Below are 56,901 nucleotides of genomic sequence, written 5' to 3'. Positions count from 1 at the left end.
TGCCGCGCTCTCCTTCTATCGGAGCGTCGGCTACCGGGAGGTTCCCCTATTCGGTCAGTACGTGGGCGAAGCCTTCAGCGTCTGCTTTGCCAAGACGATCCCGGGAACCCTGCCATGACCCGGGATCGGGCAGCCGCCGGCACTTTGGCGCAGGTGAGTGTGCATCGCGCACGGAGGACGGTGTCCTGGCTGGGAGTGGCCGCGACCAGCCCGAGAATCGTGCAGGCGGTCAAGGCCGCCATCGCCGTCGCCATCGCCTGGTCGATCGCGCCGTTGCTGCCTGGTGTGGCGGATGACTACCCCTACTACGCCCCGCTGGGCGCGCTAGTGAGCATGTACCCGACGCTGATGAGTTCGGTGCGGAACGCCCTGCAGACCCTGGGCGGCCTCACCGTCGGAATCCTGCTCGCGGGGGCGGTCATCGTTCTGAGCGAGCCGAACGTTCTCACCATCTCGCTCGCGGTCGGCGTCGGCGCCGCGATCTCGGCCACCGGCTGGTTCGGCGCCAGCCGGGAGTACATTCCGGTGACGGCGCTGTTCGTGCTGATCGTCGGCGGGCCGAATGCCGACGGTTATTCCATCGGGTATCTGGTGCAGATGACGCTGGGAATCGCGATCGGCCTCGCCGTGAACCTCCTCTTCTTTCCGCCGTTGGCCTTCGAAGCCGTCGGCCAGCAGCTGATCCGCTTTCGCCGCACCCTGGCCGACCAGCTCTCGGAGGTGGCCGACGCCCTGGCCGACAGCTGGCCGCCTGAACGGGACGGTTGGGCCTTCCGCAGTCAGGAGCTCGTGGCGGTCGGCCGCGCGGTGCGCGTGGCGGTCAGTCACGCCGATGACAGCCGCAAGGGCAACCCGCGCGCCCGCGTGCATCAGCGGGATCTTCGCTCGGACTACGACGAGCTGTCGGCCCTTGAGGACGTGACCTTCCACGTGCGCGACTTGACGGAGGTGCTGGCCGCGGCGGTCTGGGGTCAGCCGGTCCAGCTCGAGTTGCACCCCGAGTTGCGGCCGGCGCTCGGCCGGACCTTACACGCCGCGGCCGCCGTGCTGCGGGACTGGGACACGGATGATGACGAGCAGGCGGCATTCGCCGAGGCGGGTGCCGCTCTGACGGACCTGATGACCGAGCTGGACGAGCGGCGAAACTCTGCCCCGGTGATGTCGCTGGGGGTCGCGGCGACGGTCGCGATGGACGTCACCCGCATTCTCACCGCCCTTCGGCCGCATATCCTGCCGGAGGCCGACGAGGGCGACCAGGCCGACGAGGCCAACGCCGCCCCGGGCCCGACGCCGACGCGCTAATCCAGGCGAGGACGCCCCGCCCCGTTCCCGGACGGGATTCGGTGCGGCGCGAGAAACGAATTAGTCTCGATGCACTACCCGCAGCTCGGAGCACACGTGAACACCGGCCCACGCCATCCCCGATTCGGCTCGCATCGCATGCGTTTTCTGACGATTGCCGGAGCGGTGAGCATCGCCGTGGCTGCGACGGCCCTCCTCGGCGGCTTCCGCCCCCAGCTGTATTCCGTGACGCCCGACGAACCCGGCGACCAGCGCAGCGAGCTCGTCACGACCCAGGTCGTCGGCATCCGAACGTTCGAGCGGCCAGGTGGCATCACGGTCGACGAAAATGTTGAGTACGGCACCCAGGCCGACGGTGCCGTGCTCACTCTCGACGTGTGCTCGCCGGCGATCACCCCCGCTGCGGAAACGACCCTCGAGGCGGCGCCGCCGGTCGTGCTGTCCTCGGAGGACGCGGCGGCCGCGCTGCGTCCGGCCGTCATCTCCATCCACGGCGGCAGTTGGGCTCGAGGCGACAAGGGCAACAGCGACTGGCGCGCAGTCTGCGCCTGGCTCGCCTCCGAGGGATTCGTCGCCTACTCGGTGAACTACCGGATGGTACCGGATGCCGTGTTCCCCGCCGCGCTCGACGACGTCGCCCTGGCCGTGGAGTGGGTCCGCGACCCCGTCAATGCGCAGACCCACGGCATCGACCCGGACCGGATCGGCGTGTTCGGCGGCTCGGCCGGCGGCAACCTCGCCGCACTGCTCGGCACCCGCGGTTCCGGGTCGCTGACCACGGGGGCCCGGGTCGCCGCGGTCGCCGAACTCTCCGCGCCGCTCGACCTCAGCCACAAGGCGCTCGTCACGGGCCGGGCCCCCGCGGGGCTGCAGAACATTGTGCGCGACTACGTCGGCTGCGAAACCCTGCGCGACTGCGCCAATGCCACAGCCGCGTCGCCGGCGAGCACCCTTGACCGCAGCGATCCGCCCGTATTCCTCGGCTCGTCGACCGACGAGTACATTCCGCTGTCGCAGGCCACCGGGTATGCGGCGGCACTCGAACGCTCGGGCGTCGCCCACGAGCTCGTGACGGTGCCGGGAACGCTGCACTCGATCGGCATCCTCGACGCAACCATGCGCGAGAAGGTAGCTGCCTTCCTGCACACGACGCTCGGTGAGTAGCCGCGAGGCCGTCTGGCGGCGGCGGGCCGGCGATGCGGCGCGTCCTCGCGGCGCAGGGTAGGGAAGCGGGCACATGTTCTAACGTGCGCCCGCCTCCACAGGGTGCGCCGCGAGCGTTGTGGAGGCCGCGAGCCACGGCAGGCAGCGCGGAGGCGGGGAGCCGAGGGCAGGCAACACATGCGCCGCAGGGCTACGTGCCGCGGATGCGCCGGGAGAGCTGCGCGGCGGTGCCGCCGAGCTGCGCGGCGAGCGCCGGCCAGTCCACCTCGGCGATGCGCTCGCGTGGGAAGGTGACGGCGATGCCCGCGGCGGGCCAGCCCGCGTGGTCGCGCACGGCCACGGCGACGGATGCCATCCCCTCCGTGATCTCCCCGTCCTCCAGGGCATACCCGTCTCGGCGCACCTGTTCAAGCAGGGTGCGCAGCTCCGCCGTGGTGCGTGGTCCCCGGCCGTGGCGCGTGGCGAAGGCGGCGGCGTTGGGGTACAGCGCCCGCAGCTGGGCTGCCGGCAGCGCGGCGAGGAGCGCACGCCCGCTCGCGGTGAGGTGGCTCGGGAGGCGCACGCCGACATCCGTCACCAGCGACGGGCGACGGGGGGCGCGCTCCTCGACGAGGTAGATCACGTCGCGCCCGTGCAGCACGACGAGGTGGGCGCTCTCACCGAGCCGGTCGACCAGCGCAGCGACGAGCGGACGGCCAAGGTGTGAGAGGGGCTGCTGCCGGGAGAAGCCCGAGCTCAGCTCGAAGGCGGCCAGGCCGAGGCCGTATCGCTGTTCCTCGGGCAGGTGCACCACGAAGCCCTGATCGGCGAGCACCGCGAGCAGGTCGTAAACGCTCGAGCGGGGCAGGCCGAGGGCCGTGGCGATCTGGGACGCCGGCACCGGGCCACGCTGCGTGGCCAGATGGGAGAGGATGCGCAGCGTGCTTTGCGCCGCCGGAACCTTCGACGGGGTCATGCGCCTGCCTCCCGTGAACGGTGTGCGTGAACGGCACCGCTGAATGTCCGGTATCCCGGACAGCATCCACTCTAATCCCGTCGTGCAGGCGGTCCGGCTGGTGTCGAATCGGAGTATGAACCTCGCTAGCGCATCCGTCACCGTGGGTACCGGCCCGATCTCGTTCGCCGACGTCACCGCGGTGGCCCGCCACGATGCGCCCGTCCTGCTGCCCGCGGCGGCGCGTGAGGGCGTCGCCTCGACCCGCCGCATCATCGAGGGACTCGCGCAGGACGTGCACCCGCACTACGGGATTTCTACCGGCTTCGGGGCTCTTGCGACGACGTTCATCGAGAGCGACCGCCGCGCCCAGCTGCAGGCGAGCCTGGTGCGCTCGCACGCCGCGGGCAGCGGTCCCGAAGTCGAGCGCGAGGTCGTGCGCGCGCTGATGCTGCTACGCCTGTCGACTCTGATGACCGGGCGCACCGGCGTGCGGCCCGTGGTCGCCGAGACCTACGCGGCCCTGCTCAACGCCGGGATCACCCCCGTCGTACACGAATACGGCTCGCTCGGCTGCTCGGGCGACCTCGCACCGCTCGCGCACTGCGCGCTCGCGGTGATGGGCGAGGGGCTGGTGCGGGATGCGTCCGGCACCCTGATGGACGGCGGTCTGGCCCTGGCCGCGGCCGGCATCACCCCGGTCGTGCTGGCCGAGAAGGAGGGGCTCGCCCTGATCAACGGCACCGACGGCATGCTCGGGATGCTCGTGCTCGCCCTCGCCGACCTGTCCCGCCTGCTCACGACCGCCGACATCGCTGCGGCCATGAGTGTCGAGGCCCTCCTCGGCACGGATGCCGCCTTCGCCGCCGACCTGCAGGCCCTCCGCCCCCAGCTCGGCCAGGCCACGAGCGCGGCCAATCTGCGCGCGCTGCTGGCCGGTTCCCCGCTGCTCGCCAGCCACTCCGGTCCCGACGACCCCACCGTGCAGGACGCCTACTCCATCCGCTGCGCCCCGCAGGTGCACGGCGCCGCCCGGGACACGATGGACCACGCCGCCCTGATCGCCGGCCGCGAGTTGGCCAGCGCGGTTGACAATCCCGTGGTCACCCTTGACGGCCGGGTGCAGTCCAACGGCAACTTCCACGGCGCCCCGGTGGGCTACGTGCTCGACTTCCTCGCGATCGCCGCCGCGGACGTCGCGAGCATGAGTGAGCGGCGCACCGACCGCCACCTCGACGCGAACCGCAACAAGGGACTGCCGCCGTTCCTGGCGCACGAGGTCGGCGTCGACTCGGGGCTGATGATCGCCCAGTACACCGCCGCCGGGATCGTGTCGGTTTTGAAGCGGCTGGCGGTGCCGGCATCCGTCGACTCGATCCCGTCGTCGGCCATGCAGGAGGACCATGTGTCGATGGGCTGGGCGGCCGCCCGCAAGCTGCGGCACTCGATCGACGGCCTCGGCCGGGTGCTCGCGATCGAGGTGATGACGGCGTCGCGGTCGCTCGACCTGCGCGCGCCGCTCACTCCCGGCGCGGCCACCGGCGCGGTGCGGGCCCTCGTACGCACGGTGGCCGACGGCCCCGGCCACGACCGGTTTCTCTCCCCCGAGATCGAGGCGATCGTGGGCCTCGTGGCGTCGGGCGCGGTGCGGGATGCCGCGGCGGGCGTGGTCGGGCCGCTGGCCTGAGGCCCCGCAGGCGTCGCAGGGCAGCACGGCATCCGGGCTGCGTCAATCGCTTGTCGGCCCCTCGGGCCCATGTCATGATGTGACCCGCTAACCCGTTGCAACCGCCCCGGGATTGCCCGTCGATACCCTGAATCGATGCCCTGAAACAGTGAACTGCGGAGACTCATGAACCTCTCCCCCCGATCTCGTCTCCGCCTTTCCCTGCCCCCGGTCCCGCCGCGGTACCTGGCGACGCCGCTCGCCGCCGCCGTCATCGTCGCCCTCGCGATTTTCGGGACACCCACACGGTCCCTCGCCGACGACGCCCCTATTGCTGCAACGGAGGATCCGGCTGCCGCGGTGCCCGCTGTCCCTGAGACATGTCCCACGCTCCTCTCGACGAATGCCCCGCCGGCCGCGGATCCGGTCGACTCGGTCGCCGCGCCCTGCCCCATCAATGCGCCGACTTCTTCCTCGGTGCCGACGCTCACCCCGACACCCGTCCCCGAGCCCGAGCCCGAGCCCGAGCCCAAACCAACAATCACCCCTACCCCCACGCTCGAACCGGCACCGGCTCCAGCCCCCACCACGGAGCCGACGGGTGAGCCGACCCCGACACCAACACCAACACCCACCACTCCCCCAGCGTCCGGCGAAGAGCCGTCCGCACCCACGAAGCCTGAACCGTCCGCCGAGCCGACTGCACAGGTACCGGCACCGGCACCGGCAGAGCTGACCGCGGATGCCGGATCCGCCTCAGCCGATCGAGCTGCAGCAGCAGTAGAAGTAGCGCAGGCCGCCGCCTTCTCAGCCCAGCAAGCGGCCGCGGCCGCCCGCACGGCCGAGGCCCAGGCATCCGCCGCCCGGGCAGCAGCAGCAGACGCCCGAACGGCCGCCGCCGCCACTCAGGCCGCCTACGACGCAGCGAAACTGGCCTACGCCGGGGCAAAGGCCGACTATGACGCCACTGTCGTTCAGGCCGATCTGGTGCGCGACCACGGCGCCGACGCCGCCGCCAGGGCCGAGGCATCCCGGCGGGCGCTGGCGACGCTCGTTCGCGCCACCCTGCAGCGATCGGGGCCCGAGGCCGTGGACGTGCTGCTCGCGGGCAGCAGCGACGGTAATGATTTGCTCACCCGGCTCGCCACGCTCGAAAGCCTGGACCGGCTCACGAACAGCCTCGAAGAGGTGCAGGCCCAGGTCGACGCCGACACGAAACGTGAGAATGCGCTGCAGGACCAGGACGCCGCACTTCGGGCAGCGATCGAGGCCATCCCGCTCGCCGACACCCGCCTCGCTATGGAGGGCGCCCAGCAGGAGCTCGATGCGGCCTCCGCTAAGGTGGCCGATCTCGCGGCGAGCACGCCGGTCGCCCTGGTTCTGACACCGCTGCCCAACCTGGTTCCCGCGGCCGGCACCGACGACTTCGGCGGCCGGCTCCGAGGCCAGCCGAGCAGTGCGGGCTGGGCCGCGCCGGCGGTCGGCTCCCTGACGGATGCCTTCGGTCCCCGGCACGATAAACCGCTGCCTGAGGTGAACGACTTCCACGGCGGCACCGACATCGGCACGGCGTGCGGGGCGGCCGTCTATGCGGCGAGCGCGGGGGTCGTGGCCACGGCAGCACCTCTGGGTACCTACGGCAACTGGATCCTGATCAACCACAGCAACGGTATCGCCACCGGCTACGCGCATCTTGCCGAAGGCCAGACCCTCGTGAGCGTCGGCGAGACGGTCATCGCCGGGCAGGTCATCGCGAGCGTCGGCAGCACCGGGGCCTCCACCGGCTGCCACCTGCACTTCGAGGTGCGAACGGACGGCACCGCCGTCGACCCGCAGCCGTTCCTGGTGCAGCGCGGCGTGCAGTTCGGCTGAGTGCCTCGTGAGCGCGCCAAACTGGGGTCGTTTACGCCCGACGCGGCCGCGCGTGCCGTGCAGATAAACGCCGACCCAAACCACTACATGATCAACTTGGCAGCACATGGCGGAGCACGACGACTGCGACTCGACCGAGCATTGACGAGGCCATGGTCGACGTCCGCCAAATGTTCCTCGACTGGCTCACCAGCCACCTCGCCACTGTCGAGGTCGTCGGAACTAAACCCATACCGTGGTGCGCCCATTGGTGGCTCCACCCGGGAGAAGTCGCCCGGTTCAAGGCCCTCTGGCACGCCATCATTCAAGCCGACGCCAGCGTCATGGACGGCGACCCTGAGCAAGGACACCTCTACCGCCGCAAGGGCACAACCGCCAGGATCGTGCCCGCGTTGATGCCGCCTAAGGCGTGGAATTCTAGCGGGACGCACCGCAGCGACAGTCTCGATACTTAGGTTGTTGCACCCCTGAGATTCCGGGCCAGGTGCCCGATCATTTGTCGACGAGGGTGTTTTCGAAGCTATAGAAGTCGGGCGCGTAGCAGTGCTGCCCGAACTCGCCTGCACGGCCGGAGTTCTCAAACGCTGTCCGCGTCATGGTCAACACCACTGCGCCCTTGGGCAGGAAAAGGAGCAGCGCGCTCTCGGATGCGTTCGCTGCGATGCGCTGCTTCGCGACTGACATAGTCACGCCGCGCGAGCCGGGCGAATGCCTGGCCGACCCGTCCAGGTCCCGCAGGGAACCGCGGTCGTGGCTCGTGCGCCAGCGACCGAAAGGCCTGGGAGCTAATGGCCCCATCGATCCTTCGCGCATGCACCCCGGGCCGTGAAATCAAATTCAGGGGCATCAGTTCCCCAGCACTGGCATCTGCCGTGTAAGTCGCAGCCCTTAGGATTCTTGACACAGAGGTGCACAGCACCCGCACCACCGATCAGAGACGAAATATGAAACTCCTTGCTCCTTCACTTCGCCTGACCATCGTGCTCCTCGGCATAGCGGCGATCGTGTCGACATTCTTCGACACAGCCACCCACGCCACGATCAACCCCTTCAACTTTTTTGGGTTTTTCACGATGCAGAGCAACATCATTGTGGTCATTGTGCTGGCAGTCTCCGCCTTCGTTTCCTTCTCCGGGAGACACCAATCCCTACGTTTGGTATTAGCGCGCGGGTGTGCCACAACCTACATAGTTATCACCGGATTCGTTTACAACTTGCTGCTCGCCGGGCTCGAAGGAGGCGTCTCTCTGGCCTGGGCCAACACCGTGCTGCACGTCGTCCTGCCCCTCTACGCAGCCCTCGATTGGCTGATCTTCAACGACCGCAGCCCACTCCGATGGAACGAACTATGGATTGCCCTCATCTACCCCATCGTGTGGATCATGGTCGTGCTCCTCCGCGGGGCAACCGACGGATGGGTGCCTTACCCCTTCTTGAACCCGGCACAGGGATACGGCATCGTCGCGCTCTATGCCCTTGCTATCGCTGTTGCCACCGTCATTTTCGCCGCCGTCATCTGGACCGTAAGTCGGTTGAACCCCCTTCGCAGCCCCGCGCTGGCAGAGATACGGTAGCCGAACCCCTTACGGTGTTCGGAACCGAGGCGTCCGGTGGCATGACCAATAGCCGTGCATCGTAGGCTCCCCAACCGCTGATTTCGCCGAGGAGGAGGACCACTTCCTCTTGGGTGAGGCTGGGTGAGGCCACTGATCGGCCAGTCGTCGTCGGCCGAGAGGAGTTGGCCAATATGGCCTGCGACTTCTGCGGTAGTCAGCAGAAATGTGGAAAGTCCGTGTTCGCTTCCACCGGCGTTGTAAATTCCGGTGAGGCGTCGGTGTCCGGCACTGATATCTTCTCGAATCACGACTCAACCGTTCAGGAGACAGCCCCAGACCGGCAGCGAGTGCTAGTGTCGCGATGACCTCAACCTGTATCGCACGTAGATCACTTGGTCATAATCAAGTTTCACCACATGTCACGAGCCTCGGCATTTCAGCAGTGGAGATCCTATGTGCAGAACAATGTCAACGGACGCGAGCTATCGAAGCGGACCAGTGCAGTGACGCCGAAGTCTGAGGCATCTGATCAGCAGACGCTGATGCTCAGCATGGCTTCCGGTAATCAGGCCGCGTTCGGCCTGATCTACGACCACTTGAGCGTCACGACGTTTGCGATCTGCAACCACCATCTAAAGACCCCGGCCGCGGTCGACGAGGCCATGCTCGGCCTGTGGCTGTACGTCTGGCAAAATGCGACGAAGTTGTCGGGACTGGACGGGTCGCCTTGGTCCATCATTATTAGGACAGCGGAACACCACGCCGAGTTTCACGCTCAGACCGAGTGCCTGGCCCGAGAAACGGATACCACTCTGCTCGGATGAGTCCCGGTCCCCGGATGGCTCATCAGCACATCAGTGATGAGGACAACGTCGCATGTAAGTTCGATAATTTCGTCCCCGTCACTGCCATTGACCGAGTCGTAGGCGCCGGGTACACACCGGTCAGATCAGACGGACGTCACCCCGGAAAGATCGTATTCGGGATCTTCGCGGCCTGGCCGAATCGGAGCGACCACTCATTTCGGAGCACACCGTTACCGGGCTCGCAGTGGCGCGAGCGAGAGGCAGGTCCGGTGGGTACCATTTCAAGTTCAAGATGACGCCGGGCCAAGATTCTCCAGGCCATAGCTGCGACGGGGCAGAGAAACGAAGGTGGGCTCACCCGGGGAATACGGGCAGCGTCGAAGCGCACTTCGGAGTGTCGCTCAAGTCAAATACTGGCCGCGTCCTGAGTTAACGAGACATTTGCATCGCCGCCTGGTTTCGCTGGCTCCTATTGGCATCCAAAAAAATTTGCCGCCGCGTGCCGCTACTTAGTCACGGTCACTTGCTTGAGAAATCATTCGGGTGCAGTCCGGCAATACGACGTGCATGGTCCTGGAGAGCTGCCTCGCTCAGGGTGTAACCAGTATTTGCGAATCGTTCACGCAACGCGTCGAGAACTTGGGGCTTGCTGTGGCCAGCGAGGTCTGCCTCCTCCTGTGCGAGAATCCCCGCGACCTTGTAGTCATCCGATTGAGAGTGCTGGGCCTCAATCGGTTCATTCTGGGTGCTGCCATTGCCATTCATGCTGATCCTCTAATCTCCGAGTTTTGTCGGTAGCGGCGAACGATAAGCGTGACGGCGCGCCGCGCGATCCTCCGAGGAGTCTCTCGGTCCTGGCGCTGCCGTTCGGACGCGATGATGATCAACCTCGAAAGGCGTCTTTGATGTCTTCGCCGGCCTGCTTCAGGTCGGCTTTTGTTTGATCGGCCCTGCCTTCGGCTTGGAGTTTGTCGTTGTCCGTGGCATCACCCGCCGCTTCTTTAGCCATACCGATGACTTTTTCTCCGTCATTCTTGAATTTGTCAGTGCCGCTCAAGTTTTCATTCCTTTCGTTTCCGCAATGATCATATGCATCAACTCGTATGTACACACCTGCGGGGAGTGCACCCGGGGGGCTAGCATGCGAAGCGCATTTTCAGGAAAGCCATCTAGACCGCCAACGCCTGCGTTACCAAGGGCGGAACACGAATGGATACCGCCGATGTGTTGTGGATCGTCGCCGTGATCGTTGTTGTTTTGATGGTCGTCAGCTTGGTTTTCTACGTCGTGCGCCGTTGTGATCAGGAGCTCCGCAAGCGTGACAAGTTGGATCTGCGCCGCGCAAATGCGATAGAAGGCAGACGTGGTCGAACTTGAAGCCCGTGAACACGCAGCACCTGCACCCCGCGCCCGCGCCCGGACAGCCCTCGGCGTGAACGCGGCTCTGAGGTCTATCGGGCGTGGGGGCCGCTGACTCCTAGCCTCAATCCACCGGTGTGCCCCTGAGCGAGTCCTGATTTCGGTTTGGCGGGCTTGGGGAGATTCAAGTGCGGGTGAGGTCTGGGTCTCGCGGCCCGGGGTGATACCTGGCACTCCAGTTGATGCCGATGCTGGCTGGTTGGTTGGTTGGTCCGATTAGGCGGGTTGTCGTGGGCGAAAGTTCTGGTCGAACAGGGCCGTCCAGGGTTTCTCACAGTGCCAGTGCTCGGGCAGGTGCAGCGTAGTGCGCCGCGGGGAGGAGGAGATCCAGGCGGGGACGCTGACCAGCTTCCGGGGGATCGGTGCGGTGGTCGCTCGTGCGAGACCCTTTTCAGCGATCGTTGCGTCGGCGGGGCAGTCCCAAACGCCACGACGCACAGGACGAACCACGCTGCGTCGGCGCTGAACACGCCTATATACAGGTGCGCCAAAACGCTGCTTGTGAGATTTGTCGGAACCCCGTTTTCATGTTCCACCGAGCCGGATTCACCGAAATCGTCGCACCTCCCGAACCTGCCCCATGATGAAACAGGCGCTCCTGCAGCGGCGCGCTTGGTGAACTCCGCACCTTTCTATTACGTCATACCTTCTTCAGTGGATCATTTCCCCAGTTCATCAGCGAGTATCGCCATCGTGAGTGCTCGATATCAGAATCCGGTCCCTGTGCCCTGTGCCGCTTCACGTAGCTGACCACCTTATGCATGTGTTCGACATCGGACGCAGTCAGATCGGCTTTCTTCGTTCCAAGAATTGTCACGATCCTGCGACCGGACTTGTGCCCGATGGACTCTCCGCTGCCATCGATTTTTTGTCCGACCTCCTTGGATTCGTCCGTGTCGAGCCACGATTTGATCTCACTGGCGGTCATCGTGACCGCGTCTTTCCAGTCATCCCAGATCTCATCGACATCGTTCTGCTTATCTGCCATAAATCCATCATTGCGGTGATGATGCGCGGCAACAAGGGTCGTTCAGGCTTTGCGTGTGATCTCAACTTTCACGAAGTAGGGTCGAGCCACACATGGCCTTGACCCCGGAGAGTGGACACGGGTTAAGCGGCGAGTTGAATCTCTGCGGCCTGTGACGAGTATTGCATTTCGAAGTCCACTGGCGTGACGTGCCCGATCGAGGAGTGCCGGCGGCGGCGGTTGTAGCGGTCCTCGATCCAGTCCGCGTCGCCGCGGATCGCGCGGGCTCGGGTGGGCCAAACCCGGCGGTAGTAGAACTCGGTTTTCAGGGTCGCGAAGAAGCTCTCGGCCATGGCGTTGCCGCAGCAGATCCCGGTGTATCCCATCGACCGGGTGATGCCGTTCTTGGCCGCGAAGAGAGTGATCTGTTCCGACGCCCTGGGTGCCACGGTCCGAGTGGACGATCACCGTCGCCGGGCGGTCCCCGCGCAGAACCATGGCCATCGTGAGGCATCCTGGATGAGGTCGGTGCGCATGTGGTCCGCGATGGCCCACCCGATGACGCGGCGGCTGTGAGCGTCGATGATGGTGGTCGTCTTCCACTTCTTCGGACAGATGCCCGCCAATCCCAGGCGGCGCATGGTCGCGGCGACGGTTTTGCGGGAGATGATCTCCCCGTCAGCACGTAGATCGGCCAGGATCCCGGGGGCGCCGTAGACCTCGTCGGAATCGCCGTGGAAGAAGGAGACTTTCTGCTCGATGTGCACCCGGCGAATCGACGCCGGCGATGGCGGCCGGCCGATCCAGGCGTAGTAGCCCGAGCGGGATACCTCGAGGAGGCGGACCATGCGGATGATGGTGAAGTTGGTCTTCTGCGCCAGCGTCAGTTCGAACGCAAGACGCTCGTATCCGATGCTTCCTGGGCGAAGAAGATGGACGCTTTTTTCAAGAACGCCCTGTCCATCTTCAGGTCCGCGTTTTCCTTGCGTAGCCGCAGCAACTCGGCTCGTTCAAACCCCGTCACCTCGGTCTGCCCAGTCTCGTTCCGAGCCTTGAACGCGCTCACCCAGCGGCCCAGAGTGGCCTCGTTGACTCCGAGCTCGCGGGCGACAGTTGCGACAGCCCTGCCGGTGGTTAAAACCAGCTTCACGGCCTCGTCTTTGTACTCAGGGGTGAAGTCCCGACGTGATCTTGCCAAAGTGAACATTCTCTCTTGTGAGGTGTCCACTCGACGGGGTCAGGGCCAGAGCGACTTCCTCGACCATGAAGATGCGCTCTCCCTGGTCAACGCGATGCTGCTGCCAGCCCTGAGCGCCGAAATCGAGGACGGGGCCTGGGACCCATCACAACAACAGTGGGTCCGCCGGAGCTGACCGGTGCGAAACCCGCGACCAAGCCACGAACTTACCGTCACTAGGCGCGGCGGAATGATCAACGGGCGACACGCGGGTGCCGTTATGGCTCGGAGTCCCCCCACTCCAACGATTAGCCCCGGTACTCATGCTCGTCTGTCCTTGGCGATACATGCCGGGGCTTTTTCGTTCGTACTCCCCGGCTCGCGTATTTGCAGCTCGCGAGGTCGGGTTCGGCCTCTATGGATACCCGGCCGTCGACCCCATGCGTCGAATCATAAATGGTGGGGAAGACGTCGCAGGCGTTGGCAACGGCTTCCGTGCTGAGCTCGAAGACGGTGTCCTCGACGCTGGTGCCAGTTGCTGCCTTCTGCGAGATAGCCGCGTCATATTCCGTACCCGATGTGATGGCGGCGTGGAAGATGCTGGGGTTGGTGGTGACACCGGTAACGGTTTTCTGCTCAATCAGCTTCCGGAGGCTGCCAGTCCGGAGGCGGCCGCGGGAGAGATCGTCCAGTCAGATGGAAACGCCGGCATAGCACAGTCGCTGTGAGGGGGTAGTTGTCATGTCATAACTCCTTGGAATCGGGGATTGTCGTCAAGATTGTGCTCCGGACGTGAAACCGGTTAAGACGGCGCGCAGTGCCGCAGCAGTGTTCAGCGTCGGTCCTTGGGTATCCTCCCTGCCAACCGCCGCTACGCCAGGGCGGCGATGACCCAGCTCGCCCGGTGGGACGCGCCCGGCGACAGCCAGATGAGGTCGGTCCCGGAATTGAAGGCGTCCGGCGCGCAGGTCATCGGCTCGACGGCCAGGCCGAGCCGGTTCATCCCCGGCGTCGGCAAGTCCGCGGTGTGGATCTGTAGCCAGGGGCAGTCCGTTCCCCAACTCATGGCCACGCCGCTGCCGTCGGTATCGCGCAGCTCGACGGTGGCAACGCCGTCGGAGTCGCGCACGAGCCCGGTGAAGGCGTGGTCGATCTGCACAGAGCCGATCGGGCACGGCTGGCGGAAGTCGAACGGGCCGTCGACGACGTCGGCGAGGCCGTCGGGCAACAACCGGTCGGGTGTGACCCGCAAGTATCGCTCGGCTGGCAGGCTGAGCTGCCAGGTGTGCAGCGGCGAGTCGCCTGCGCGCAGGTAGGGGTGCGGGCAGACCCCGTATGGAGCCGTGCCGGTGCCGGCGTTCGTGGCCTCGATTGACGTCGTGAGCCCAACCGGTGAGAGCCAGTAGCGGGCTAGGAGGTCGAGCTGGAACGGGTAGCCGTCGCCGACGGGTAGCCGGAGGCCCAGCACCACCTCGCTGTCACTGTGGTGCACTAGTCGCCAGGCACGGTCGTAGACGAGCCCGTGCAGGGCGCACTCGCGCGAGGGCTCGTTGATCGGCAGCTGTTGGGTCACCCCGTCGAGGTGGTACCGCCCGTCGGCGATCCGGTTGGGCCAGGGCGCGGCGAGCACCCCGCGGAAGTTCACCATCGGCTGATCCTCCGCAAAGCTGACGATCAGGTCCCGTGAGTCATACTGCAGCACTCGCAGGGTGGCTCCGGTCCCCGTCACGACGGCACGGTAGCCGTGGCCGGTGATTTCGTACTGGGCCCCTGAAGGCGCCGCAGCCATCACACCCTCTTCGCTCATGACGACTCGGTCACTCCGCCCGCAGTTCGAGAGCCGTCCAGGAGACCGGCGGAAGAGTGAGCGTGACCACTCCGTTCGCGCACAGCGCCGACGCGTTGGTGGCCAGGCCGACGCGGTCGCGGGCCTCGAGCGTGTTCGCGGCGTAGACATCCGCGTCGCTTAGGGTCTGCACCTCGACGATGCCCACGGGCCCGAGCGCGGCGACATCGATCGTGATCGTCGCGTCCTCCATCTGCGAACGGTTCACCAGGAACACGGATGTCCCCCCGGTCGCCGCGTCGTGGGTCGCGACCGCGTCGACGAGCGGCACGGTGCCGTATACCTCGGTGTCGTAGTGCTCTGTCTCGAGCTTGACCTCGAGGGCGACCCCTGTGGCGAGCCGCGAGGTGACCGCGAACGGGAAGAAGGTCGTCTGCCGCCAGGCCGGCCCGTTCGGCTCGGTCATGATCGGAGCGATCACGTTGACGAGCTGCGCGAGCGACGCGCTCGTCACGCGGTCGGCATGCTTGAGCAGTGAGATCAGCAGGCTGCCGAACACCACGGCATCCGCCACCGTATAGGAGTCCTCTAGCAGGCGCGGCGCGACCGGCCAATTGTCGATTCCGGTGATCTTGTCGACGCCCTCGAACCGGTCGATATACCAGACGTTCCACTCGTCGAAGGAGATGTTGATGGTCTTGTCGCTCCCCCGAACGGCCTTCACGTGGTCGGCGGTCGCGACGACCGATTCGATGAAACGGTCCATGTTGACGCCGGAGGCCAGGAAGGAGTCGAGGTCGCCGTTCTTCTCCTCGTAGTAGGCGTGGCAAGAGATGTAATCGACGTCGTCATAGGTGTGGCCGAGCACAACGCGTTCCCACTCGCCGAAGGTCGGCATCTGCGCGCTTGAGGAGCCGCAGACCACCAGTTCGACCGATGGGTCGAGCTGGCGCATCCCCTTCGCGGCGCGGGAGGCGATCTTGCCGTAGTCGTCGGCCGAGCGGTGGCCGAGCTGCCACGGGCCGTCCATCTCGTTACCGAGGCACCACATCTTCACGCCGAAAGCATCCCGCTTCCCGTTGGCGATCCGACGTTCGGCGAGGTCCGTGCCGTTGCCGAGGTTGGCGTATTCGAGCAGGTCAAGCGCTTCCGCCACACCCCGGGTACCGAGGTTGACGGCGAGCATGAGCTCGCTGCCGACCTTCTCCAGCCACGACGAGAACTCATGCAGGCCGATCTGGTTGGTCTCGGTGGAATGCCAGGCCAGGTCGAGCCGGGTCGGCCGCGCAGCCCGCGGGCCCACGCTGTCCTCCCAGCGGAAGCCGGAAACGAAGTTGCCGCCCGGGTAGCGGATCGCCGACACGCCGAGTTCCTTGACGAGGTCGATCACGTCTTCGCGGAATCCTTCCGCGTCGGCCGAGGCGTGCCCGGGTTCATAGATGCCGTCGTAGACGCACCGGCCGAGGTGTTCGACGAACGATCCGAACAGGCGGCGGTTGATGGCTCCGACCGTGAAGTGCGGGTCGAGGGTGAGGCTGGCGGTAGACATGGTGTTTCTTTCTTCGTGCTGGTCAAGACGTGGGAGAGTGCGAATGACGGATGTCCGGGGCCCGGGCCGCCGCCTACTTGAGTGCGCCGAGCGAGAGGCCACCCTGCCAGTACTTCTGTAGGGAGAGGAACGCGATGATGAGCGGGAGCACCGAGACGAAGGCCCCCGTGACGATCAGGTTCCAGACCTGTTCGCCGCCGGCTCCGGCGTTGGACAGCGCCTGCCAGTTGTTGAGTCCGACAGTCACAGGCAACAGGTTTGGGTCGCTGAGCACGGCCAGCGGCAGGAAGAAGTTATTCCAGGTACCGACCACCGAGAGCAGCAGTACCGTGACGATGGCGGGCCGCAGCAGCGGCAGCGCCACCTGGAAGAAGGTGCGCAGTTCGCCGGCTCCGTCAACGCGGGCGGCGTCGAGCAGTTCATCCGGAATGGCATCCTGCGTGTAAACCCTCATCAGGTAGACGCCGAAAGGACTCAGCAGCGAGGGCAGGATGACGGCCCAGATCGTGTTGACCAGGCCGAAGTTGCTCAGCAGCACGAAGGTCGGGATCACAAGCGCCGTCATGGGCACCATCACGGCGCCCAGCAGCAGCGAGAAGAAGGCGTTGCGCCCGCGGAACCGGTACTTCGCGAAGCCGTAGCCGGCGAGCACCGCGAGGATGGTGGCGCCGATTCCGCCGGTGAACGCGTAGAAGAATGAGTTGCCCAACCAGCGCCAGTAGATGCCGCCCTGGTGTTCGAACAGCCCCGCGATGTTGTTCCACAGGTTGAAGTTCTGATCGAACCAGAGCGGCCCACCAGTACCACTGAAGAGCCCAGCGGTGTCCTTGGTCGCGGCCACGGCGAGCCACCACAACGGGGTGATGAAGTAGATCACGAGGATGAGCAACAGGACGTGCGACCCAATCCGTCTGCCACCGTCGCGCGTGGTGTTACGGCGGCGTACGAGGGAGCCTGAGTCGACCTGGCTGGGCTGCACGGCGGCATCCCTCCGGGGCGTGAGAATCGCCATTATTTGAGTCCGCTCTGCTTGCGGGTGAGGAAGAGGAAGAGATAGGAACCGATGAAGACCACGATGCCGAGCGCGAACGAGATCGCCGCGGCGTAGTTGAACTGGCTGTAGGAGAAGGCAAGCGAGTACGCGTACATGTTCGGTGTGTAGGAGACAGGAATGGCACCCTGGGCGACGGCGCGCAGCACCTGCGGTTCGGTGAAGAACTGGAGGGTGCCGATCAGGGAGAAGATCAGCACCATCACCATCGAGGAGGAGATCATCGGCACCTTGACTCGGAGGGCGATCTGCCGGCCATTCGCGCCGTCCAGCCGGGCGGCTTCGTAGATCGCCGGGTCGATACCGCGGAGGGCTGCGTAGATGATGATCATGTAGTAGCCGGCCCACTGCCAGGTGACGATGTTGACGAGGCTCGCGAAGATGCTGCCCTGGGACAGGAAGTCGGGCGCGGCGAGGCCGACGAGGCCGAAGATATCGGTGGCCGGTCCGAAACGGGGGCTGTAGAGGAAGCCCCACATCAACGCCCCGATCACGACGGGGATGGCGTAGGGCACGAAGATCATCAGTCGGGAAAACTTCGACAGGGCGGTGGAGAGGTTGTCGAGCACGAGCGCAGCCACGAGGGCGACGATCATCTGGGCGGGGATCATAATCAGCGCGAACTGGCCGACCCGTCCGAGTCCGCCGAGGAAGATCGGGTCGGTGAAGGCTTTCACGTAGTTCGCGAACCAGGTGAAGGTCGTGCCGGTGGCAAGGGTGCTCGTGTGCAGGCTCATCCAGAACGCGTAAGCGAGCGGTGCCACCAGGAAGGTGAGGAAGACGATACCGAACGGGGCTACGAACAGCCAGCCCCAGCGTTGGCGCTTGCGGTCCATCAGATCGATGCTGTTTCTTCGCGGCTTCCGAACCGGCAGCGGCGGGGCCGCCTTGGTGGCCGCAGGCGTGAGTGCCATGAATTCATCCTTTTTCCAAGCGAAGCCCAGATGGGCTGAGGGATGCTGTCGGCCAGCCAGTGCGACCGGCCGACAGCGGGTGCGGTGTGAGCCGCCTTACTTGGCGACCGTGAACCCCTGCTCGGCGGCGTACTTCACGAGGGTGGCCTGCAGGTCGTCGAGCGCCTGCGAACCGTCCTGTTCGCCCTGCACCATGGAGTAAAGCTCCTCGGTGAGCTGGTCGTAGGCGTAATTCTGGAACGGGCTGAACGTCGCGCCGCCGTAGCCGGCAGCCGCAGTCAGGAAGACCTCCTTGTTGATCTGCTGTCCACCGAAGAACGGGTACTCAAGGTTGACGAAGTATTCGGAGTCGAGCATCGGCGTGTAGGAGGGGAACAGTGCGCCCTTTTCGACGCCGATCTTCCACGCCTCGTCTGTGCCGAAGATCTCGATGGCTACCTGGGCGGCGAGCTCCTTGTCCGTGGCCTGGCTGGTCACGGCGAAGGTCGAACCACCCCAGTTGACCTGCACAGGGTTGGCCGTGTCCCACTGCGGCAGCGGGGCGACGCGCCAGACGGCCCCCGTGTCGGCGTCGGAGAGCCCCTGCAGATAGCCGGGTCCCCACGCCGCGGCGAGGTAGACGGCGTAGGTGCCGTCGACCAGGCTGGTGTTGTAGTCGGCGGTGAAGGCGTCGTCGGTTGTGACAAGACCCTTCTGTACGAGGTCGTTCCAGTAGTTCAGCACGTCCTTCGATCCCTGGTCGTCAACGGCGATGCCAATGTCGATCGGGCTAGTCGAGTCGTAGGTGAACGGCACAGATCCGGCCTGGGCGAAGAGAGCCTGGTTGAAGGCCCGGCCGTTGGTGGGGAAGTTGACGAGCACGCCATCTGAGCCGGCGGTCTTGAGGGCCTGCGCCGCGGTCGCGAACTCGGCCCAGGTGGTGGGAACGGGAATACCGTACTGGTCGAAAAGATCCTGTCGGTAGAGCATTCCCATCGGGCCGCCGTCGACCGGGATGGCATAGACGGCGTCGCCGCTCGACGCGTCCTTCCAGGAGCCCTCGGTGTACTTGTCCTTCACGTCGTTGGCGCCGTATTCCGTGAGGTCGACGAGGGCATCGCGGATGGTAAAACTCGAGAGCACCTCGGACTCAAGCATGATGACGTCCGGGGCGCCGGACTTCGACTCGATCGAGGTGGAGAACTTGGTGTATTCATCGTTGCCCTGGCCGGCGTTCGTCCAGCAGACCTGCACGTCGTCGTGGCTGGTGTTGAACACGTCTACGACCTCTTCGAACGCGGGGTACCAGGCCCAGACCGTGACCTGGGGTGCTTCCTTATTCACGATCTTGTTCGTGCAGGAGGCTTCCGGCTTCGACTTCGATGCGGCGCCATCGGCGGAGCATCCGGTGAGTGCGGCGGCGGCGACGGCGATGACGCCGATCGCGGCCATGAACTTGACCTTCATGTTTTTTGGTTTCCTCTCACGGTGGTGGAACACCGTTGTTCGTACTGTGATCAGCGCGCGAGGCGGCTGAGTGGTGCAGGAGTTGGTGCGGTCAATCCGAGACACCAGCGGGGGGCGCGGGCCGTTGCTGGCAAATTTACAACGTTGTAGGTAAACGTTGTAAATTTATCATTGCGAGTCCAGAGGCTTGCTGTCAAGCGAATTGCCGAGATTTCTCCGAGTACAGGCGGTCAAGCGGTGAGGGACACCGTGGACTCACGTTCAACCACGCGGAAATCGGCCAGCACCTCCCGGGGCGGGGCGGCCGGGTTCGTCTCCGCGATGCGTTCGAGCAGGATTCGCACGGCGGTCTCGGCAATCTCCTCCCGGCCGGGATCGACGGTGGAGAGGGTCGGCAGGCTGTACTGGGCCTCGTCGAGGTCGTCGAAGCCAATCGTCGAGACATCCTCCGGGATGCGCAGACCTGCCTCCTGCATCACCCGCATGGCGCCGAGGGTCAGGGTGTCGTTGAGCCCGAAGACGGCATCGAATCGCACCCCCGACGCGAGGAGGTCGCGCATCGCGGACGCGCCGTTCGATCGGTGCCACAGCGTCGTATTTCCGACCAGGGCAGGGTCGAACGGGATGCCGGCAGCCTCAAGTGCCTCGCGGTAGCCCCGAAGACGCAGACCGGCCGATCCGATGATTTCCCCCTCGTGCGCGCCAATAATGGCGATGCGCCGGCGCCCCTGACTGATCAGGTGTTCGGTCGCGGCCCTCGCGGCGTCCACGTTGCGCATCGTGACGTGATCCGTCGGGCCACCGAAGATGCGCTCACCCAGCAGCACGAGCGGATAGCCCACCCGCAGGTACTCGGAGTCGTCGCTGTCCATGCCGAGGGCGCTGAAGAGCAGGCCGTCGGTCATCTGTCGGCGCGGGCTGGAGAGCAGCTCGATCTCCCGTCGGCGGTCGCCACCGGTCTGTTCGATCAGCACGGTCATGTGGTGGCGCTCGGCGGAGCGGATCACGGCGTCCGCGAGTTCCGCGAAGTAGCTGAGCGACAGCTCCGGCACGGCGAGCCCGATCACACCCGTGCGCCCGGAGCGCAAACTGCGGGCCGACAGGTTGGGCTGATAGTCGAGTTCCGCAATCGCCTCAACGACGCGCTGCTTGGTCGACGGCCGGATGTGTGGGTAGTCGTTGATGACATTGGAGACCGTCTTGATAGAGACCCCGGCGATCCTCGCAACGTCGTGCAGCGTTGCCGCCATGAGGACTCCTTAAATGTGCGATTGACGAATGCGTCGACATCCGATCACATTTTACAACGTTGCATCTACCGCCCGCACGGTCAGGTCAGGGGTGCGGGGTCGCAGTACTCCCCCGAACCATCAGCTCGGGTTGAATGACGGGGATCAGCTCCGCGGGCTCGCCGCCCATCAGGCGAAGCACCCGCTCAACCGCCAGCCGGCCGACCTCGTTGAAGTCGAGGCGGACGGTCGTGAGGCTCGGCTGGAAGTAGCGGGCCTCGCTCATGTCGTCGAAGCCGACGACGCTCACATCGCCGGGTACCTGGACGCCCCGCTCGTAAAGCGCTTTGATCACGCCGAGGGCCATCGAGTCGTTGGCCACCAGAACCGCGGTGATAGAGGAATCATCGGCGATCTCCAAGCCTGCCCGGTAGCCGGAATCGGCCGTCCAGTCGTCGGTACGAAACTCGGGATTGACCGTGCGGTGGTGCGCAGCGAGTTCGGACAGCCACCCAGCACGCCGCGCCTCCGAGGCCATCCAGCCGGGTGGGCCTCCCACGTGCCAAACGGTTTCGTGACCCAGCCCGATCAGGTGCCGGGTTGCCAGTCGCGCGCCGAGCACATCGTCCATCGACACGGCCGTCGAGCTTGCCGGTGAGCCCTGTTCGAACCGCACGATCGCAACGTCGGGGTCCAGTGCCCGCAGCACCTCGACGGCTGCCGTCATGGGGGCGAGCACGATGATCCCATCCACCGCGTCCGCGACGAGCGTGTCCAGCGCGGCACGAATGTCGGCCGAATCGACCTGGGGAATGCTCACCAGGCTCGTGGCGTAGCCGTTGCGCCGCGCCTCCTCGGCAATCCCGAAGAGGACCAGGGCTGAACCGTGCACCGGGAGGGAGTAGGAGACCACGCCCAGGTTCATGGACCGGTTCGTGGCGAGGGCGCGTGCGGCGGAATTGCGGTTGTAGCGCAACTGCGTGATGGCCCGTTCGACCCGTTCGCGCACGTCCGGACTGACATTGTTGTGTTCATTGACGACGCGAGACACAGTCTGTTGCGACACTCCGGCGAGTTTCGCCACGTCGATCATGCGCACGCTGCGGCCGCCCGGTCGAGGTTCCCTGCCCATGCGCACCCCCTCCCGAAAAGAAAATCCCCGATTCAGACATGTTAGCGCACCATGCCTGGTGTCATAAAGGCCTGAAGGGAGCGGATATCAGCCCCGTCAATGGCAGACTTGTCAACCTGACAGGGCGCCCATCATCGATTGACAGCACTTGATAGTGCGCTAACATTCACTAACGCCAACAGTTATCGACGGTGAATCTCAGACGAAGTTGACGTTCTGTATCCGCGTGCCGGCAAGGGAGTCGATTCATGAGTGAGACCGCAGCACAACCAGATGCGCAGACACCAACCGGCGCCGAGTCCTACGTCATAGGTGTCGACTACGGCACCCTTTCCGGCCGGGCGGTCGTCGTGAGGGTCTCGGACGGCGCCGAACTCGGCTCGGCCGTGCTCGACTATCCCCACGCAGTCATGGACACCACTCTTGCTGCCACGGCCGCGACGCTGCCGCCGGAGTGGGCGTTGCAGGTTCCGCAGGACTACGTCGCCGTGCTGAAGAGCGCCGTGCCGGCCGCCATCGCCAACGCGGGCATCGACCCGGCCCGCGTCATCGGCATCGGCACCGACTTCACCGCCTGCACCATGGTTCCCGTCGTCGCCGACGGCACCCCGCTGAACGAGCTGCCGGAGTACGCCGGGCACCCGCACGCCTACGTCAAGCTATGGAGACACCACGCGGCACAGCCCCAGGCCGACCGGATCAACCAGCTCGCGGCCGAGCGCGGCGAGAGTTGGCTGCCACGCTATGGTGGCCTGATTTCCAGCGAATGGGAGTTCGCGAAGGGCCTCCAGCTGCTGGAGGAAGACCCGGAACTTTACGCCCGGATGGACCATTGGGTCGAGGCGGCAGACTGGATCGTCTGGCAGTTGACCGGCCACTATGTGCGCAACGCCTGCACCGCCGGCTACAAGGGCATCCTGCAGGACGGCGCTTACCCCGGCGAGGATTTCCTTGCCGCTCTCAATCCCGGCTTCGCGCGGTTCGCCGTCGACAAGGTGGCTCATGAGATCGGGCAGTTGGGCGCATCCGCCGGCACTCTTTCCGCGGAGGCCGCCGCCTGGACCGGACTGCCGGAGGGCATCGCCGTGGCGGTCGGCAACGTCGACGCTCACGTCACCGGCCCGGCCGCCCAGGCCGTGCTGCCGGGCCAGATGGTGGCCATCATGGGCACCTCGACCTGCCACGTGATGAACTCGGACCGGCTCGCGGAGGTTCCCGGCATGTGCGGGGTCGTCGACGGCGGCATCGTCTCCGGACTCTACGGCTACGAGGCCGGGCAGTCCGGCGTGGGCGACATCTTCGCCTGGTACGTCAACAACCAGGTCCCCGCCCGCTACTTCGCCGCGGCGGAGGCGGCGGGCCTGAGCGTGCACCAGCACCTCACCGAGCTGATCAAGGACCAGCCCGTCGGCGGGCACGGGCTGATCGCCCTCGACTGGCACAGCGGCAACCGCTCAGTGCTCGTCGACCATGAACTCTCCGGCCTCGTGCTGGGCACGACCCTCACCACCCGGCCCGAGGAGATATACCGGGCCCTGCTCGAGGCCACCGCATTCGGCGCGCGCACGATCGTCGAGACCTTCAACGCGAGCGGCGTGCCGGTGACCGAGTTCATCGTGGCCGGTGGGCTACTCAAGAATGCCTTCCTGATGCAGACCTACAGCAATATTCTGCGGATGCCGATCTCAACGATCGACAGCGAGCAGGGGCCCGCGCTCGGCTCGGCCATCCACGCGGCGGTCGCCGCCGGCGCGTACCCCGATGTGCGCGCGGCCGGCCAGGCCATGGGCAAGCTCAACAAGAACGTGTACACACCCAACGACGAGTCGGCGACGGCCTACGACAAACTGTTCGCCGAGTACACGCTGCTGCACGACTACTTCGGCCGGGGCGCGAACGGCGTGATGCACCGTCTGAAGGCGCTGAAGCGTGAGGCGGGTGCATCGCTGCACTCGGCGGCGGTGCCGGCATGAGCCGCTTCGGCCCCACCGTCGACGCCGCTGTCATTCGTGTCCGTGAGGACGTCGCCCGCCTACACGGCGAGCTCGCCCGCTACGGGCTCGTGGTCTGGACCGGCGGCAACGTCTCCGGCCGGGTGCCCGGCGCCGACCTCTTCGTGATCAAGCCCAGCGGCGTCGACTACGCCGACCTCACGCCCGAGAACATGATCCTGTGTGACCTCGCGGGCGCCGTCATTCCCGGCTCCCCCGGTTCCGACCGGTCGCCATCGAGCGACACCGCCGCGCACGCCTACGTCTATCGCAACATGCCGGAGGTGGGCGGAGTCGTGCACACGCACTCCACTTACGCCACAGCATGGGCCGCCCGCGGGGAAGAGATCCCGTGCGTGATCACGGCGATGGCCGACGAATTCGGCGGCCCCGTGCCCGTCGGCCGGTTCGCTATCATCGGTGACGACACCATCGGCCGCGGCATCGTCGACGCCCTCACCGGCCACCGGTCCCGCGCGGTGCTGATGCAGAACCACGGCCCGTTCACGATCGGCAAGGACGCCCGCGACGCCGTCAAGGCCGCCGTGATGGTCGAGGACGTCGCCCGCACCGTGCACCTCGCCCGCCAGGGCGGAGACCTCATCCCGATCCCGCAAGCCGCGATCGACTCCCTCTTCAACCGCTATCAGAACGTCTACGGACAAGCACCGCAAGGAGCACTGCGCTAATGCCAACACTCACCACCACCCTCGATCACTACGAAGTCTGGTTCCTCACCGGAAGCCAGAACCTCTACGGCCAGGAGACCCTGCGTCAGGTCGCCGAGCAGTCCAGGACCATCGCCGACGCGCTCGGCGCAAGCAGCGACATCCCGGTGAAAATCGTCTGGAAGCCCGTGCTCACCGACTCGGACTCGATTCGCCGCGCGGCGCTCGACGCGAACTCGGATGACCGGGTGATCGGCCTGATCGCGTGGATGCACACCTTCTCACCCGCGAAGATGTGGATCTCCGGGCTCGACGCCCTGACCAAGCCGCTGCTGCACCTGCACACCCAAGCCAACGTCGAACTGCCCTGGAGCGAGATCGACTTCGACTTCATGAACCTCAACCAGGCCGCGCACGGCGACCGTGAGTTCGGCTACATCCAGACCCGTCTCGGCGTGTCCCGCAAGACTGTCGTCGGCCACGTCTCCAACCCGGCCGTGACAAACCAGATCGGCACCTGGACCCGCGCGGCCGCCGGTTGGGCCGCGTCCCGCAGCATGAAGCTCGCCCGCTTCGGCGACAACATGCGCTACGTCGCCGTCACCGAGGGCGACAAGACCGAGGCCGAACTGCGCTTCGGGGTGCAGGTGAACACCTGGCCGGTCAACGAACTCGCCGAGGCCGTGCACGCGGCGACGGATGCCGAGATCACCGCTCTGGTCGCGGAGTACGAAGACCTCTACGACGTGGCCCCCGAATTGCGCGTGGGCGGCGAACGCCACGAGTCGCTCCGATACGGTGCCGCGATCGAGATCGGACTCAAGTCCTTCCTCGAGGCCGGCGGCTTCAGCGCCTTTACCACTAGCTTCGAAGACCTCGGCGCGCTCCGCCAGCTGCCGGGCCTCGCCGTGCAGCGGCTGATGGAACAGGGCTACGGCTTCGCCGGGGAGGGCGACTGGAAGACGGCCATCCTCGTGCGCGTGGCCAACGTGATGGGCGCCGGCCTGCCCGGCGGTGCGAGCCTGATGGAGGACTACACCTATGACCTCACCCCCGGGGACGAACTGATCCTCGGTGCCCACATGCTCGAAGTAAACCCGGCGCTCTCAACCGAGAAGCCCACACTCGAAATCCACCCGCTCGGAATCGGCGACCGCGAAGACCCCGTGCGCCTGGTCTTCAACGCCGCCCCCGGCCCCGCCGTCGTGGTCGCGATGAGTGACATGCGCGAGCGGTTCCGACTCATCGCCAACGTGGTCGAGGTCGTCGAGCCCACCGAGGCACTCCCGAAGCTCCCGGTCGGCCGCGCCGTCTGGCGCCCCGCGCCCGACTTCGCCACCTCCGCCGCCGCCTGGCTCACCGCCGGCGCCGCCCACCACACGGTCATGTCGACTGCCGTCGGCATCGAGGTCTTCCAGGACTACGCCGAGATGGCTCACACCGAACTCCTCCTGATCGACCAGTCCACGACACTGCGTGACTTCGGCCGTGAGGTGCGATGGAACCAGGCATACTACCGGCTGGCGCAAGGACTGTAGCTCCGGGGCGAACACGGGACTCCCGCCTCAGCTTGGCGGAGGTTTCGCCGGTCTTACCGTTCGAGGCCGGCGGCACGGGTACGAGGGTCGTCGGTCGATTTCGACTCGTCGCCGCGGGTAGCCGGGCGGGCCTTTACGGTCAGGCCGGCAGCGCGCATCGCGCACCTCGTCGAGCGCGGTAGCCGGCATCTGCTGGCCGGCCCCGCACTTGCTCGGCGGCGCGCTCTGAGCCTGCTTCTCTTGCAGGTCCGCCACTCGTACCGCGAGCTCCGCGCCAACGCTGCGCTCATGGTACGCCATCAGGGATGGCCTGGGTTTGGGTCGGTTCAACCTTGTACCGGTCACGGAACACGTCGACTTCGGCGGCAAGGCGCACCCACTCCTGTCGGCGGGTGCTCTCGGTCGGGATGTCTCCGAACGGACCGCGGGGCGGTCTGAAAGTCGCGCGATTGCCCGATCGCCCGGGTGCTCAAGGATCAGCAGTTTCAAATTCGCGTCGTTTCGAAAATCGATCAAATGAGGCTCGGGACTTCCTTGCTCGACGGCATTGAGGCGTCGGATTTTCTACCGTTCGCGGCCGTCATCGCGGGTACGCTGGTCATCGGAATGTGTCGTCTGGTCTCCGCGCGTGGCCTGCCGCGGCATTACGGTGAGGCCGGCGGCGCGTTGCGCTTTACGCTGCTTACCTGCCGTAATCCGGTTCGCGGCGCGCATCACGTCGAGTGCGGTGTCCGGCCTATGCCGGCCGGTTTCGCGAGCGTTCGGCGGGGTGCTCTGAGCCTGCTTCTTCTGCAGGGTAGCTACGCGCGCCGCGAGTTCGGCACCAACCGCGCGCTCACGGTACGCCGCGGGAATGGCCTCGGTCTGTGCCGGGTCCATATCGTACCGGTCGCGGAACACGTCGACTGCGGCGGACGCCCGGCCACTGCTGGCGCCTGGTTGGCGGGGGCCGTTTCGATACGTCGTTCCATTCGGCGGGAGAAGACGGGGCCGACGTCGTCGGCGGTGCCACGTTCTCGTTCGTTCCACGAGTCCCGCAGCACACTGGCTGGGTCAAGGCCGTGGGTTTCGGCGTGGGTGTGGCTGCTCGTTCAGGCAACGTCGACTGATCGAACGCTCGGACTCGCGCAGTTGAATTCTTCAGACAGCCAGAGCCGTCCGCACGAGTTCGGAGAGTTGCTTGACTGGGACCTCGCGCCGATAGAGGAAAGCTTTCAACGCTTCGCCGTAGATGACGCTGCGCACGCGGCTGGCGCTCATGGTGTCCCACCTGAGTTCAGACCAATGCGGCTAACTGTTCCCGTACCCATGAAGACAACGTGTCAGCTTCCACCTCGCGCCCGGACAGAACAATGCCTGGCCAGGTCCGCCGTGTCGAACGGGATCGTGAGTGTGCCCGGCTCCAGCGCCAGAGGGGCATCGATCTCGATCGGCGGGGCTCACTCGCCCGGCACTTCATTGAGCCGCTCGTCGTCAGAGACGCTCAGGCTCACGGACAACACGGCCTTGCCGAGTCCGCGGGCTTCAAATGTTGCAGCGGATTCGACGGCAAGGACATTCTTCGAAAAAGCTGTCGTCACCGTCAGCGATGCCGTTTTCGGTCGAGCGGCGGTCGTCAGGGCGACAGCGGGTCACACTACTCAGAGTCCCATGAATTCGCGGAAGTGAGCTGTTCTAAACCTTCAGCCACCTGAGTCCACCGCAGGGCACTAGCTCACTGCTGGCGCAGGAGAGCAAGGAATTCGTCGGCCATTGCGAGCTGATCCCGCAGCCCCTGGCGCCGCTCCTCGGCCTGTGCGATGAAGGACTCCAAGTCTGACCTCACGGCGGCAATGTCGGCGCCCTCGATGGCGCCATCCAGTGTGTCGATGGTCTTGAGGAGCGACATCATTTCTTCAAGCGAGAAGCCCAGCGGCTTCATGCGCCGGATCAGGATCAACCGGGCCAGATCTTCGTCCGTGTAGAGACGGAAGCCGCCATCAGTCCGGCCTGAGGCCCTGAGCAAACCGATTTCGTCGTAGTGGCGGATGGTTCGCAATGACAGTCCGGTGCGTTCGGCCAGTTCGCCGATATGCATAGTTGCCGTTGGCTCAGTCGGTGACATGGCGGGACCTCTCATGCGTGGACTCGAACATAACCCTAACGTTAGGGTAGAGTTGTGATCGTCGGCTGACATTGTGTGACAGCCCACCATCCATCCTCGCCGTATCGGCGGATGATTGTGCGCACCGGGCGCACCCCTTCCCCTTCCCCTTCGCCCTATTCTGGCCCGCCACCGCGAGCCCCGTCCCTGGAGGCCCCATGGCACTCGCTCAAAAATCCCCCACGCCCGACCGTTACAAAGCCGAGCCATCGGTGATGACAGCACTTCGAACTCCGCGGCTCCTCACCCGAGAAGCTCTCGCCGGCCTCGTCGTCGCGATGGCGCTGATCCCGGAAGCGATCTCGTTCTCCATCATCGCTGGCGTCGACCCACGGGTTGGACTGTTTTCGTCCTTCGTGATGGCCGTATCCATTGCGTTCCTCGGCGGCCGCCCCGCGATGATCACCGCCGCAACGGGAGCCATCGCCCTAGTGATCGCCCCGGTAGCACGCGAGTACGGCATGGATTATTTCATCGCCACGGTCATCCTGGCCGGGCTCCTGCAGGTGATCCTGGGCGTGCTGGGCGTGGCCAAGCTCATGCGTTTCATCCCGCGCAGCGTCATGGTCGGATTCGTGAACTCCTTGGCCATCCTCATCTTCATCGCACAGTTGCCGCATTTGCTCGGGGTGCCGTTCATGGTGTACCCGCTGGTGGCGATCGGGATCATCATCATGGTCGTCATGCCCCGGTTCACCACGATTATCCCCGCCCCGTTGGTCGCCATCGTGGTGCTGACCATCGCAACCGTCACCATCGCAATCAACGTGCCCACCGTCGGCGACCAGGGCGAACTGCCCAAGAGCCTCCCCGAACTCTTCATCCCAAACGTTCCCCTCAACGCAGAGACGCTCACGATCATCGCCCCCTACGCGCTGGCCATGGCCATGGTCGGCATCCTCGAGTCCCTAATGACGGCCAAACTCGTCGACGAGGTCACCGACACCCACTCCCACAAAACCCGCGAAACCTGGGGTCAAGGCGTCTCCAACATGCTCTCCGGCTTCTTCGGCGGCATGGGCGGGTGCGCCATGATCGGCCAGACCATGATCAATGTGAAGGCCTCCGGCGCCCGAACCCGCATCTCCACGTTCCTTGCCGGCGTATTCCTGCTGATCCTGGTCGTCGCTCTCGGCGATGTCGTCGCCATCATCCCCATGGCCGCCCTGGTGGCCGTGATGATCATCGTCTCGGTGCTGACCTTCGACTGGCACAGCATCCGTCTGTCCACACTTCAGAGGATGCCAAAAAGCGAAACTACGGTCATGGTCGCCACAGTCGCCGTGGTCGTAATTACCCACAACCTCGCCATCGGCGTAGTCGTCGGGGTTCTCGTGGCAATGGTCGCCTTCGCCCGCCGGGTGGCGCACCTCGTAGACGTTGAACGCAGCTTGTCCAATGATGAGTCTGTCCCGACTGCGTACTACACCGTGACCGGCGCGCTCTTTTTCGCGTCAAGCAACGACCTCACCACCCAGTTCGAGTACGCAGAAGACCCGGACCGCATCGTCATCGACATGGCCGCCTCCCACATCTGGGACGCCTCCACCGTCGCAGCCCTCGACTCCATCACGAACAAATATGAACGTCTCGGCAAACGCGCCGTGATCGTCGGTATGAACGATGCCAGCACCAATATCCACGCCCGCCTCGCCGGCAACCTCGGCGGAGGTCACTGATCCCACCGGCTGAGCAGCATCCCTCGTCGACTCCCCGCCGCGGCGTAGAGAAGTTCGCGAGAGGTGGAGGAGTCGGCGAGGACGAGGGCGGTGTCCGCGGTCGAGCCCTGGACCCGGTGAATGGGAACGGGTCCCCCATCCGCCTCTTGCCATAGAGTGGCACTTAAGTTTTACTGGATGACATCAGCATCCGCACGAGAACCGGGAAAGCACCCATGGCCGAGTCGTCCACCCGAACCGTGGAACGAGCCCTCGACCTGCTCGCCGTGATCTGCGACGCCGACGGGCTCACGCTCTCGGAGAGCTCACGCGCCGTCGCCCTCGCACCGAGCACCGCCCTGCGCCTGCTGCGCACGCTCGAGACCCGCGGCTTCGTGCACAAGACCGACGACGGCGCCTACCTGCCGGGCAGCCGCATCATCCAGCTCGGCGCGCAGTCGCTCAGCAGCGAGTCGCTGGTCACCCTCTCCCTCCCGGCCATGGAGCGGCTCGTCGCCGAGACCGGCGAGTCCGTCTACCTCAGCGTCGTGGGCCACAACGCCACCGGGCTCTACATCGCCATCGTCGAGGGCACCCACTCGGTGCGGCACACGAGCTGGGTCGGCCGCACCGTGCCGCTCGAACGCTCCGCGGCCGGGCAAGTGCTCACCGGGCATACCCCGGAGACCGGCTACGTGGTCGTCGAACGCGGCGTCGAAACGGATGTCACGGCCCTGGCCGCGCCGATCCGTTCGGAGGCCAGAACAATCGCCGCCCTGAGCCTGGTCATCCCGAGCTACCGGGTGGAGACCGCGGACATCCGTCGCTACGGCCCGCTGCTGGCCCAGGCTGCCGGGCACGTGTCCGCCGGTCTCAGCCGTGCCGTCCCCAACCTCCCTACGGACTGATCGACCCCGAATCGCCCGAACCCCCGAACCCCCTAGGAGACAGTGATGTCCGAATCCCGCCCCGTGCGCGCCGCCCGCGGCACCAAGTTGACCGCGAAGAGCTGGCAGACCGAGGGCCCGCTGCGGATGCTGATGAACAATCTCGACCCCGAGGTGGCCGAGCACCCGGAGAACCTGGTGGTCTACGGCGGCACGGGCAAGGCCGCCCGCAACTGGGAGGCCTACGACGCCATCGTTCGCACGCTCACCACGCTGGAAAAGGATGAGACGCTGCTGGTGCAGTCCGGCAAGCCGGTCGGCGTGTTCCGCACGCACGAGTGGGCGCCGCGGGTGCTGATCGCCAACTCCAACCTGGTCGGCGATTGGGCGACCTGGCCGGAGTTCCGCCGCCTCGAGGCCCTCGGCCTGACGATGTACGGCCAGATGACGGCGGGTTCGTGGATCTACATCGGCACCCAGGGCATCCTGCAGGGCACGTATGAGACCTTCGCCGCCGTGGCCGCAAAGATCGCCGCCCGTGAGGGCGGGCCTCACAAACACAGTGGCGACACCCTGGCCGGCACGCTCACCCTCACCGGTGGGGCCGGCGGCATGGGCGGCGCGCAACCACTGGCCGTGACCATGAACGGCGGCGCCGTGCTGATCGTCGACGTCGACGAGTCCCGGCTACTGCGCCGGGTCGAGCATGGCTATCTCGACGAACTGGCACCCACCCTCGACGACGCCATCGCCCGGGTACTCGCGGCGAAGAACGAGAAGCGCGCCCTCTCCGTGGGCGTGGTCGGCAACGCGGCGACCGTGTTCGCCGAGCTGCTGGAGCGGCGGGTGCCGATCGACATCGTCACCGACCAGACCAGCGCGCACGACCCGCTGGCCTACCTGCCGGAGGGTGTCACTGCGGAGGAGTGGCATGACTACGCGGCCGCGAAGCCCGAGGAGTTCACCGAGCGCGCCCGGGCATCCATGGCCAAACAGGTCACCGCGATGGTGGGCTTCCAGGATGCCGGTGCCGAGGTCTTCGACTACGGCAACTCGATCCGGGCGGAGGCGGAGCTCGGCGGCTGCGCGCGGGCGTTCGATTTTCCCGGGTTTGTGCCCGCATACATCCGCCCGCTGTTCGCCGAGGGCAAAGGCCCGTTCCGCTGGGTGGCGCTCTCGGGCGACCCGGCCGACATCGCGGCCACCGACCGGGCCATCGTGGAGCTGTTCCCCGAGGACGAGCACCTGCGCCGCTGGATCACGAAGGCGCAGAACACCGTACACTTCGAGGGCCTGCCCGCCCGGATCTGCTGGCTCGGCTACCAGGAACGGCACCGGGCCGGCCTGAAGTTCAACGAGATGGTGGCGTCGGGCGAGCTGAGCGCGCCGATCGTGATCGGCCGCGACCACCTCGACTCCGGCTCGGTCGCCTCGCCCTACCGGGAGACCGAGGCCATGCTGGACGGGTCGGATGCGATCGCCGACTGGCCGCTGCTGAACGCGCTGCTGAACACGGCGTCGGGCGCCACCTGGGTGTCGATCCACCACGGCGGCGGCGTCGGGATCGGCCGCAGCATCCACGCCGGCCAGGTGATCGTGGCCGACGGCACCCCCCTGGCCGCCGAGAAGATCGCCCGGGTGCTCACCAACGACCCCGGCACCGGCGTGATGCGGCACGTCGACGCCGGGTATCAGCGGGCCGAGGAGGTGGCCCGGGAGCGCGGCCTGCGCGTGCCGATGTGGGAGTCGGAGTGAGTGGGGTGTGCGCATGAGCGAGCTCGCCCACGGAATGCTCGCCGGACTCGCCGAGATCGCCGACACCGGGCGGGACTCCCGCCGCGGCGGCTACTCCCGGCACCTCTGGCAGGGTGCCGACCTCGAGCTGCGGACCTGGTTCGCCCTGCGCGCCGAGCGCCTCGGGCTCAGCGTCGAGACCGACCGTAACGGCAACCTCTGGGCCTGGTGGGGAGAGCCGGGGCCGGATGCCGTGGTCACGGGCAGCCACCTGGATTCCGTTCCCGGCGGCGGCGCCTATGACGGCCCCCTCGGCGTGGTCAGTGCGCTCGAGGCCGTCGCGCGGCTGCGGGCATCCGGGTTCACGCCGTCCCGCCCCTGCGCTGTGCTCGTCTGCGCCGAGGAGGAGGGCTCCCGATTCGGGATCGCCTGCCTGGGCTCCCGGCTGCTGACCGGCGGCATCGACGCCGACCGGGCCCGCGCGCTCATCGACGCCGACGGGATCACCCTGGCCCAGGCTGCCCGCCGCGCCGGGCTCGACCCTGCGCACCTCGGCGCCGACCGGGACGCCCTGGCCCGAATCGGCCTCTTCATCGAGCTGCACGTGGAGCAGGGCCGCGGCCTGGTCGACCTCGGCCGGCCCGTGGCGGTGGCGTCGTCGATCCTCGCGCACGGGCGCTGGCGCCTCACCGTGACCGGCCAGGGCAACCACGCCGGCGCCACCCCGATGGAAGACCGCCGCGACCCGCTCGTGGCCGCCGCCCACGCGATCGTCGCCGTGCAGGATGCCGCCGGGTTCCACCCCGGCGCGCGCGCCACGGTCGGCCGTTTGGAGGTGGTGCCGGGCGGGACCAACGTGATCGCGTCATCCGTGCACGCCTGGCTCGACGCCCGCGCGCCCACCGACGCCGAGACCCGCGACCTGGTCGCCGCAATCGAGGCGGCCGTCGGCGAGGCCGCCCTGATGAACGGATGCTCCGTGGCCGTCACCGAGGAGTCCTGGACCGGAACGGTGACGTTCGACCCCGAGCTCGTGGGACGATTCCGGTCGGTGCTCGGCGGTGACGCCCTTGTTCCGGCCCTGCCGACGGGCGCCGGGCACGATGCAGGCGTGCTCGCAGCGAGCGTGCCGAGCGCCATGCTCTTCGTGCGAAATCCCACCGGCGTCTCGCACTCCCCCGAGGAATTCGCCGAGGTGGGCGACTGCGTCGCCGGGATCGACGCCCTGGAGACCCTGCTGCGGAGCCTGCTGTGAGCGCGCGCGGGGTCGAGGCTGGGGCTGGACAGTCGGGGACACCGGTGGCCACCTACTGGTGCGAGCTGGCGCTGGTCGACGGGGCTGCCCTGCCCGGCGTGCGGCTGGAGGTGGGCACGGACGGGCGCCTTCAGGCTGTCACACCGCGCTCCGAGCCGCGGCCCGGTGACGTGCGGCTCGGCACCGTGCTGCCGGGGCTGGCCAACGCGCACTCGCACGCCTTCCACCGGGCATTGCGGGGCCGCACCCACGACGCCGGCGGCGACTTCTGGCAGTGGCGGGAGGCCATGTACCAGGTGGCCGCCGGCCTCGACCCGAAGCGGTACTTCCTGCTGGCACGGGCGGTGTTCGCCGAGATGCTGGCCTCCGGTTTCACGGCAGTCGGCGAGTTCCACTATCTGCATCACCGGCCGGGCGGCTCCCGATACCCCGCCGAACACGCCATGGAACTGGCGTTGGCGGCCGCGGCACGGGAGGTGGGCATCCGTCTGGTGCTGCTCGACACGCTCTACCTCGACGGCGGGATCGGGATGCCCCTCACCCCCGCGCAGCGCGCCTTCGGCGACGGATCGGCGGCCGCCTGGCTGGCCCGGTGGCACTCGCTGCGCGCGGCGCTCGGCCGTGCTGCCACGGCCGATGACGGCGACGGCTCCCCTGCTGACAGCCAGGCCGACATCCAGGCCGGCACGGATGCCCGCGTCACCCTGGGCGCGGCGATCCATTCGGTGCGGGCGGTGTCCCCGACCGCGATCCGGGAGGCGCTCGCCGGGCTGCCCGATGCCGTTCCACTGCACATCCACCTGTCGGAGCAGCCTCAGGAGAACGCGGACTGCCGGGCCGCCTACGGCCGGACCCCAACCGAGGTGCTGGCCTGGATCGGGGCGCTCGCTCCGCGGCTGAGCGTCGTGCACGCCACGCACCTCACCGACGAGGATGTGGCGCTGATCGGGACATCCGGGGCCTCGGTTGTGATCTGCCCGACCACGGAAGCCGACCTCGGCGACGGGATCGGGCCGGCCCTGGCGTTGCAGCGGGCCGGCGCGCGGATAGCCCTCGGCTCGGACCAGAACGCCGTCATCGACCCGCTGCTCGAGATGCGCGGCCTGGAGGCCGGCGAGCGCCTGGCATCGGGCCGGCGCGGCCGGTTCACGCCCGCCGAACTGCTCGTGGCCGCTTCGGACCACGGCTATGCCGTGCTCGGACTCGGCCGGCAGCGCCTCATCCCCGGTGACCTGTGCGACCTCGTGGAGGTGGCGAGCGACAGCATCCGCACAGCCGGATCGTTGCCGGAGCAGCTGCCGCTGACCGCAACGGCCGCCGACGTGCGCCGGGTGATCGTGGGCGGACGCGTCGTCGCCGACTCCGGGGTGCTGGTGGGTGGCGCGGGCGGGCCTGGCGGGCGCCCGCCGAGCACGCTGCAACCCGAGCTGCGACCCGAGCTCCTGCTGCGCGACGCCCTCGCCGCGCTCGACGGCACCGCCGCTCTCGCGTCAGGAGAACGACCATGACCCCCGAACCGACCGAGCTGATCACCGGTATCCGGGAACTGACCACGCAGGCGGACGGCGCCCCGCGCATCGCCGACGCCGCCCTCGTGATCGAGGGCGGCCGCATCGCGTGGATCGGACCGGCGTCCGCGGCGCCGGCGGCCGATGTCCGCACGGATGCCGGCGGCCGGGCCGCTCTGCCCGGCTGGGTCGACAGCCACACCCACCTGGTGTTCGCGGGCGACCGGGCCGCGGAGTTCGAGGCCCGGATGGGCGGGCAGCCCTACGCGGCGGGGGGAATCCTGACCACCGTGGCTGCCACTCGCGCCGCAACCGAGGCGCAGCTCACGGCCGCGGCGGCCCGGCTGCGGCGAGAGGCGGAGGCGCAGGGCACCACGTTTCTCGAGAGCAAGACCGGCTACGGCCTCGACCTGGCGAGCGAGGCGCGGTCGGCTCGGGTGGCGGCATCCGTCGCCGATGTCGTCACATTCCTCGGCGCGCATATCGTGCCGCCGGGCATCGACCGGCGCGACTACCTGGACCTGGTCACCGGGCCGATGCTCGCCCTGGTGGCTCCGCACGCACAGTTCGTCGACGTGTTCTGCGAGGTCGGGGCGTTCGATGTGGCGGAGAGCCGGGAGGTGCTGCTGGCCGGCCGCGCCGCCGGCCTCGGCCTGCGCCTGCACGGCAACCAGCTGGGATTCAGCGGCGGGGTGCGCCTCGCGGTGGAGCTCGGCGCGGCAAGCGTCGACCACTGCAACCACCTCGAGCCGGCGGACCTCGACGCCCTCGCCGCCTCAGCCACCGTGGCCACCCTCCTGCCCGCCTGCGACCTCTCCACGCGGCAGCCGTTCCCGCCGGCCCGGCGGCTGCTCGACGCCGGCGCGAGCATCGCCCTGGCCACCAACTGCAATCCGGGCAGCTCCTACACGACGTCGATGGCGTTCTGCGTGGCCACCGCGGTGCTGCAAATGGGTCTGACGATCGAGGAGGCGGTGTGGGCGGCGACCCGCGGCGGAGCCCGGGCTCTCGGCCGCGACACGGGAACGGACGCGGTCGGAGCCCTGCGCGTGGGCGGGCGGGCCGACCTGCAGGTGCTTGACGCGCCATCCGTCGCTCATCTCGCCTACCGCCCCGGCGTGCCGCTGACCTGGGCGGTCTGGCGGCAGGGTGTGCGGGCCGGCCGCCGCGGCCCATCACCGCTCCCGGCCTGACCGGGGGATTCCCGCCTCGCGCCCTCACTGTCCCCTCTCCCTCGCCGTCCCCCTCCAACCCACCCCGTCGTGCATGACTCCTGCACATTGCTCAATCACTCATCGGGCACCCCCGGAATTCCGCGGATGTCCGGCGCCGGTCCCGAGAAATCGCAGGAGTTATGCACGCGAGGCATCGAAGACCACCTCCCGGGCCAGGACACTCCGTCGCCGGACAGCCATCCAGCCGACGTCCAGGCAGCTCGCCGGCCGGCCAGGAGCCCACCCGCCCGTGGCCAACTCAGGAGAATGGCTGGCTTCGTCACCACGCCCCCTGCAATTCCGCGGCACCGCCACGCGATCAGCAGCCGACTCGCCGGATCTCCTGAGTTAGCCACACGCCGGAGGAGCCGACGCAGCGGCGCGGCCCGGGTGGAGTCCTCGAACGGCTTTAGAATGACCGGCATGGACGTTTATACCTGGCTCAACCTGGCGCTCGTGCTGCTGTTCGTGCTCATCGGCGGCGTGTTCGCAGCGACCGAGTTGGCGTTGGTGTCCCTGCGCGAGAGCCAGCTGCGCGCGCTGGAACGCGAAAGCACCCGTGGCAAAACGGTCGCCCACCTGGCCCGGGACCCGAACCGGTTTCTGGCGGCCGTGCAGATCGGCGTCACCGTCGCCGGATTCCTGTCCGCCGCCTACGGTGCCTCCACGCTGGCGCCCGACCTCGCTCCACTGCTGGTGGTACTCGGGCTGTCGAAAGGCGCCGCGGACACGCTTGCCCTGGTCGGTCTGACGCTCCTCGTCGCCTACCTCTCCCTGGTGTTGGGGGAACTCGTGCCGAAGCGATTCGCGCTGCAGAAGGCCAGCAGCTTCGCGCTCGCGCTCGCGCCACCGCTCCAGGTCTTCGCGACCCTGATGCGCCCCGTGATCTGGCTGCTGTCCGTCTCGACGAACGCCGTTGTGCGGCTCCTGGGCGGAGACCCGCACGCCCGGAGCGAGCTCGTGTCTGATGAGGAGTTGCGCGACCTCGTCGACGCACACGAGGGCCTCGAGGTCGAGGAACGGCACATCCTGAGTGAAGTGCTCGACGCCACCAACCGGCTGGTCAAGGAGGTGATGCGCCATCGCGGAGACGTCGACTTCCTGGTCGGCACGCAGACGATTCCCGCCGCCCTGGAGGAGATCCGGTCGCTGCCGCACTCGCGCTACCCGGTGATCGGCCGCTCAATCGACGAGGTGCTGGGCTTCGTACACGTGCGCGATCTCCTGGACCCCGACGCCCACCCCGGCGCGACGACCGTAGCCGAGGTGGTGCGGGCCATCGTCTTCCTTCCCGGCACCAATCGCATCCTGCCGGCCATGACCCAGCTGCGCCGTGCCGGCGTGCACATCGCGATCGTCGTCGACGAATACGGCGGCACCGACGGTATCGTGACTCTCGAGGATCTCGTTGAGGAGCTCGTGGGTGAGATCCACGACGAATACGACCTGCCTGTGCCCGAGGGACACTCCGACGAGAACGGCCAGGCCCGGCTGGCGGATGGCGGCCTGAATATCGAAGACTTCACGGATGCCACAGGAGTCGAACTCGAGGACGGCCCCTATGAGACCGCGGCCGGCTTCGTGACCTACCGGCTCGGACGCATGCCCCAGGTGGGCGACACCGTCTCGGCCGGGGACTACCAGTTGCGGGTCGCCGCTCTCGACGGGCTGCGCGTCAGCGTCATCGAGGTCGGTGCCGGCTGAGCGAGGACTCCGCGTGACCACTGCGCCTGGCCACACCGCCTGACCGCTCATGGGGCCGCTTCCCTTCAGGAAAGAGCGGCGCGCCGGCTTTCCAGCCGCAGTTCGAGTTCGCTCATCACCAGAGCGGCAAGGTCGGTGAGGGTGCGGAGCTCGGGCGCGGTGATGGCGCGCGGTCGGAAGTCGATAACGCACAGGGTGCCGAGGTTGTAACCGTTCCGGGTCGTCAGGGGTACTCCGGCATAAAACTGCAGGCCGAATTCCTCGGCCACGAGTGGGTTTGCGAGCGCGCGCGGGTCGGTGCGGGCATCCTCTACCACCCAGGGCCCCTCGGACATGATGGCCGAGGCACAGAGGCCCGGATCGCGGGGGATCTCCTCGAGGTCGAGGCCGTGATGCGATTTGAACCAGATACGGTCGGTGTCGACGATACTGACGATCGCGATCGGCACATCGCACAACCGGGCGGCGAGCGCGGCAATCCGGTCGAAGGCGCCGTCGGCGGGAGTGTCGAGAATGTCGAGGCGCGCGACCTCGTGCAGCCGTGCGGGTTCGTCGCTGACGAGGTGATCCACGGCACTACGATGGCGGCCGGTTTCCGCGATAACAGCCTGGTGCAGAGCGAGCACCACCTCCGCGGTCGGCGGGCGCTGCTCCGGCTTGCGGGCCAGCATGGTCGACAGAAGGTGCCGCCACTCCGGGGCGAGTTCCTGCGGGATGGCAGGGTCGCGCTGGAGTCTGGCCAGGGCCGACGGGATCGGCTCCCCGGGGAACGCCGTCTCACCGGTGAAGCATTCCAGGAGCACGAGCCCCAACGCATAGATGTCGCTCGCCGGGCCGAGGTTCTCTCCCCGGGCCTGCTCCGGACTGAGATAGGCGGCCGTGCCCGTCGTCATCCCCTGGGTGGTCACCCGCGCGCTGTCCGGGAACAGGGCGATGCCGAAATCGGTCAGCCGCGCGCGCGCTCGGGAATCCGAGCTGTATTCCGCAAGGAGGATGTTCGCCGGTTTGATATCACGGTGGATGACGCCGCGCCCGTGGATGTAGTCGAGCCCCTCCGCCAAGTCGTAACCGATCTGGGCGATGTGCCGCGTCGACATCGGATCCCGGTCGAGTCGCTGACGCAGGTTGACGCCGTCCACGAGCTCCATCACAAGGAAGATCTGCGGGTGGTCCGCCTCGGTCCGGTCCACACCGACGTCGAACAGGGTGACAATGCTGTGGTGGTTCAGGCTTGCCAGCACGTTGATCTCGGCTTGCTGGCGCTGAATATTGGGCACGTCGGTGGCGCGAAGTTCGAAGATCTTGATCGCCACGTCCCGACCCAGACGCTCGTCGGTGGCCCGGTAGACCGAGGCCATTCCGCCGCGGCCGATCAGGTCCTTAACCCGGTAGCGTGCGTCCAGGAACTTCGGAAATTGCGTGGTCATCAGACCCCCCCTTTGGAAATGAGTCTAGGTCAGCTTCGCGGGGGATGTTACATATCTTTGGCCCGCGCCCGTGTCCCTGGGCGACAACGCCCAGGCAGTGTGAAACTGGGGCTATGACGGTGATGCGGGGTCGAGGGCGGTCAATGGCAGTTGGACTGGGGTGCGCGGCGGCGTTGGTGCTGGCCGGATGCGCGGGGCCGGGTTCACCCCCGACCGGCGATGTCTCGCCGCCCGGTTCGACCCCGACGGCAGCTTCGACCCCGACCTCCCCAGCCACGCAGTCCTCGACACCCGCTCCCGCCGATTCGGCCTCCGCCGGCACCTGCGGTCCGAACCAACTGGCGCTGTCGCTGCAGTCGAGGCCTCAGGACAGCGGCATGGGCAACTTCTACTGGGACCTGCGCCTCACGAACACCGGCCCGGCGGCGTGCACGGTCGAGGGCTACCCGGTGACGACTCTGGTCGGCGCGGCCCCGAATGTGCCGGTCGGGTCCGCTTCCGACACCGAGCCGGGACGCTGGTACCCGGTGGCGGTCCTCGCGTTGGCGCCCGGGACATCCGCGTACAGCCTGCTGCACCTCGGCCAAGCCGGCGCGTACGGCTGTCCCCTCGTGGCGGTCGGCGCCCTCGACGTGACGCTGCCCGGCTGGGACACCGCGAGCCGGGTGGCCACGCCGAACCCGATCGAGGGCTGTGACGACGACAGCACCGTGCTCGTGCGCACCGGCCCGCTGGCCCCGGCCCCGGTCAGCTTCTAGAGCCGGGCCGGCTTCGGCCGCACGGTGGCCAACTCAGGAGATCCGGGGCAGGCCGCGGCATCCGTTGCCTGATTCCGGGGGCAGGGGCTGCAGCCGACACAGGTTTTCCTGAGTTAGCCGCAGCGTTGCGTGCATAACCCCGGCGAATGCGCGCCGCTCGGCCCGGCGGATGCGCGGAAACATACGGCCGTTCGCCGCGCGGCTCACACTGTGCACAAGTCAGGCACGGGACACGTCGGAGATGGCGCCGGCGGATGCGCGCAGCTCGCGCCGCTCGGCCCGGCGCTCCCGGCCGCCCTCGACCAGGAAGTACAGCACGGGCAGCACCACCAGGGTCAGCACGGTCGAGGAGACCAGCCCGCCGATGACAACGAGGGCCAGCGGCTGCGAGATGAAACCACCCGTTCCGGTGAGGCCGACCGCCATCGGCAGCAGCGCGAATATCGTGGCGAGCGCGGTCATCAGGATCGGGCGCAGACGACGGGACGCACCGTTGACCAGCGCCTCCCGCACCGACTGCCCGCGACGCCGGTACTGGTTGACCAGGTCGATCAGCACGATGGCGTTGGTCACGACGATGCCGATCAGCATCAGCACGCCGATCAGCGAGGGCACACCCAGCGGGATGCCGGTGATCACCTGCAGGGCGATCGCGCCGGTCGCCGCGAACGGCACCGACACCAGCAGCAGCAGTGGCTGCAGCAGCGACCGGAAGGTCGCCACCATCACGATGTAGACGATCAGGATGGCGATCAGCAGCGCGAGCCCGAGCTGCGCGAACGCCTCGGTCTGGTCGGCGGTGACCCCGCCGAGGGTCGCCGTCGCGCCCTCCGGCAAAGCGGTGTCGGCCAGGGCTGCCGTCATCTGCGCGTTGGCCGCACCCAGGTCGTCGATACTGGGGGTGGCGGACACGGTCGCCGTGCGCAGCCCCTTCGTCGTGGTGAGGGTGGACGGACCCTCGACCTGCTCGACCGTGGCCAGGGTGTCCAGGGCAACCGGTCCGGCCAGGGTCGGGATACTCAGGGCCGCGAGCTCGGCCGTCGTCGTCGGCGGCGCCTCGGACTGCAGGTAGACCGACAGGGTCGTCTCGTCGATCACGATGGATCCGATCACGCTCGGCTGCATGGCCTGCGACACCAGTGCGCCCAGGGCGAGCTCGCTCAGGCCCACGGCACCCGCGGCATCCCGGTCGACGGTCACCGCGATGTAGGGGCGTGAGGCCGCCAGATTGCTTGAGCTCTCCTTGATCGCGTCGAGGTCCTCCACGGAGGCGAGCACCGCGTCGGTGGCCCTCTGCAGGTCGGCGTTCGTGGCCGCGGTCACATCCACGGCGATATCGGATGTCCCGCCGAACCCTCCGCCGGACGAGATCGAGAATTCTCCGCTTCCGTTCAGGGCCGTGAGCTGGTCTCGCACGACATCCTGAACCTCGTCGGGGTTGGCCTCCCCGTCGGTGGTGATCGAGTAGGTCACGGTGTTTGACGACACGCCGCCGCCGAATGCGGCCAGGGCGTTGCCGCCACCGATGGAGACCTGCACGATTTCGACGCCGTCGGTGCCGCGAAGGGACTTCTCGGCGGCCGTGGAGGCGTCGTCCTGAGCTGCGAGGCTGGTGCCCACCGGCAGTGTCTGGGTGACTTGGAAGGTGGTCTGCCCGGTCGAGCCGAGGAAGTTGATCTTCATATAGGGAACCAGGGCCACCGTGCCGCCCAGAACGAGCACCGCGACCAGGAGTGTCGCGACGGCGTGGTTCAGGGTCCAGCGGATGACCGGGAGGTAGCCGGTCTGAAGGCGGCTCGGGCGCTCCTCGGGCGGGGCGTCCGCGCTGCCGTTGTGGCGGGTGCGGCGCGAGGTGGTGGGCTCGACGCTGACGATGGGCGAGCCTGTCGAAACCTCCGCAGTAAGGGCCAGGGGGGTTTCGACGAGCTCAACCACCGGGGCGGGCGCGACCGCCCTGGCCGGCCGCAGGAACCAGTATGCGAGCACGGGCACGATGGTCAGAGACACCAGCAGCGACGCGAGCAGGGCGATCGAGACGGTTAGCGCGAACGGCCGGAACAGTTCCCCGGTCGAGCCGCCGACGAACGCGATCGGCAGGAACACGGTGACGGTGGTGATGGTGGATGCCGTGATCGCCCCGGCCACCTCGCGCACCGCGCGCACGATGGTCGCGGCGCGGTCGGCGCCCTCGACCAGGTTGCGGGTGATGTTCTCGATCACCACGATGGAGTCGTCTACGACGCGCCCGATCGCGATGGTGAGGGCACCGAGGGTGAGGATGTTCAGCGAATAGCCCACGCCCTGCAGGCCGATGAAGGTGATCAGCACCGAGGTCGGGATCGAGATCGCCGTGACCAGGGTCGCCCGCACCGAGAGCAGGAACACGAGGATCACGAGAACGGCGAAGATCAGTCCGAGCAGGCCCTCTTCGGTGAGCGCGTCGATCGATTCCTGGATGAACGGAGCCTGGTCGAAGACGACCGTGAAGGTCGCGCCGGGGACCGCCGCCTCCAGCCGGGGCAGGATCGCGCGCACGGCCTCGGACACGTCGACCGTGTTCGCTGCGGGCACCTTGGTGACCGCGATGGTCAGGGCCGGCTGCCCGTCGACACGGGAGATGCTCGCGACCGGGTTCTCGCCGAGGGCGACGTTGGCGACGTCGCCGATGGTGGTCAGACCCGCGCCGGGCACCGGGGCGAGGATCGGAAGCGCCGCGATGTCCTCGGCCTCGCCGAGCTTCGAGCCGGTCTGCACCGAGAGGGTGGTGTCGTCTTCGGTCAGCGAACCGGCCGGGATCAGCGACCCGTTCTGTTCCAGCGCACTGCGGATGCCCTGGCTGGTCAGGCCGCGTTCGGCCAGCTTCGCGGCATCCGGCGTGATGGTCACGCGGCGGCCGACGTCGCCGACCAGGGCTGCCTCGCGCACGCCCTGCACATCACGGATGTCGCCCAGTACGCTGCGCTTGAGGTCGTCGGCGAGGGTGTCGCGGTCGCCGCCGGACACGGCGAGGGAGAGCACCGGGAAGTCGTCGATGCTGCCGGAGAGCACCTGCGGGTCGAGGTTCTCAGGCATGGTCGACTTGATGCGGTTGATGGCCTGGCTGATGCGCGATTCGGCCTTGACCAGGTCGGTGCCGTAGGTGAACGTGGCGCTGACCAGCGACGCGTTGGTGCTGCTGGTCGTCGAGGTGGATTCGAGCCCGGGGATGCCCTGGATCGCCGTCTCGATCGGCGTCGACACGTCGTCGTTGACGACCTCGGGCGAGGCGCCCGGGTAGCTCGTCGAGACCACCAGTTGCGGCAGCTGCAGGGAAGGGATCAGCTCCTGCTTGAGGCTGGTCAGGGCGAGGCTGCCGAAAACGGCGACGACGATGGTGATCAGCGCGATCAGCGCCCGGTTCTTCATGCTCAAGACAGCGAGAAAATGCACCCGTTCAGTATCTCATTGCAGGGTGTGCAGACTTCCCTGCCCGGGGCATCCGTCGGGCCGAGGCAGGCGGAGGGGCGTACCCTCGGCCGCAAGACGCACCATCAACCCGAACGACAAGGAGCAATTATGTCTGTGGCACGCGTAACAACACTCAGCATCCGGTCCGACAGATCCTTCGAGGATGCCGTCGCCGTCGGCATCGCCCGGGCGAGCAAGACCCTGCGCGGGGTCTCCGGCGCCTGGGTCAAGGAACAGAAGGTGGAGGTGACAGACGGTGAGATCACCTCGTACGACGTCGTGATCGAAGTCACCTTCGTTCTCGACGACTAGGCACGGTCTGCGCACGAGCGGCCGGCCCGACAGGTCGCCGGCGGCGCGGAAGGCGGCATCCGCGACGCCGGGCCGGGTCGGCCTGGCAACTTGATAACGGGCCGATAGTGCAATTGGATGTACTTCCATGACCCGTCGCCTCGTCCAGCTCCTCATCGGCCTCTTCCTCTACGGCTTGGGGATCGCGCTGATTGTGCGCGGCGAGATCGGCGTGGCCCCGTGGGACGTCCTCACCCAGGGCATATCCGGCCGCACCGGCCTCGGTTTTGGGTTGGTCACCATCCTGATCAGCGGCGTCGTGCTGCTGCTCTGGATCCCGCTGCGCCAGAAGCCGGGCGTGGGCACCGTGCTGAACGCCCTGCTCGTCGGGCCGGCGGCGGATGTCGGCCTCTGGCTGATCCCGACGGGGCAGGATTTGTGGGTGCGCATCCTGCTGTTCGCGGCCGGGCTTCTGGTGCTGGCGATCGCTACCGGCCTCTATATCGGCGCGCATTTCGGCCCCGGCCCGCGCGACGGGCTGATGACGGGCCTGCACCAGCGCACCGGCTGGCGCATCTGGATCGTGCGCACGGGCATCGAGGTGACCGTGCTCAGCATCGGCTGGGCGCTCGGCGGCAACGTGGGCATCGGCACGGTGCTCTTCGCCGTGCTCGTCGGCCCGCTCTGCCACTGGACGATCCCGTTCTTCGCGATCAACCTGCCCCAGAACGACGACGCCCGGCTCGAGGAGACCCTCGAGGGTTCCGTGCCGCCCTCCGAGCCCTCGATCGACAGCCCCGCGAACTGACTCCGGCGCCGAATCGGGCTTCCGCCCGCCAATACATTGTTGAACAATCTGCGGAAGTGGTGCATCCTTAACCAAACTTCCACGGACGGAGACCCGGATGTCCAGCATCGATTCAGACAGCATCGATCTAAACAGTGATGTCGGGGAATCCTTCGGCAACTGGTCCTTCGGCGACGACGCAGCGATCATCTCCTCCGTCTCCAGCGTGAACGTGGCCTGCGCCTTCCACGCCGGGGATCCGAGCACGATCCGCGCCACCTGCACCGCCGCCGCCGCAGCCGGCGTGACGGTCGGCGCGCACCCGGGCTACCGGGACCTGGCCGGCTTCGGCCGCCGGTTCATCGACATGGAGCCCGGTCACCTCACCGACGAGGTGATCTACCAGATCGGCGCGCTGCAGGCCCTGGCCGCGGTCGCCGGAACCCGGGTCAGCTACGTCAAACCGCACGGCGCCCTCTACAACACCATCGCGCACGACGAGGTGCAGGCGCAGGCCGTCGTCGACGCGATCCGCGCCGTCGACCCGAGCCTGCCCGTGATGGTGCTGCCCGATTCCGAGATCCAGCGCCTCGCCGACGCGGCGGGGCTCCGCACGGTCGTGGAGGCTTTCGCCGACCGCGCCTACAACTCCGACGGCTCTTTGGTCTCGCGGTCCCGGCCCGGCGCCGTGCTGCTGCACCCCGACGCTGTCACCGAGCAGGCGCTCCGCCTGGCCGGTGACCGCCAGGTGCGCACGGTCGACGGCAGCCTCCTCACGGTGACGGCCGAAAGCATCTGCCTGCACGGCGACACCCCCGGCGCGGTCGCGCTGGTCGGTGCGGTGCGCTCCGCGCTGCAGGATGCCGGAATCCGCATTCGAAGCTTCGTCTAGCCCCGTGTCCGATCCCGTTCGCATCATCCGAGCCGTCGGCGACCGCGCCGTGCTGGTCGGACTGCCCAGCCTGGCCGACGTGCTCGACCTGCAGGCACACCTGCAGCGGCATCCGTTGGCCGGGCAGCTCGACGTGCTCGCCGCCGCGGAAACCGTGCTGATCACCGGCGTCTCCGCCTCCGCCGCACGGGGATTCGCCGACGCCCTGCGGCAGCTGCAGGTGCTGCCGGCCGCCCCCGCAAACGCCGCGCTCGTGCGGATCGACACCGTCTACGACGGGGAAGACCTCGCCGACGTCGCCGCGCACACCGGCCTCAGCAGCGAGGGCGTCATCGCCGCGCACACCGGCCAGGACTGGACCGCCGCGTTCGGCGGCTTCGCCCCCGGCTTCCTCTACCTCACCGGCGCGAGCGCCGTGCTGACCGTGCCCCGGCGCAGCTCGCCGCGCAGCTCGGTGCCCACCGGCTCCGTGGCCGTGGCCGGCGACTACTCCGCCGTCTACCCCCGCGCCTCCCCCGGCGGCTGGCAGCTGCTCGGCCGCACGGACGCCCTGCTCTGGGACCTGAAGCGTTCGCAGCCGGCCCTGATCCGCCCGGGTGACCGGGTGCGGTTCCGCGCGGTGCGCGAGCAGGTCGCCGCCGCGGGGGTCCTCGTCCCGGAGACCGCAGTCGCGGTTGGGACTCCGGCAGCGGCGGCCACTCCCGATGTCGCGGCAACCGCGGCCCCCACCCCCGCCACCGGCATCCGCGTGCTCTCCCCCGGCGCGCAGACGACCGTGCAGGACCTCGGCCGCCCCGGCTACGCCGACCAGGGCGTGACCGCGTCCGGCGCACTCGACCGTGGCGCCCTGCGGCGCGCCAACCGGGTCGTTGGAAATCCCGCCACGGCCGCCGTGCTCGAGAACGCCCTCGGCGGCCTGTCCCTGACCGCGCTGGCAGACCAGGTGCTCGCCGTCACCGGTGCCGTTCTGCCGCTCACGGTGACGGATGCCGTCGGCCGCCACCGCGAGCTGCCGATGGATTCCGCCGTCTCCCTTTTCGCCGGGCAGACCCTGTCGCTCGGAGCCCCCCGCTCGGGCGTGCGCAGCTACCTGGCCTTTCGCGGCGGCATCGACGTGGACCCGGTGCTCGGCAGCCGGTCCACCGACACCCTCAGCGGCATCGGTCCGGCCCCGCTGACCTCGGGCACCGTGCTCCGGATGCTGCCGCCCGCCCCCGGCAGCGCCGTGCACCACCCCGAGACCCCGCCGCCGGCCCCGGCCGAGGTCACCGTGCTGCGCTTCGTGCCGGGACCCCGCGCGGACTGGTTCGAGCCGGCATCCGTCGACCGGTTCGGCGACGCGGAGTGGACCGTCACCCATCAGTCGAACCGGATCGGCCTGCGGCTGGCCGGTGAGCCGCTCGCCCGGTCGCGGCCGGGCGAGCTGGCCAGCGAGGGTACGGCCCGCGGGGCCATCCAGGTGCCGCCGTCGGGCTTGCCGGTTTTGTTCCTCGCGGACCACCCGGTCACCGGCGGCTACCCCGTGATCGGCGTCGTGCTCACCGAGGACCTCGACCTCGCGGCACAGTTGCCGACGGGTGCGCGCATCCGTTTCACGCCCGTGCCTGCCGAGCCCCTTCCAGCCGAGCCCGTCCCCGCCTCCCCCTGATACCCGCCCTCACGCGCTACGCGGTTGCTGCGCCGCTGCGCTGCCGGCACGCCACGCGCGGAGCGGCGCAGCCCCCGCGCGTGCCCCAAACACCCCCCGAACACACGCCCCGAATGAGAGCTGAACCATGCAGAAAGTTCTGATCGCCAACCGCGGCGAGATCGCCGTGCGCATCGCTCGCGCCTGCGACGACGCGGGCCTTGACTCCGTGGCCGTCTACGCGGACGTCGACGCCGACGGCCTGCACGTCTCGGCCGCCACGGAGGCCTGGGCACTTGGCGGCGACAGCCCGACCGACAGCTACCTCAACGTGGCCAAGCTGCTGCGCATCGCCCAGAATTCCGGCGCCGACGCCGTGCACCCGGGCTACGGCTTCCTCTCGGAGAACGCCGATTTTGCTCAGGCCGTGATTGACGCGGGACTCCTCTGGATCGGTCCGACGCCCGCCGCGATCCGGGTGCTGGGCAACAAAGTCTCCGCCCGTGAGATCGCCATCCGGGTGGGAGCTCCCCTGGTCGCCGGGTCCGAGGGCACCGTGGAGACCGCCGCCGAGGTGCGCGCCTTCGCCATGGAGCACGGCCTGCCGGTGGCCATCAAGGCGGCGTTCGGCGGCGGCGGCCGCGGCCTCAAGGTCGTCTGGGACATGGATGCGATCGAGGAGTCCTTTGATTCGGCCGTGCGCGAGTCGACGGCCGCCTTCGGCCGCGGCGAGTGCTTCGTCGAGAGGTTCCTGCACAAACCCCGCCACGTGGAGGCGCAGATCCTCGCCGACACCCACGGCAACGTGATCGTCGTGGGCACCCGCGACTGCTCGCTGCAGCGCCGCAACCAGAAGCTCGTCGAAGAGGCGCCCGCGCCGTTCCTCACCCCTGCGCAGAAAAACCAGATCTATTCCTCGGCCAAGGCCATCTGCCGGGCCGCCGGCTACACCGGCGCGGGCACCGTGGAGTACCTGCTCGCGCAGGACGGCACCATCTCGTTCCTCGAGGTGAACACCCGGCTGCAGGTCGAGCATCCGATCACCGAGGAGACCAGCGGCATCGACCTGGTACTGGCGCAGCTGCAGATCGCAGCCGGCGGGCCCGTTCCCATCTTCACCGACCCCGAACCGCGGGGGCACTCGTTCGAGTTCCGAATCAACGCCGAAGACGTGGGGCGCGGGTTCCTGCCGTGCCCCGGGACCGTGGCGACCTTTACCGTGCCGACCGGGCCGGGCATCCGGGTCGATTCCGGGGTCAGGGCAGGCGGCATCGTGCCGGACCGGTTCGACTCCCTGCTCGCCAAGCTGATCGTCACCGGCGCCGACCGGCAGCAGGCCCTGCGCCGCGCCCGCCGAGCCCTTGCCGAGTTCGAGATCACCGGCCTGCCCACCGTGCTGCCGTTCCACCGTGCCGTGGTCACTTCGACGGCATTCACCGCGCCCGACCACCTCGACGTGCACACCGGCTGGATCCAGGCCGACTTCTCCGAAGAACTGCCCAGCGACCCCCAGTTCAATCCCGTGCCGCCGGAGGCCGCCCGCCACACCATCACCATCGAGGTCGACGGGCGACGGATGGCGCTCGGCCTGCCTGCCGCCCTCCTCGACAGTCTCCTTCGCGGGCTGGGCGGCGCGGCCGGTGCGGCCGCTGTCACCGCTGCCGACGGCCGTCCCACCGGTGGCCACTCGGCCCCCGCCGCAGACCCGGCCACCCTCCGGGCCAGCATGGGCGGCTCGGTCGTGAAGTGGATGGCCCCATCCGGTGCGCTCGTGGCCGCAGGCGACCCGGTGCTCGTACTCGAGGCCATGAAGATGGAGTCGATCGTGGTGGCGCACCGCAGCGGAATCCTGCGGGAGCAGCTGGTTCATCCCGGCGACACGGTGGCGGTGGACAGCGCGGTCGCCTCGATCGGGGACTGAGCGTATCCGTCGCCCGGTTCCGGCTGCCCGCCGGAACCGCCGGAACACCCCGCCCGTCCTCGGGCCGCCGCTCCGACCGGGCGGTATCGTGGGCACCATGACCCTCGCCGAGACCCTCGCCGACCTGCGTCACCGCACCGCGTCGGCGCGTCACGCCGAGACCGGCCAGTGGGTGTCGGGGGTGCTTCGCGAGCGGATCGCGGCCGGCCACCTGCCGCCCGGCACGAAGCTCCCCGAGGAGCCGCTTTGCGACGCGCTCGGCGTCTCGCGCAACACCCTCCGCGAGGCCTTCGCGACGCTCAGCGCCGAACGGGTGGTCACCCGCATCCCGAACAAGGGCGTCTTCGTCGCCCGGCCCACCGCAGACGACATTCGGGAGATCTACCGGGTGCGGCGCTACCTCGAGCCGGGTGCCCTGGCCTTCACACCGGCCGCGGAGCTCACCCCGGCGAGGCTGGATGGACTGCGCCAGGCCGTGGCGAGCGCGCGGAAGGCCCGCGAGGCCGGATCGGTCCCGGGCATGGCCGGTGCCAACCAGGAGTTCCACGCCGGCGTCGTGGCCCTGGCCGGCAGCGACCGCCTCGATTTGCTGATGGCGCAGGTGCTCGCCGAGATGCGCCTGGTCTTCCATTCGATGGGCGAGGAGGCCACCTTCCACGCACCCTACGTCGACGACAACGCCCGCATCGTCGAGCTGCTGGCGGCCGGCCGGTCGACGGATGCCGCGGCCCTGCTCACCGGCTACCTGCAGCGCGCCGAGGCCCAGCTGCTGTCGATCGTGGCCGAGTCCGTCCGCTAGCCGGCGGTATCCGGCACGGCTGCCCGGCCCCGCTCCCCTCAGCTGCCTGCGTGCGGCTGTGCTGCGCGTCCGCGCTGTTCCTCCGCTGCACCTCCGCTGTTCCTCCGCTGCGCCTCCGCGCTGTTCCTCCGCGCTGCGCTGGTTTGTGGCTAACTCAGGAGATCCCGCCGGGCCGCGCACCGCAGCCGCGGACCAGTGCGGCGGCCAGCACCAGCCGGTGACCACGCAAACAAAACTCCTGAGTTAGCCACAGAGGCGGGCGATCAAGCAGGCAGCGGGGTGGATGTCGGCGACGGAGAAAGGGGGCACCGGGTCGGCGGACAGCAGCGAGAAATGGAGGCCTTCGGGGGCCGTCGGGAGTCTCAAGGGGTCTTCGGGAGTCTCAAGGGGCCTTCGGGAGGCCTTCGGGGGTCTTCGGGGGCCGTCGGAGCGGCGGCGCGCGGCGGGCCGTGCAGGGTGGGGGTCGGGGACATCCGTCAGCCCCAAAGCGTCGCGAGTCCGCCGAGGGACTGATAGCCGAGGAACAGCGTCAGCAGCCAGGCCAGCACGCCGATGCCCAGCAGCCACTTCGGGTAGACGTAGCCGCCGAGCAGGTCGCGGCGGCGCCAGGCCACCCAGAGGATGACAGCGAAGCCGAACGGGAGGATCAGCCCGTTGACCGCGCCGGCCATGATCAGAAGCGTGGCCGGGGCCTGGCCGAGCAGCGTGTAGACCAACGTTGACACGGCGATGAAGACGACGGTGGCGATGCTGCGGGTGCGGGGCGAGGTCTGTGAAGTGGTCACGAACGAGATCGAGGTGTACGCCGCCCCGATCACCGAGGTGATGGCCGCGGCCCAGAGCACGATGCCGAAAAGTTTGAACCCGATCTCGCCGGCTGCGGCCTGGAAGGCCTCCGCGGGTTGATTGTCGCTGGTCAGGTCCACGCCCCCGGCGACCACGCCGAGGATGGCGAGGAACAGGAGCACCCGGATCACGCCGGTGATGATGATGCCCAGCACCGAACTGCGGGTGATCTCGGTGATCTGGGCCCGTCCGGTCACGCCGGCGTCAATCATCCGGTGCGCGCCGGCGTAGGTGATGTAGCCGCCGATCGTGCCGCCGATCAGGGTGGTGATGATGAGGACGTCGATGTCGTCGGGCAGCACCGCGTTCTTGACCGCGAGGCCGAGGGGCGGATTCGACACGATCGCCACGTAGGCGATCAGCACGATCATCACGGCCCCGAGTACGACGACGACCTTGTCCAGCGCGAGCCCGGCCCGTTTGCTGAGGAAGATCGCGATCGCGACGGCCGCCGAGAGGATGCCGCCGAGCTTGGCGTCCAGGCCGAAGAGCACGTTGACACCCAGGCCGGAACCGGCGATGTTGCCGATGTTGAACACGAGCCCGCCGAGGCAGATCAGCGCGGCCAGGAACCAGCCGGCGCCGGGCAGCACGGTGTTGGCCAGTTCCTGCGCTCGCTTACCGCTGACGCCGATTACCCGCCAGACGTTCAGCTGCACCGCGATGTCGACCAGGATCGAGACCAGGATGGCGAAGGCGAAGGCTGCGCCGAGCTGCACCGTGAAGCTTGTGGTCTGCACGATGAAGCCGGGTCCGACGGCGCTGGTCGCCATCAGGAACATGGCTCCGAGGAGCGCGCTACGCTGCGCCCGGCGCGGGCCGCGCAGCTTCTTCTTCACGCCTGCGGTTTTCGCTCGAATCCTGGCGCGGACGACGTTGAAAACCATGGGGCGCTCACTTCTCGGAAGGTCAGCACCGGCGGTCACTGATGTCGAGCCAGCCTACATATTGTTCAACAATCAGCACAACCATGAGGCCCACATGGACTCCCCCGGCCGGCGGGGTGCAGCGGGGCAGGGACAACGATGGGGCCGAGGCAGGGTTCGGGCGGGATCGCCGGGCGCGCGGACTACCCGCAGAAATCGGCGATCGTGCGGGTCAGAATCTCGGTGAGCGCGTCGACGGATGCCGCGTCCGCCCACTCCGCGTCGGCGTGCGCTCCGCCACCGTCCACGCCCACGACGAGGCAGGGGATGCCGGCCTCGTGCAGCAGCCCGGCGTCGGTCCAGAACGGCTCGCCGCGGACATCCGGCCGGCGTCCGAGCACCTCCGTCGCCCGTTCGGTCACCAGACGCACGATCGGCCACTCCGGATCGGCCTCGAACGCCGCACGCGCCACGAGCCGCGTCAGCCGGAAGCGGAACCCGGCGACGACGTCGGCGACCCGCTCCAGCAGCGCTCGGAGCTCGGCCTCGACCCGGTCGGGGCTCTGGCCGGGCAACATGCGCCGCTCGATCGTGAGCGTGCAGGCGGCGGCGACGGTGGCGGCATCCGAACCCCCGGCGATGGTCGACACGCGCACGGTCCCGTGGCCGAGCAGCGGATGCGCCGGCGCCGCCTCGATGTCGGCCCGGAGCTCATCGAGGGCGCGCAGCACCAGCCCGGCGTGCACGATGGCGTCGATGCCGCGCTCCGGCTGGGATCCGTGGGCGGCGAGCCCGGTGAGCTCCACCTCGAACCAGGCGAAACCGCGATGGGCGAGCGTGAGGCACAGCTCGCTCGGCTCGGCGACGATCGCCGCGTCGGCGCGGAAGCTGCGCAGCACCTCCATGGTGCCGAGGCTGCCGAACTCCTCGTCCGCCACGAGGGTGACGATGACGTCTCCGGCGAGAACGGATGCCCCGGCCGGCCCGGCCGCATGGGCCCCGGTTCCCCCGACTCCCGTCGCCCGCGCCGCCGCGACCAGGATCGCCGCGACGCCGCCCTTCATATCGAAGGCTCCCCGGCCGATGACGCGACCGTCCCGGAGCTCGCCCGCGAACGGATCCCCGGCGTAACCGCCGACGCCGACGGTGTCGAGGTGCCCGTTGAGCATCAGGGAGCGCCCTCCCCCGGTGCCGCGCCGGATGCCGACGATCGTAGGCCGCCCGGGATGCTCCTCGAGGCGGTGCACCTCGAACCCCCGCGCGGTGAGCCAGTCTGCGCACCAAGCTGCAATCATCCGTTCGCCTGCAGCCTCCGGCACCAGGTCGGAGTTGACGGAATCGATGCCGATGAGCCTCTGCACCACGCCCACCGGTTCGCTCTCTGAATGCACACCCTCAACCTAGCGGCGCCGCAGACCGCGAAAGCGGGTGAAACGTCGGTTTCAGGGCTGCACGGCGACGATTCACCCGATCTCGCGACCGGGTAGCCGGCGAGGTAGCCGGCGAGGTAGCCGGCCGGGCAGCCGGCGACACGTTCCGCCCGCACCCCCCGAACGAATTCGACGGAGATTTCGTCCGAATCGGTCCTTAAACCCTGGAAAACCTTCCTTGCTCCCAAAATCTCCGTCGAATTGGTTCATCGCCGGGCCTCGATGCCCGGTCGCGAGGCGAGACGCACCGGCCGTTCCCCGCCCGGGTTGGGTACCATATCTCATGGGCGATGGCGCGGCAGGGTCAGCGAAACGGGCAGCGGGCACGAGTGGGGGCACGGGCAGCCCACTCACGAGCGGCACGAGCGCCGGCAGCGGCGCCGGACCGGCAACGTCGAGCGAACGGATGCGCCCGCGCGCCTCCCGGGGACTCGTCCCCGCCGCGCTGCTCTCCGCCTCCGCCGTGCTGCTGTTCGGGGCGCGCGAGCCGCTGCCCGGCTACGCGCTACTCGCCGCGGCCATCGGGCTCGCCTTCGCCATCGACCGGGCCCTGTTCAAGGATCTGCTCCTGATCGCGATCGGGCTGCTGATCATCAGCACCATCTCGGTCGAGGCCGACATCAGCTACCCGAATATGGCGCTGATGGGGACCGTGCTGACCGTCGCCGTGCTCGTGCCCTACCTGCTCTCCCGCTACGCGTTCGGCGACCACGCGATCCGGTTCCCGATCCGCACCGGCCAGCGCTGGACCTCCCTGGAACGCTGGTACCTGCCGCTTGTGCTGCTGCTGGGCTATCTGATTCTGCCGACCTATTTCATCCGTTCCGGCGCCTACCAGAACTGGCCGGCCGTGACCGCCCCCGACGAGATCGCCCGCCTGTTCGTGGGCGTCGGCTTCGTCGGCATCTGGGACGAACTCTTCTTTATCTGCACGGCGTTCGCCCTGCTCAGGCGTCATTTCCCCGACTGGCAGGCCAATCTCCTGCAGGCCGTGATCTTCACCTCGTTCCTGTGGGAACTGGGCTACCAGAGCTGGGGGCCGCTGATGACGTTCCCCTTCGCGCTGTTGCAGGGCTACACCTTCGCGCTCACCAAATCACTGACCTACGTGGTGATCGTGCACCTGCTCTTCGACGCGGTCGTCTTCCTCGTGATCGTGCACGCCCACACCCGCGACTGGCTGCCGATCTTCCTGTACTGAAGCTCAGGCGGCGCTCAGGCGGCGAGCCGGTCGACGGATGCCCCGGCCGCCGGACCTCGCGCCCTTGCAAGTTCGGCGCGGGCCGCCAATGCTGAGGGCATGTGGGCAGAAGGCGTCTGGGTGACACCGCTTCTGGTGGCGGTCGGCTGGGTCCTGGTGGGACTTGCGTCGGCGTTCGTGATGATCCGCCGCGGCCACGACGCCCCGATCTGGGTGGTTCTCGGTCTGGCTGCCGGCCCCTTCGCCATCGCGCTGGCCGGCCTGGCCGTCTACCTCGAGCGGGAGGAATTGGCCGAGGCGGCCGTGATTCCCGGGGAATCCCTCGAGGGAGACGTGCGGGTGCTCGTCTGCATCGACGGTTCCGAGGCCGCGGACCACGCCGCCGTCACGGTCGTGCTGCTCCTTGGGGCGAGGCTGCAGACCGTGACGCTGCTGACGGTGCTCGACTACGACGTCGCGCGCGACGTTTCCCCCGACAGGCTCGACCGCATCGCCGCCGGCATCCAATCCGCCGCCGTCGGTCAGCTGGCCGACCTTGCGGTGCACCCGTTCAGCACCCGGGCCACAGGGGGCGCCACCGAGCAGATCCTGCGCCGGGCGGGCTCCGGCGCCTACGACCTCTTCGCGCTCGGCTCCCACCGGCAGCGCCGCTCGCGTTTCCTTGGCAGCGTGGCGCGGGAGATCGCCAACAAAGCCCCGATCCCGCTGCTGACCGTGCGAGCCGCCCCGGTCGAATCGATCGAATCGGCCGAGCGCGCCGCCCGCCTCGGCCTGACCATCGAGCCGGAGAGTTGACCGCCGTACGGAAGCCTGAATCGAAGCCTGAACCGAAAGCTGAACCGAGAGCTGAACCGAGAGCTGAACCCCGGCTGAGAGTTCCCGCCGGCGCTTGTCCGCTCGCCACTCGCGATATATCGTGAATCTCAACAAGACGCGATATATCGTGAACAGGTGGTGAGCATCCGTTGCGCGGACGCCGCCCCGAAAAGGAGAATTCCATGGCTTTGGAAAAATGGCTGGTCAGCCCCGGGCAGACCACGGTGATCGACACCGAGGTCGTTCGGGCGCTCAAGGTGGGCATGATCGGCGGAAAGATCGACGTGATCGGCCACGACGAGCCGGGCATCCGCATCGAGGTGCACAGCGTGACCGGAAAGGACCTCAAGATCTCGGTCGACGGCGACACGCTCGAGATCGACCACCCGCAGCTGCGCTGGGACAACTTCATCGAGGTCTTCGCATCGTTCCGCGGCACCGCGAAGGCAGACGTCAGCATCCTGGTCCCCCGCGGCGTGGCCCTGAAGCTCGGCGTGATCTCGGCCGAGGCCCTGATCTCGGGCCTCACGAACGGCGCCCGGCTGAGCACTGTGTCGGGCGACATCGTGGTTGACGGCGTCACCGGGGACCTGGAGCTCAACGCCGTGAACGGCGAGCTGTCGGTGCGCGGCCTCGAGGGCAGCATCATCGCCCACACGGTCTCCGGCGATTGCACGGCGAGCGGGGCCATCCGTCGCTTCAGTCTCGACGGGGTTAACAGCGAGGTTTTCCTCGACATCGAGGGCACGCCCGATTCCATCAACACGAACACGATCAGCGGCAGCCTCACCGTGCGCCTCGGCGCCGATGTGGCGACGCGCTACCGGCTGAACACCGTCTCGGGCACGCTGCAGCTGGACGACCAGACGATTCGCGGCACCTTTGGAAAGGGCTTCGAGTCCAGCACCGGCACACTCGAGGGCAGCTGGCTCGAGCTGCAGGCCAACTCGGTGTCGGGCGACATCACGGTGGTGCGTCGCAGCACCGAGCCTGCGTCCGCGGGCCCGGCCAGCGAACGAACAAACACCGAACCGGGCGACGCCCGCGCCAACGGGGAGGTCTGAGAATGACCCCCGTCTTCGCCCACGGCAGCCTTCGCCTCTACCTGCTCAGCCTGCTCGCCGAGCAGCCGCGGCACGGCTACGAACTGATCCAGGCGCTCAGCGACCGCTTCGGCGGAACGTACATCCCGAGCGCCGGCACGATCTACCCGCGCCTGGCCAAGCTTGAAGAGGAAGGACTCGTGACCAAATCGACGGATGGCCGCAAGACCGTCTACGAGATCACCGACGCCGGCCGCGCCGAACTCCAGGCCCGCCAGGGTGACCTGCACGACCTCGAGACCGAGGTCGCCGACTCCGTGAGGCGACTGGCCGACGACGTGCGGTCGGGAGTCAGCGAGGCGATGCGCAGTCTGCGCCTCGACCTGGCCTCCGCCAAGCGCCAGGCGGGGGATGCCCGCAGCGCACGCAAGGCCGGCACCGCCGCCGGCAATGCCGCGCGCACCGCGGCCGGGGCCGCCG

General features: G+C 67.9%; 52 protein-coding genes and 2 pseudogenes (1 of these 54 only partly in view). 32 read left to right on the top strand and 22 right to left on the bottom strand.

Annotated features, from left to right (window positions below; all coding sequences use genetic code 11):
• The 3 genes from E3N94_RS10315 to E3N94_RS10305 all read left to right on the top strand — a co-directional run.
• Nucleotides 1–118 carry the final stretch of a GNAT family N-acetyltransferase gene (locus E3N94_RS10315; protein ID WP_134419702.1) on the top strand. 362 nt of this gene lie to the left of the window's left edge, so 118 of the gene's 480 nt are visible here — the last part of the coding sequence; its start codon lies beyond the left edge, outside the window; its stop codon occupies nt 116–118.
• Between the two features lie 62 nt (nt 119–180).
• Nucleotides 181–1,302, top strand: a complete 1,122-nt coding sequence (locus tag E3N94_RS10310) for an FUSC family protein (protein ID WP_134570190.1) — start codon at nt 181–183, stop codon at nt 1,300–1,302.
• A 138-nt stretch (nt 1,303–1,440) separates the two neighbouring features.
• Complete coding sequence (locus E3N94_RS10305) at nt 1,441–2,466, top strand: alpha/beta hydrolase (RefSeq protein ID WP_166790095.1); 1,026 nt, start codon at nt 1,441–1,443, stop codon at nt 2,464–2,466.
• A 190-nt stretch (nt 2,467–2,656) separates the two neighbouring features.
• Here E3N94_RS10305 and E3N94_RS10300 read toward each other — a convergent pair whose 3' ends face one another.
• Nucleotides 2,657–3,421 (bottom strand): IclR family transcriptional regulator, encoded by a 765-nt coding sequence (locus tag E3N94_RS10300; RefSeq protein WP_104102587.1) that lies wholly within the window; start codon nt 3,419–3,421, stop codon nt 2,657–2,659.
• A gap of 115 nt (nt 3,422–3,536) precedes the next feature.
• On the opposite strand from E3N94_RS10300, the gene hutH reads away from it, so the two are divergent.
• From hutH to E3N94_RS10285, 3 genes are all read left to right on the top strand, one after another.
• Nucleotides 3,537–5,087 carry a histidine ammonia-lyase gene (hutH, locus tag E3N94_RS10295; protein ID WP_104102589.1) on the top strand — a complete coding sequence of 517 codons (1,551 nt, stop codon included), beginning with the start codon at nt 3,537–3,539 and terminating at the stop codon, nt 5,085–5,087.
• A gap of 165 nt (nt 5,088–5,252) precedes the next feature.
• A complete protein-coding gene (locus E3N94_RS10290) occupies nt 5,253–6,938 on the top strand; it encodes a M23 family metallopeptidase (RefSeq protein ID WP_134570188.1) in 1,686 nt (561 codons plus the stop codon).
• 152 nt (nt 6,939–7,090) lie between these two features.
• Nucleotides 7,091–7,393: a DUF4913 domain-containing protein gene (locus tag E3N94_RS10285; protein ID WP_104102593.1), complete on the top strand. Its 303-nt coding sequence runs from the start codon at nt 7,091–7,093 to the stop codon at nt 7,391–7,393.
• Between the two features lie 37 nt (nt 7,394–7,430).
• On the opposite strand, the gene E3N94_RS10280 is transcribed toward E3N94_RS10285, so the two are convergent.
• A complete protein-coding gene (locus tag E3N94_RS10280; protein ID WP_104102596.1) occupies nt 7,431–7,622 on the bottom strand; it encodes a hypothetical protein in 192 nt (63 codons plus the stop codon).
• 260 nt (nt 7,623–7,882) lie between these two features.
• Here E3N94_RS10280 and E3N94_RS10275 point away from each other — a divergent pair, with 260 nt between their 5' ends.
• The 3 genes and pseudogenes from E3N94_RS10275 to E3N94_RS17210 form a co-directional block, all read left to right on the top strand.
• Entirely contained in the window at nt 7,883–8,512 is a 630-nt protein-coding gene (locus E3N94_RS10275) for a Pr6Pr family membrane protein (protein ID WP_104102598.1), read from the top strand.
• A 533-nt stretch (nt 8,513–9,045) separates the two neighbouring features.
• On the top strand, nt 9,046–9,318 hold the full coding sequence (locus E3N94_RS10270; RefSeq protein ID WP_134419716.1) for a hypothetical protein: 273 nt from the start codon (nt 9,046–9,048) through the stop codon (nt 9,316–9,318).
• Between the two features lie 143 nt (nt 9,319–9,461).
• Nucleotides 9,462–9,574, top strand: a pseudogene (locus tag E3N94_RS17210) (recombinase family protein); the annotation flags it as partial.
• A gap of 245 nt (nt 9,575–9,819) precedes the next feature.
• On the opposite strand, the gene E3N94_RS10260 reads toward E3N94_RS17210, so the two are convergent.
• A complete protein-coding gene (locus E3N94_RS10260) occupies nt 9,820–10,065 on the bottom strand; it encodes a hypothetical protein (protein ID WP_134570187.1) in 246 nt (81 codons plus the stop codon).
• A 118-nt stretch (nt 10,066–10,183) separates the two neighbouring features.
• On the bottom strand, nt 10,184–10,357 hold the full coding sequence (locus E3N94_RS10255; protein WP_134415597.1) for a CsbD family protein: 174 nt from the start codon (nt 10,355–10,357) through the stop codon (nt 10,184–10,186).
• 152 nt (nt 10,358–10,509) lie between these two features.
• Here E3N94_RS10255 and E3N94_RS16575 point away from each other — a divergent pair, with 152 nt between their 5' ends.
• On the top strand, nt 10,510–10,677 hold the full coding sequence (locus E3N94_RS16575; RefSeq protein ID WP_158250303.1) for a hypothetical protein: 168 nt from the start codon (nt 10,510–10,512) through the stop codon (nt 10,675–10,677).
• A 682-nt stretch (nt 10,678–11,359) separates the two neighbouring features.
• On the opposite strand, the gene E3N94_RS10250 is transcribed toward E3N94_RS16575, so the two are convergent.
• The 4 genes from E3N94_RS10250 to E3N94_RS10235 all read right to left on the bottom strand — a co-directional run bounded on the left by E3N94_RS10250 (nt 11,360) and on the right by E3N94_RS10235 (nt 12,893).
• Nucleotides 11,360–11,707 carry a DUF3140 domain-containing protein gene (locus E3N94_RS10250; protein WP_104102610.1) on the bottom strand — a complete coding sequence of 116 codons (348 nt, stop codon included), beginning with the start codon at nt 11,705–11,707 and terminating at the stop codon, nt 11,360–11,362.
• 122 nt (nt 11,708–11,829) lie between these two features.
• Entirely contained in the window at nt 11,830–12,135 is a 306-nt protein-coding gene (locus E3N94_RS10245; protein ID WP_134570186.1) for an integrase core domain-containing protein, read from the bottom strand.
• A 15-nt stretch (nt 12,136–12,150) separates the two neighbouring features.
• On the bottom strand, nt 12,151–12,534 hold the full coding sequence (locus tag E3N94_RS10240; RefSeq protein ID WP_134570185.1) for an IS3 family transposase: 384 nt from the start codon (nt 12,532–12,534) through the stop codon (nt 12,151–12,153).
• A gap of 35 nt (nt 12,535–12,569) precedes the next feature.
• Complete coding sequence (locus tag E3N94_RS10235) at nt 12,570–12,893, bottom strand: transposase (RefSeq protein WP_134401821.1); 324 nt, start codon at nt 12,891–12,893, stop codon at nt 12,570–12,572.
• 13 nt (nt 12,894–12,906) lie between these two features.
• Between E3N94_RS10235 and E3N94_RS16570 the strand changes: the two genes are divergently transcribed.
• Nucleotides 12,907–13,059, top strand: a complete 153-nt coding sequence (locus tag E3N94_RS16570) for a hypothetical protein (protein ID WP_166790094.1) — start codon at nt 12,907–12,909, stop codon at nt 13,057–13,059.
• A gap of 202 nt (nt 13,060–13,261) precedes the next feature.
• Here E3N94_RS16570 and E3N94_RS10230 read toward each other — a convergent pair.
• From E3N94_RS10230 to E3N94_RS10195, 8 genes and pseudogenes are all read right to left on the bottom strand, one after another.
• Nucleotides 13,262–13,555 (bottom strand): annotated as a pseudogene (locus E3N94_RS10230) (transaldolase family protein); the annotation flags it as partial.
• Between the two features lie 179 nt (nt 13,556–13,734).
• Entirely contained in the window at nt 13,735–14,670 is a 936-nt protein-coding gene (locus tag E3N94_RS10225) for an aldose 1-epimerase family protein (protein ID WP_233191502.1), read from the bottom strand.
• Nucleotides 14,671–14,680: 10 nt separating this feature from the next.
• Nucleotides 14,681–16,198: an alpha-N-arabinofuranosidase gene (locus E3N94_RS10220; RefSeq protein WP_134570184.1), complete on the bottom strand. Its 1,518-nt coding sequence runs from the start codon at nt 16,196–16,198 to the stop codon at nt 14,681–14,683.
• 73 nt (nt 16,199–16,271) lie between these two features.
• A complete protein-coding gene (locus E3N94_RS10215) occupies nt 16,272–17,210 on the bottom strand; it encodes a carbohydrate ABC transporter permease (protein ID WP_134419722.1) in 939 nt (312 codons plus the stop codon).
• Nucleotides 17,210–18,163, bottom strand: a complete 954-nt coding sequence (locus tag E3N94_RS10210) for a sugar ABC transporter permease (protein WP_233191503.1) — start codon at nt 18,161–18,163, stop codon at nt 17,210–17,212. Before E3N94_RS10210 ends, E3N94_RS10215 begins: the two co-directional genes overlap by 1 nt.
• Nucleotides 18,164–18,259: 96 nt before the next feature.
• The gene (locus tag E3N94_RS10205) at nt 18,260–19,609 is read right to left on the bottom strand and encodes an extracellular solute-binding protein (protein ID WP_104102630.1); all 1,350 of its coding nucleotides are present in this window, start codon (nt 19,607–19,609) and stop codon (nt 18,260–18,262) included.
• A gap of 230 nt (nt 19,610–19,839) precedes the next feature.
• A complete protein-coding gene (locus tag E3N94_RS10200; RefSeq protein ID WP_134415594.1) occupies nt 19,840–20,859 on the bottom strand; it encodes a LacI family DNA-binding transcriptional regulator in 1,020 nt (339 codons plus the stop codon).
• Between the two features lie 85 nt (nt 20,860–20,944).
• A complete protein-coding gene (locus E3N94_RS10195; protein ID WP_233191504.1) occupies nt 20,945–21,970 on the bottom strand; it encodes a substrate-binding domain-containing protein in 1,026 nt (341 codons plus the stop codon).
• Nucleotides 21,971–22,218: 248 nt separating this feature from the next.
• Here E3N94_RS10195 and araB point away from each other — a divergent pair, with 248 nt between their 5' ends.
• Genes araB through araA form a run of 3 tightly spaced genes read left to right on the top strand, consistent with a single transcriptional unit; the run spans nt 22,219 to nt 26,167 of the window.
• A complete protein-coding gene (gene araB / locus E3N94_RS10190) occupies nt 22,219–23,943 on the top strand; it encodes a ribulokinase (protein ID WP_134570183.1) in 1,725 nt (574 codons plus the stop codon).
• Nucleotides 23,940–24,650, top strand: coding sequence for an L-ribulose-5-phosphate 4-epimerase (locus E3N94_RS10185; RefSeq protein WP_134401825.1), 711 nt, complete (start codon nt 23,940–23,942; stop codon nt 24,648–24,650). The genes araB and E3N94_RS10185 overlap by 4 nt, the downstream gene beginning before the upstream one ends.
• Entirely contained in the window at nt 24,650–26,167 is a 1,518-nt protein-coding gene (araA, locus tag E3N94_RS10180) for an L-arabinose isomerase (protein ID WP_104102641.1), read from the top strand. Before E3N94_RS10185 ends, araA begins: the two co-directional genes overlap by 1 nt.
• Nucleotides 26,168–26,731: 564 nt before the next feature.
• Here the strand turns inward: araA and E3N94_RS10175 are convergent.
• Nucleotides 26,732–27,067, bottom strand: a complete 336-nt coding sequence (locus E3N94_RS10175; RefSeq protein WP_134401827.1) for a hypothetical protein — start codon at nt 27,065–27,067, stop codon at nt 26,732–26,734.
• Between the two features lie 814 nt (nt 27,068–27,881).
• On the bottom strand, nt 27,882–28,244 hold the full coding sequence (locus tag E3N94_RS10170) for a MerR family transcriptional regulator (RefSeq protein WP_233191505.1): 363 nt from the start codon (nt 28,242–28,244) through the stop codon (nt 27,882–27,884).
• A 281-nt stretch (nt 28,245–28,525) separates the two neighbouring features.
• On the opposite strand from E3N94_RS10170, the gene E3N94_RS10165 reads away from it, so the two are divergent.
• The 7 genes from E3N94_RS10165 (at nt 28,526) to E3N94_RS10135 (ending at nt 38,270) form a co-directional block, all read left to right on the top strand.
• Entirely contained in the window at nt 28,526–29,989 is a 1,464-nt protein-coding gene (locus E3N94_RS10165; protein WP_241987107.1) for a SulP family inorganic anion transporter, read from the top strand.
• 215 nt (nt 29,990–30,204) lie between these two features.
• Nucleotides 30,205–30,876, top strand: coding sequence for an IclR family transcriptional regulator C-terminal domain-containing protein (locus tag E3N94_RS10160; protein WP_134415588.1), 672 nt, complete (start codon nt 30,205–30,207; stop codon nt 30,874–30,876).
• Nucleotides 30,877–30,921: 45 nt separating this feature from the next.
• A complete protein-coding gene (hutU, locus tag E3N94_RS10155; protein WP_134570181.1) occupies nt 30,922–32,610 on the top strand; it encodes a urocanate hydratase in 1,689 nt (562 codons plus the stop codon).
• A 13-nt stretch (nt 32,611–32,623) separates the two neighbouring features.
• A complete protein-coding gene (locus E3N94_RS10150) occupies nt 32,624–33,844 on the top strand; it encodes an allantoate amidohydrolase (RefSeq protein WP_198416279.1) in 1,221 nt (406 codons plus the stop codon).
• A complete protein-coding gene (locus E3N94_RS10145) occupies nt 33,841–35,352 on the top strand; it encodes a formimidoylglutamate deiminase (protein WP_241987106.1) in 1,512 nt (503 codons plus the stop codon). Before E3N94_RS10150 ends, E3N94_RS10145 begins: the two co-directional genes overlap by 4 nt.
• Complete coding sequence (hutI, locus tag E3N94_RS10140; protein ID WP_134570180.1) at nt 35,349–36,545, top strand: imidazolonepropionase; 1,197 nt, start codon at nt 35,349–35,351, stop codon at nt 36,543–36,545. Before E3N94_RS10145 ends, hutI begins: the two co-directional genes overlap by 4 nt.
• A gap of 444 nt (nt 36,546–36,989) precedes the next feature.
• Entirely contained in the window at nt 36,990–38,270 is a 1,281-nt protein-coding gene (locus E3N94_RS10135) for a hemolysin family protein (RefSeq protein WP_104102664.1), read from the top strand.
• Between the two features lie 65 nt (nt 38,271–38,335).
• Here the strand turns inward: E3N94_RS10135 and E3N94_RS10130 are convergent, their stop codons facing one another.
• Nucleotides 38,336–39,697, bottom strand: a complete 1,362-nt coding sequence (locus E3N94_RS10130; protein ID WP_134419728.1) for a protein kinase — start codon at nt 39,695–39,697, stop codon at nt 38,336–38,338.
• A gap of 143 nt (nt 39,698–39,840) precedes the next feature.
• On the opposite strand from E3N94_RS10130, the gene E3N94_RS10125 reads away from it, so the two are divergent.
• Nucleotides 39,841–40,455: a DUF4232 domain-containing protein gene (locus E3N94_RS10125; protein ID WP_166790093.1), complete on the top strand. Its 615-nt coding sequence runs from the start codon at nt 39,841–39,843 to the stop codon at nt 40,453–40,455.
• Between the two features lie 219 nt (nt 40,456–40,674).
• Here the strand turns inward: E3N94_RS10125 and E3N94_RS10120 are convergent, their stop codons facing one another.
• Nucleotides 40,675–43,884, bottom strand: coding sequence for an efflux RND transporter permease subunit (locus E3N94_RS10120; protein WP_134570178.1), 3,210 nt, complete (start codon nt 43,882–43,884; stop codon nt 40,675–40,677).
• 126 nt (nt 43,885–44,010) lie between these two features.
• Between E3N94_RS10120 and E3N94_RS10115 the strand changes: the two genes are divergently transcribed.
• From E3N94_RS10115 to E3N94_RS10090, 6 genes are all read left to right on the top strand, one after another.
• Nucleotides 44,011–44,214: a dodecin family protein gene (locus tag E3N94_RS10115; RefSeq protein WP_104102676.1), complete on the top strand. Its 204-nt coding sequence runs from the start codon at nt 44,011–44,013 to the stop codon at nt 44,212–44,214.
• Between the two features lie 127 nt (nt 44,215–44,341).
• Nucleotides 44,342–45,001 (top strand): hypothetical protein, encoded by a 660-nt coding sequence (locus E3N94_RS10110; RefSeq protein ID WP_166790092.1) that lies wholly within the window; start codon nt 44,342–44,344, stop codon nt 44,999–45,001.
• A gap of 97 nt (nt 45,002–45,098) precedes the next feature.
• A complete protein-coding gene (locus E3N94_RS10105; protein WP_134343411.1) occupies nt 45,099–45,872 on the top strand; it encodes a 5-oxoprolinase subunit PxpA in 774 nt (257 codons plus the stop codon).
• Between the two features lie 4 nt (nt 45,873–45,876).
• A complete protein-coding gene (locus E3N94_RS10100) occupies nt 45,877–47,520 on the top strand; it encodes a 5-oxoprolinase/urea amidolyase family protein (RefSeq protein WP_347232372.1) in 1,644 nt (547 codons plus the stop codon).
• A 127-nt stretch (nt 47,521–47,647) separates the two neighbouring features.
• Complete coding sequence (locus tag E3N94_RS10095) at nt 47,648–49,420, top strand: biotin carboxylase N-terminal domain-containing protein (protein ID WP_134570177.1); 1,773 nt, start codon at nt 47,648–47,650, stop codon at nt 49,418–49,420.
• Nucleotides 49,421–49,517: 97 nt separating this feature from the next.
• Nucleotides 49,518–50,219 carry a GntR family transcriptional regulator gene (locus E3N94_RS10090; RefSeq protein ID WP_134419736.1) on the top strand — a complete coding sequence of 234 codons (702 nt, stop codon included), beginning with the start codon at nt 49,518–49,520 and terminating at the stop codon, nt 50,217–50,219.
• A 476-nt stretch (nt 50,220–50,695) separates the two neighbouring features.
• Here E3N94_RS10090 and E3N94_RS10085 read toward each other — a convergent pair whose 3' ends face one another.
• A complete protein-coding gene (locus E3N94_RS10085) occupies nt 50,696–51,952 on the bottom strand; it encodes an NRAMP family divalent metal transporter (RefSeq protein WP_241987105.1) in 1,257 nt (418 codons plus the stop codon).
• 182 nt (nt 51,953–52,134) lie between these two features.
• Complete coding sequence (locus E3N94_RS10080; RefSeq protein ID WP_241987104.1) at nt 52,135–53,322, bottom strand: M20/M25/M40 family metallo-hydrolase; 1,188 nt, start codon at nt 53,320–53,322, stop codon at nt 52,135–52,137.
• 445 nt (nt 53,323–53,767) lie between these two features.
• On the opposite strand from E3N94_RS10080, the gene E3N94_RS10075 reads away from it, so the two are divergent.
• The 4 genes from E3N94_RS10075 to E3N94_RS10060 form a co-directional block, all read left to right on the top strand.
• Nucleotides 53,768–54,562, top strand: a complete 795-nt coding sequence (locus E3N94_RS10075; RefSeq protein WP_134570193.1) for a CPBP family intramembrane glutamic endopeptidase — start codon at nt 53,768–53,770, stop codon at nt 54,560–54,562.
• 120 nt (nt 54,563–54,682) lie between these two features.
• A complete protein-coding gene (locus tag E3N94_RS10070; protein ID WP_166784999.1) occupies nt 54,683–55,357 on the top strand; it encodes a universal stress protein in 675 nt (224 codons plus the stop codon).
• A gap of 203 nt (nt 55,358–55,560) precedes the next feature.
• The gene (locus E3N94_RS10065; protein WP_166785911.1) at nt 55,561–56,442 is read left to right on the top strand and encodes a DUF4097 family beta strand repeat-containing protein; all 882 of its coding nucleotides are present in this window, start codon (nt 55,561–55,563) and stop codon (nt 56,440–56,442) included.
• A gap of 2 nt (nt 56,443–56,444) precedes the next feature.
• Nucleotides 56,445–56,901: PadR family transcriptional regulator (locus tag E3N94_RS10060; RefSeq protein WP_134570176.1), on the top strand; the 457-nt coding region annotated here is incomplete at its 3' end.

It is taken from the genome of Cryobacterium sp. Sr3 (assembly GCF_004402835.1).
Lineage (GTDB): Bacteria > Actinomycetota > Actinomycetes > Actinomycetales > Microbacteriaceae > Cryobacterium > Cryobacterium sandaracinum.
The sequence above is the reverse complement of the archived record's forward strand: the minus strand, read 5'-3'. Positions and strand labels throughout refer to the sequence as shown.

Bases quoted from the DNA above. Each gene is read 5' to 3' on its own strand.
- E3N94_RS10305 (WP_166790095.1), top strand. From the start codon at position 1,441: ATGCGTTTTCTGACGATTGCCGGAGCGGTGAGCATCGCCGTGGCTGCG.
- E3N94_RS10300 (WP_104102587.1), bottom strand. From the start codon at position 3,421: ATGACCCCGTCGAAGGTTCCGGCGGCGCAAAGCACGCTGCGCATCCTC.
- hutH (WP_104102589.1), top strand. From the start codon at position 3,537: ATGAACCTCGCTAGCGCATCCGTCACCGTGGGTACCGGCCCGATCTCG.
- E3N94_RS10290 (WP_134570188.1), top strand. From the start codon at position 5,253: ATGAACCTCTCCCCCCGATCTCGTCTCCGCCTTTCCCTGCCCCCGGTC.
- E3N94_RS10285 (WP_104102593.1), top strand. From the start codon at position 7,091: ATGGTCGACGTCCGCCAAATGTTCCTCGACTGGCTCACCAGCCACCTC.
- E3N94_RS10280 (WP_104102596.1), bottom strand. From the start codon at position 7,622: ATGTCAGTCGCGAAGCAGCGCATCGCAGCGAACGCATCCGAGAGCGCG.
- E3N94_RS10275 (WP_104102598.1), top strand. From the start codon at position 7,883: ATGAAACTCCTTGCTCCTTCACTTCGCCTGACCATCGTGCTCCTCGGC.
- E3N94_RS10270 (WP_134419716.1), top strand. From the start codon at position 9,046: ATGGCTTCCGGTAATCAGGCCGCGTTCGGCCTGATCTACGACCACTTG.
- E3N94_RS10260 (WP_134570187.1), bottom strand. From the start codon at position 10,065: ATGAATGGCAATGGCAGCACCCAGAATGAACCGATTGAGGCCCAGCAC.
- E3N94_RS16575 (WP_158250303.1), top strand. From the start codon at position 10,510: ATGGATACCGCCGATGTGTTGTGGATCGTCGCCGTGATCGTTGTTGTT.
- E3N94_RS10250 (WP_104102610.1), bottom strand. From the start codon at position 11,707: ATGGCAGATAAGCAGAACGATGTCGATGAGATCTGGGATGACTGGAAA.
- E3N94_RS10240 (WP_134570185.1), bottom strand. From the start codon at position 12,534: ATGGTCCGCCTCCTCGAGGTATCCCGCTCGGGCTACTACGCCTGGATC.
- E3N94_RS10235 (WP_134401821.1), bottom strand. From the start codon at position 12,893: ATGTTCACTTTGGCAAGATCACGTCGGGACTTCACCCCTGAGTACAAA.
- E3N94_RS10225 (WP_233191502.1), bottom strand. From the start codon at position 14,670: ATGAGCGAAGAGGGTGTGATGGCTGCGGCGCCTTCAGGGGCCCAGTAC.
- E3N94_RS10220 (WP_134570184.1), bottom strand. From the start codon at position 16,198: ATGTCTACCGCCAGCCTCACCCTCGACCCGCACTTCACGGTCGGAGCC.
- E3N94_RS10215 (WP_134419722.1), bottom strand. From the start codon at position 17,210: ATGGCGATTCTCACGCCCCGGAGGGATGCCGCCGTGCAGCCCAGCCAG.
- E3N94_RS10210 (WP_233191503.1), bottom strand. From the start codon at position 18,163: ATGGCACTCACGCCTGCGGCCACCAAGGCGGCCCCGCCGCTGCCGGTT.
- E3N94_RS10205 (WP_104102630.1), bottom strand. From the start codon at position 19,609: ATGAAGGTCAAGTTCATGGCCGCGATCGGCGTCATCGCCGTCGCCGCC.
- E3N94_RS10200 (WP_134415594.1), bottom strand. From the start codon at position 20,859: ATGGCGGCAACGCTGCACGACGTTGCGAGGATCGCCGGGGTCTCTATC.
- E3N94_RS10195 (WP_233191504.1), bottom strand. From the start codon at position 21,970: ATGGGCAGGGAACCTCGACCGGGCGGCCGCAGCGTGCGCATGATCGAC.
- araB (WP_134570183.1), top strand. From the start codon at position 22,219: ATGAGTGAGACCGCAGCACAACCAGATGCGCAGACACCAACCGGCGCC.
- E3N94_RS10185 (WP_134401825.1), top strand. From the start codon at position 23,940: ATGAGCCGCTTCGGCCCCACCGTCGACGCCGCTGTCATTCGTGTCCGT.
- araA (WP_104102641.1), top strand. From the start codon at position 24,650: ATGCCAACACTCACCACCACCCTCGATCACTACGAAGTCTGGTTCCTC.
- E3N94_RS10170 (WP_233191505.1), bottom strand. From the start codon at position 28,244: ATGCATATCGGCGAACTGGCCGAACGCACCGGACTGTCATTGCGAACC.
- E3N94_RS10165 (WP_241987107.1), top strand. From the start codon at position 28,526: ATGACAGCACTTCGAACTCCGCGGCTCCTCACCCGAGAAGCTCTCGCC.
- E3N94_RS10160 (WP_134415588.1), top strand. From the start codon at position 30,205: ATGGCCGAGTCGTCCACCCGAACCGTGGAACGAGCCCTCGACCTGCTC.
- hutU (WP_134570181.1), top strand. From the start codon at position 30,922: ATGTCCGAATCCCGCCCCGTGCGCGCCGCCCGCGGCACCAAGTTGACC.
- E3N94_RS10150 (WP_198416279.1), top strand. From the start codon at position 32,624: ATGAGCGAGCTCGCCCACGGAATGCTCGCCGGACTCGCCGAGATCGCC.
- hutI (WP_134570180.1), top strand. From the start codon at position 35,349: ATGACCCCCGAACCGACCGAGCTGATCACCGGTATCCGGGAACTGACC.
- E3N94_RS10135 (WP_104102664.1), top strand. From the start codon at position 36,990: ATGGACGTTTATACCTGGCTCAACCTGGCGCTCGTGCTGCTGTTCGTG.
- E3N94_RS10130 (WP_134419728.1), bottom strand. From the start codon at position 39,697: ATGACCACGCAATTTCCGAAGTTCCTGGACGCACGCTACCGGGTTAAG.
- E3N94_RS10125 (WP_166790093.1), top strand. From the start codon at position 39,841: ATGGCAGTTGGACTGGGGTGCGCGGCGGCGTTGGTGCTGGCCGGATGC.
- E3N94_RS10115 (WP_104102676.1), top strand. From the start codon at position 44,011: ATGTCTGTGGCACGCGTAACAACACTCAGCATCCGGTCCGACAGATCC.
- E3N94_RS10110 (WP_166790092.1), top strand. From the start codon at position 44,342: ATGACCCGTCGCCTCGTCCAGCTCCTCATCGGCCTCTTCCTCTACGGC.
- E3N94_RS10105 (WP_134343411.1), top strand. From the start codon at position 45,099: ATGTCCAGCATCGATTCAGACAGCATCGATCTAAACAGTGATGTCGGG.
- E3N94_RS10095 (WP_134570177.1), top strand. From the start codon at position 47,648: ATGCAGAAAGTTCTGATCGCCAACCGCGGCGAGATCGCCGTGCGCATC.
- E3N94_RS10090 (WP_134419736.1), top strand. From the start codon at position 49,518: ATGACCCTCGCCGAGACCCTCGCCGACCTGCGTCACCGCACCGCGTCG.
- E3N94_RS10085 (WP_241987105.1), bottom strand. From the start codon at position 51,952: ATGGTTTTCAACGTCGTCCGCGCCAGGATTCGAGCGAAAACCGCAGGC.
- E3N94_RS10075 (WP_134570193.1), top strand. From the start codon at position 53,768: ATGCGCCCGCGCGCCTCCCGGGGACTCGTCCCCGCCGCGCTGCTCTCC.
- E3N94_RS10065 (WP_166785911.1), top strand. From the start codon at position 55,561: ATGGCTTTGGAAAAATGGCTGGTCAGCCCCGGGCAGACCACGGTGATC.